This is a genomic window from Bacteroides mucinivorans, from assembly GCF_034654355.2.
GTDB lineage: Bacteria > Bacteroidota > Bacteroidia > Bacteroidales > Bacteroidaceae > Bacteroides > Bacteroides nordii.
In genome coordinates, this window is the sequence record NZ_CP178179.1 from 3,863,992 (window position 1) to 3,921,662 (window position 57,671).

Sequence of the window (57,671 nt, forward strand, 5' to 3'; positions counted from 1 at the left end):
ACGGAAGCAATGCCCTTCATCGAGCAACCATAACCGCTCTCCCGTAATATCGGACGTACGGATCACATCATGCTTAAACAACGGTTCCTTGCGAGATACATATCCATAAAACTGTTCATAGAAAAGAATCTCTTCTGACAACGCAGCATCTTCGAGCAGACTTGCTAAAATAGCAGCATCAATTTCTCCGTCACGTAATGCCTGACGGATATCCTTCGTTTTCATCTCCGTCACCCGTACATCCAGCTCCGGATACTTTTCCATTAGTTGCGGAAAAAAGCGTGGCAACAGATAAGGTGCGATAGTAGGTAATACCGCCAAACGGAAAGTACCGGACAGCGAACGTTTCTCTTCACTGATAATCTCTTTCACCTGTGAAGCCTGGGCGAGTACGGCACGGGCCTGAGCAATCACCTTCTCTCCCACCCGTGTGGGACATACCGGTTGCATTGCACGGTCGAAGAGCTTTACTCCCAGTTCATCTTCGAGTTTCTGAATCATTGCGCTCAAAGTAGGTTGCGTCACCCGGCAATATTCTGCTGCCTTGGCAAAATGCCTGAACTGGTCTACGGCAAGTATATACTCCAACTGTTGTATTGTCATCTATCAAAGTTTTATAAGTTATAGATTCTGTCTATGCAAAGATAGAAATTATCAGTTTGACACGCATACATTTTCGCCTTATCTTTGCAATACGAAAAAGAAAAATAGTATAAACAAATTAAATAAAACAAGTTATGAAAACATTAGATTACATCAAGTTGAACGAATCGGGAGTGAACAACGTAGTAGCATCTTTGCAACAATTACTGGCAGATTTCCAAGTATATTACACCAACCTTCGCGGTTTCCACTGGAATATTAAAGGACATGATTTCTTTGTACTCCACAGCAAGTTCGAAGATCTCTATAACGATGCAGCCGAGAAAGTTGACGAAATAGCCGAACGTATCCTGATGCTGGGCGGAACTCCTGCCAATAAATTCAGTGATTACCTCAAGATGTCCAACATCAACGAAGTAGACCGGGTGAGCAATGGCGAGAAAGCTTTAGAAAATATTCTGGAAACTTACAGCCATCTGATCGGCGAAGAACGCAAACTGTTGTCCATCGCTTCACAAGCCGGTGACGAAGTTACAGTAGCTTTGATGAGCGATTATCTGAAAGAACAAGAGAAAATGGTTTGGATGCTGACAGCTTATAACAACAAATAAGTCCCCCCACAGCAAGTTTTGATTTCCTTTTTAAACAAAACTGTTTCTAAATCGAGAGAGCCACAATTTACGGTTATTGTGGCTCTTTTTTATTGTATGACAATAAGGTAACACATCAAATTACCCTATTGTTTATCAATCACATACATTCAGCTATCCCTATTTGATCACAATTTCATCCGTGAAAAGCCATCCCCCCTCTATCCCATTGGATAAAGCCCGGTAACGAACATAACGGGCTGACGCCTTTCCTTCCCATTGATAAGTCCGAAAAACCAACCGGTCTTCCGTAGTAGGAACATCGGTAGATAAACGTTGTACTTCTGTAAACGTCTTTCCGGCTTCTGATATAGAAATAATCACCTCACGCGGTAACCAAACATAAGGACCGGACAGCTGCATAAACTCGGCAGCTACCGAAGTAATTTCCGTCACCTTCTCCAGATCAATCGTAACATCTATATCCGTATTCAGGAAACCCTGCCAGCGCTTATCTCCATACGTCCATCCGCCGCGAACCCCGTCTACCAGTGCCGAATCACCTCCGGCTGTATATTGAGGTGCATACGGAGTTGTGTAATGAATCGGTTTCATCAGTCCTAAGTGTTCAATGCGTGTAGCCGCCTGCGGACGCTCTCCTACCTCTTTACTCAGATCGAAAGGATGATATCCGTGAGCCTGCAACCAGCTAACCTCTTTCAGGGCAGACTGCCGGAAGTGTTCCCAATTTTTCTGTTCCGGCTGTGTCCATGCTACTTCTGCCAATGCCAGCAAGCGGGGATAAATCATATATTCCATATGTTCGGGAGTAGATATATATTCCGCCCATACATTTGCCTGTACCCCCTTTATATAAGCGGCCTCCTGCTTTGTCAGTGCTTTAGGTACAGGATTGTAAGAGTATACCTTCTCCAAAGTCAGGTAGCCTCCGATAGCTTCGGGCTGACTGGTCGGGTCATCCTGGTAAGCGTCCAGATAACAAAACTCTCCCGGAGTCATTATCACATCGTGCGCTGCCCGGGCAGCAGTAATTCCTCCCTCTTCTCCTCGCCATGACATCACAGTGGCACGGGGAGCCAGTCCACCTTCCAGGATTTCATCCCATCCCAATAACTGACGGTTGTGGTCATTGAGGAATTTCTCCATTCGATGAATGAGATAGCTTTGCAGTTCTTTCACATCAGACAATCCCTCCGCCTTCATTCTCTTCTGGCACAGAGGACACTTTTTCCAGCTTTCCATATTCGCCTCATCACCGCCCACATGAATATATTCAGAAGGGAAGATATCTATCACCTCCGACAATACATTTTGCAGAAAAGTAAAGGTGTCCTCATTGCCGATACAGAATTCCGAATTTACATAAGGCTTGCCGGAACAAGACAACTGAGGAAAAACAGCTAACACTTCTTCCGAGTGCCCCGGCATTTCTATCTCGGGAATAACGGTGATATGACGTTGCCGCGCATATTCCACAATCTCCCGTGCATCATCCTGTGTATAGTATCCTCCGTCTGCGCCCGGAGCGTCTTTTGTACAGTACTTACGGCCACCCTTCCACCATGCTTTCCAGTTAGGATAAGGACGATAAGCTGCCTGCTCCGTCAGTTCCGGATAACGTTTAATTTCCAGACGCCAGCCAGCACCATCTGTCAGATGCCAATGAAGGGTGTTCAGCTTATAGCGTGCCATGGCATCCAACTGTTTCTTTATAAATTCTTTGGTTCGGAAATGGCGGGATACGTCCTGGTGCAAACCTCTGTAAGCAAAACGAGGAGCATCTTTGATATCAACCAATGGCAAGGTATAGGTACTGTCTGTATCGGCATCTGCCAATTGCAACAATGTTTGAAAGCCATAAAACAGCCCGGCACCGGAAGGAGCAGACACAACAATACCTTTTGAAGTTATTTCTAACTGGTAGCTCTCTGTCGAATCATGTTCGTTGCCGGGAGCAATTATCACAAACTGAACAGCCGCTTTTTCGGACTCTTCTGTACTCAATTGTAAACCCAAAGGAGAAGCCTGCACATATTCTGCAAACTCTTTTCCCTCTGTCTCCGGCAGATTAGAAGTAAACGTAGCTTGTTTTTGTAACCGGTAAGTTCCGGAAGTAGTTTCAACCGATTGTGGTTGCGGAATGATCCGTATCTCAACATCCTTCTGCTGACATCCTGCCATCCCAAGACACATAAACAATAAACATGAAACAAATCCTTTTTTCATACTATCAAATATAATAAATAAATACTCGTACTAATAATGTGAATGTATTTCACCACAGAGTACACAGGGCACCGAGTTTCGCAAAGAAAAATTAATCTAAAATAAAGAACTACAGCTTTTAATCTGCGATCATCCGCGTTTCATCAGAAATTTAAAACTCAGTGTTCTCTGTGTCCTCTGTGGTGCCCCTCCCGGTTCGTACTAATAATACAATTGAGAAAGCAAAAGTGCTAATAAAAACAAGACTGCCCTAACAAACAATGTCCGGACAGTCTCTCCTTTTTACCTTCATTACTAAATTAATTGGGGAAAAACATTTACCTGATAGAAAACTCTAACAACCCGCCATGTACCAGCTCCTCATGAGTGATACGGAAGCGGTTTATCTTTTTACCACCTATTTTTACATTATGAATATATAAAGCATCGGGTTTCTGACGGGTAGACTCTATCACAAGCTCACGTTCTTTATACCATTTCGGATCAAGCCGGATGGTCACTTTATCAAAAACAGGAGTGGTAAGAGTATATTCCGGCAATCCCGGACAATCCGGGTAAAAACCTATCATATTAAAGATGGCCCAGGCAGACATCGTTCCCGTATCATCATTCCCGGGAATACCGTCCGGCTGAGTAGTGAAATACTTAGCCAATAAACGTTGTGTCTCTTTCTGCGTGCGCCATTCTTCTCCTTTAAAATAAGAGAATAAATAAGGATAGGCAATATCGGGTTCATTGGCAGGATCATAAAGACCTTCATCAAATATCATCTGTAGTTTGTTGATGAAAGGCTTCTTCCCTCCCATCAACCGCGCCAGTCCATATACATCATGGGGCACATAGAATGTATAATTCCAGGAATTACCTTCATGAAAGCCGGGGCTGGGTTCAAAGTTTTCACCTTCTTTCGGATTGAAGGGAGAATAAAAAGTTCCGTCAGGAAGTATGGGACGAAGCGTGCCAAACTCTTTACTGTAATAATGTTTATATCCTAATGAGCGATTGTAGAACAGTTTGGCATCCTCTTTCTTTCCCAAAGCACCGGCAAGCCGGGAAAGAGCGAAGTCTGCTATGTAATACTCCAATGCATGAGAAACCGAATTATCATATTGTTCGCGCAGAGGTACATAACCTTTAGACATATAATCATCATTGTCCGGACGCATCAGATTCTCAGCACCGGGCAGAGTGGCCGATTTGTACATGGCTTCATAAGCCAGATTAATGTCAAAATCGCGTAAACCTTTCATCCAGGTATCTACAATCACGGGAATACTGGGATCTCCCTCCATTGTCAGTGTCTCACGACCATACAACTCCCATTTCGGAAGCCAGCCGTGTTCACGATACATATCAAGCATGGTACGTACCATGTCTATCTGCCGCTCCGGATAAACCAGCGTAAGCAACTGATGCACATTCCGATACGTATCCCACAAAGAGAATACCGTGTAACGATTGCCACTGGCAGTCATTATTTTATCGCTTTCCATAGCCGGATATTCTCCGTTGACATCCTGCAAAACATTGGGATGAATCAGCAAATGATACATGGCTGTATAGAAAACGGTTTTCTGATCTTCTGTCCCTCCCTCTACAAGAATACGGGATAAATCATCATTCCAGCGAGCACGGGCTTCTGCATGTACTTTCTCAAAATCCCGGCCTTCCTGCTCCTTGTTCAGATTGAGACGGGCATTTTCTATACTTACAAAAGAAACACCCATTTCTACTTCTACCTGTTCACCGTCTTCGGTGTCGAATGAAAAAAAGGCACCAATATCATCTCCGGCAATCTCTTTTCCATATTTGGTATAAAGTTTATATTTACCATTATCCGCATCCCACTCTGCTTCAACACCAGTCATCGGACGCTGTTTCTTCCAATATCCTGCCTGCGAAGGGAGTTTGTTGACGCGCATCACAAAGTAGATAGGAAATACAGCCTGAGGATTATAACAGAAAGTACCTAAGAGTTTAACTCCTTCTATCTCCTGGGCGTTCACCCGGCGAAGCATGGCACCCGATTCGTTGGTCAGTCCTTCACCCAAATTGAGCAATATATGACTCTTTCCTTCCGGAAATGTAAAACGGGTAACGCCCGTACGGGGGGTGGCAGTTACTTCAGTCTTCACATTGTATTTAGTCAGATAATTTGTGTAGTAACCCGGCGAAGCCTGTTCGTCTTTATAACGGCTTCCATATTCCTTGTAATCCACATTCAACTCTCCTGTGGTAGGCATTAACAAAAGAGAGCCCAACTCCGGACAACCTACTCCACTCAAATTTACATGAGAGTATCCGGTAAAAAAACAGTTATGATACTCATAAGGAGTAGACCACCAACGGGCGTCTTTATCATACTTGTTATCGGCGGACCCCATCACATTGAAAGGTACAACAGACATCATCCCATTCGGACAAACCGCTCCGGGATTTGTTGTACCAAAGTTAGTGGTACCAATAAAAGGATTCACATAATCAACAGGGGAAAGCTTCTCTCCACCTCCGGCAAAAGCCGGAAGCAGAAAGACAGCCAGTGTGTAAGTCAATAAAAGTCGTTTCATTTCTTTAATTGAAAATTGAAAGGATCAAGAAAGATTGACGATTAGACAATTTACGATTTACGATTGAAGGAACTCTCTCTATATATATTCTCTCTAACTCTAACTTCTACTCTAATATCAATCGTAAAATCGTAAATCGTCAAATCGTAATTCATCCGATGTTTGTTCTTTTTATAAATTCAATGATTTCGGAAATATAGCCAAAAGCAAGTCCCGTTACAGTATCGGCTGCTCCGTAGTATACGGCAACTCTCTCGCCATCCTGCAATGCTGCACAAGGGAATACAACATTAGGTACATCGCCCTGTAACTCATAAGGTGCAGCAGGTGCAAGCAGATAATCACGGGTACGGTATAGCACTTTATCCGGATTATCTTTATCCAAGATAGCCGCTCCCATGGAATAACGGAAACCATTGCAGGTGGTAATTACTCCATGATAAAACATCAGCCAGCCTTCATCAACCAGGAAAGGAACCGAACCGGCACCGATCTTTGTACACTGCCATGCACTTTCAGGAAATGGAGTCACTTTCATCACATTGCGATGTTCTCCCCAATATTTCATATCCGGGCTATAGCTGATATAGATATCACCGAACGGAGTATGTCCATTATCGCTGGGACGGCTCAACATGGCGTATTTTCCATTTATCTTCTGCGGGAAAAGCACCCCGTTGCGATTGAACGGAAGGAAAGCATTCTCGCACTGGAAAAACTCTTTGAAGTCGAACGTATAGGCAATGCCGATAGTAGGACCATGATAGCCGTTGCACCAGGTAATCCAGTAACGATCCTCAATCCAGGTTACACGCGGATCATATTTATACTCCGACTCAATCATATCCGTATTGCCTGCCTTGAACTTTATAGGTTCGTGACTGATATCCCAATTGATACCATCTTTACTGAAACCGGCAAAGATATTCATTTGTACTGCCTTGTTGTCACAACGGAATACTCCGGCAAATCCATCTTCAAACGGCACTACGGCACTATTAAAAATACTGTTTGATGACGGAATGTGATAACGTCCGATAACAGGATTTTTTGAATAACGCCACATGGCATCTGTGCAACCAGCGGGACGTTCTTCCCAAGGCATATCAATTTTCTCGTTCATACTTTTCTTTATAATTAATATATTAATGTTTAAGTAGCATTTCAAATTTAGTTCATACTATGACAGTGTTTTATTGAAACGCAAATGATCGCAGATTTTCGCAGATTAAATGGCTGCGCTATACTTGAGCGATGATATGCTTTGCGTGAATCTGCGAGTTTCTGCGTTTCAATAATAATATCATATAATTTAGAACGATTACTTATTTCTTGGCATCCGGATATGTAAACGGCACAAAATAGGTAATCAGGAAAGCCGGAATAGTAGCAAACAGGATAAAAATAAAGAAATCGCGGTAACCCAACCAGTCACTGACAAATCCGCTGACCATTCCCGGAAGCATTACTCCCAGATTCATAATACCGGAAGCAAAAGCATAGTGGGCCATTTGATGTTTTCCGGGAGCCACTTGTTGCATCATAAACAAGGTGAGCCCCACAAATCCAAACCCATATCCAAAATACTCTAATACAATGCCACCACCTATCAGCATTCCGTTGGTAGGTTGATAAATAGCCAGCAACGTATAAGCCATAAAAGGCAGGTTGAAGATGCAACAAAGAGAAAACAGTGTTCTCTTCAAACCACGGTGCGAAATATAGTAACCGGCCAGTAAAGAGCCTAATACAAAAGCTGCAGCTCCATATGTACCATAATAAATGCCAATCTCCTGTTCGCTTAATCCCAATCCACCCATCTCTCTGCCTGCTTTCAGAAATAACGGTACAATCTTCATCACAAACCCCTCCGCAAAGCGATAGAGAATAATAAAAGCGATGTAATACCAGATATGCTTCTTCTTAAAGAAATCAAGGATGACTTCTACCAGTTTATTAAACGTTTCAGCGAATGAGGTCGCTTCGGTAACAGCAGCTCCACCGGAAGGAAGCATCCGAGTATGATAAAGTCCCAGCAATATCATCACAGCCGCCATAATGAACATGACAATCATCCAGGCATGTACGTTGGCTTCATACATCACTTCTCCAGAAGCTCCTTCCACCCCTCCAAAGTGTTTCACTAACCATCCGGCCAGATAAACCAATCCACCGGAAGCTACAATCTTGGCAATATTATAAAAAGCACCCTGCCAACCGATATATTTAGCCTGATCCGGTTTACTGAGCTCAGTCATATAAACACCATCAGTAGCAATATCGTGTGTAGCGCCACTGAAAGCAACTATAGCCAACATGGCAATGGAACAAGCAAAGAAATGAGGAAGCTGTAACGATAAGGCAACAAGCCCAAAACCTATTCCGGAAATAATCTGGGTAAGGACTACAAAATACTTTTTCGTCTTAAACATTTCAAGAAAAGGACTCCAGAGAAACTTTAAAGTCCAAGGTAACATAATCAACGAAGTCCAGAGGGCTATTTGTGCATCGGAGATTTCCAGTCCTTTAAACATCAGAACGGATACCATATTTAATACGACAAAAGGCAACCCCATGGCAAAGTACACAGTAGGAACCCATGAAACAGGGTTAAAGGCTTTTTTATTCATCAATAAGTATTTTATCGGTTAACGATTATAATGCATTTGTATATAATACAACCGAAACCGATAAAATACTAACTTGTATATGCTACTTTTTTTAATTCCAACGCAAATTATTTACTTTCAACCGTAAGAGTTGCTTTCTTAAGTCCACTTCCTGTAGCTTCAAGAACAATAGCTCCGGCTTTATCGGTAGTTTGGATAATCGCTGTCATCATTCCACTAAATACTTTCATCCGGGGGATTTGGAAAGACTCCAAAGAAGCCGGATTTCCATTGGCACCGGCACAATACACGCCCGCTCCTTTTACTTTGAAACGAATTTCATCAGTAGCTTCCGGACATAGATTTCCATCCTTATCTACCACTTTTACCGTTACAAAGCAAAGGTCTTTTCCATCTGCCTGCAACATCCGGCGATCCGGGATCAGCTCTATATGATGTGGTTTACCGGCTGTATGTATTTCTTTCTCAGCTACAGCCTTCCCATTCTCGTCGTAGGCAACTACTTTTACTGTGCCCGGTTCATATTTAGTGTCCATCCACATCAGACGGTAACGCTGCTGGCGTTTCAGACTCATCATCGAAACAGAATCGGCACTGTTGTATACTGTAACCGATAAATCTTTTGTGCGTTTACCCTGACTTTTACCATTAATAAACAGTTCGGCAGAAGGATAATTGGTATAAACAAAAACCGGAGTCACCTCTCCCTCACGTCCTTTCCAGTTCCAATGGGGAAGGATATGCAATGTTTCTTTCTCTTTATTCCAATGACTACGATAAAGATAATAGCGATCTTTGGGCAATCCTGCCAGGTCAATTATGCCAAACAAAGAAGAGTGACTGGGCCAATCCGTATAATAAGGAGTGGGTTCACCTAAATAATCGAAACCGGTCCACACAAATTCGCCAATACAATAAGGCAAATCTTCGTGTTGTATAAAATCATCTTCCGGCAAATTAGACCATCCACAATGTTCCACATCATAGGATGAGGATTGATGATCATCGTATTTCTTCATCCAGGCACGGGTAACCGGAAATTTATAAATACCCCTCGAACTTACTGTAGAAGCCGTTTCGCTTCCTAAAATGATCTGCTGAGGTAATTTCTTGTAAGCCTCCTGATATTTATGGGGACGATAGTTAAAGCCCGCCACATCCATTACTGCTGCCATATTATTATTTATCACAGCATCCGGAGCATCCATTCCCTGCGTCACAGGACGGGTAGGATCTTCACGATGGCAAATATCCTGCAAATAACGGGAGAGCTTCGGTCCACGGTCACCATTCCACTGATCGGGTACTTCATTACCAACACACCACATCACCACACTGGGATTGTTGCGATAGTGACGCAGCACATTCACAAGATCTTTCTCTACCCACTGATCAAACTCCTTATGATAACCATTTTCACATTTAGCAGCCTTCCATTCATCAAAAGTTTCTACCATGAGCATCATTCCCATTTCGTCACAAGCTTTCACCAGTTCAGGAGCCGGCATGTTGTGGGAAGTACGAATAGCATTACACCCCATATCTTTCAGAATACGTATCTGACGACGGATAGCAGCGTCATTCACAGCAGCACCCAACGGACCTAAATCATGGTGGTTGCAGACGCCTTTAAATACTGTTTTCTTTCCGTTCAGGAAAAAACCTTTATCGGGAATCACTTCAATAGAACGAATACCAAACGGAGTAACAGATTCATCTTTCAATGTATTACCCTCATATACCTTTGATTCTGCAATATACAAATAAGGAGTATCCGGGGTCCAAAGCATCGGTTTTTCAACCACAAACTCCTGACTGAATATCTGATTATCGAAATCAGTAAGCTGTTTATTCTCTTTACTGACAACCTTTCCATCCGCATCTTTTATTTCAGTAACAATGCGGTAGGATGAAGGAGATTTGCCTTCCGGCATTACCCATGATGTATTCAAATGTACCCGTGCAAAGTTATCTTCTACCACCGGAGTAGTCAATTGTGTACCCCACATAGGGATATGTGTCTCTTCATTTACTATCAGATGTACATTTCTATAGAGCCCGGCCCCCGGATACCAACGAGATGATTCCACTTCATTCTCCAGACGAACTGCAAGTGTATTTTTACCTTCAGCATTCAGATAAGGAGTAACATCCAGATAAAATGTATTATAACCGTATGGCCAATAACCAGCTTCTTTTCCATTCACATAAACACGGGCATGACTCATAGCACCGTCAAAGACCAATGTAGCCTTTTTACCTTTTGCAAATGCCGGTGCCTCAAAATCCAACCGATACCAACCCACACCGACAAAAGGTAGTCCTCCCGTACGGCCGGCGTGTTCCATAGCTTCTTTCTGTCCATCTTGTGCTATTGCTACCTTCTGGCGATCATTCTGAACACTAAAAGGACCGTAAACGGCCCAGTCATGCGGAACCGTCACTAATTGCCAACGGCTATCATCATAATCAGAGAGACTAAAATTCGCATCATCCGAACGAATAAACTTCCACCCTCTTTCAAAGGTATAACGGGTATGTACTGATGCTGTTTTATCAACTGCCCATATCATTTGGCCGTGTGTTAAAAAAAATAGTGCCAGCATAGCAACAAATAAAGAGTTCTTCATGGTATTTTAATTAAATGTAAAAAATAAAAGCTGTTTCAAGGTAGACAAATATATAGAAAACTAACTCAACAATCCTAATTTAAAACTCATAAAATAGTAGAAATCAATTATTTTAAAGCCAATAGAGAAATTAATGACTTTTAGGTTAGCACTACCCGCTTTACAATTGTATTATATAATAAAGGAATTATCAATAACCCATTAAATTACTACTTATGAGTTTATCGAAACACTTTTGCGGAATACTGTCCGCATCGTTATGTGCCCTCATGCTAAGCATGACCTCTTGTCAGGAAAAAGGAAACAAAGAGCAATGTTCTCTCATTCCCCAACCCAATGAATTAAAAACAAACACAGGACATTTCACATTCAACAATTCAACTGTTTTCTATGTATCTCCGGAATTAGATAAAAACAGCACTCCCATTATCGAATCCTTCAGTGAAAACCTGAACACAGTATCCGGATTTCAAACAACCTCTCAACCCCTCAATGAAGCCGAAACACTTTCCAAACAAAGCATTATTTTTAAAGCGAATGAAAAAATAGCTCCCGAAGGCTACGAACTCAAGATACAACCAAACGAAATAATGATACAGGCGTCTGACCGCAGTGGAGTATTCTATGCCATTCAGACATTAAAACAATTATTACCAGTAGCTATTTACGGAAACGGGCCTGTTGCTGATGCTCAGTGGACATTGCCTTGTGTAGAAATAAAAGATGCCCCACGCTTCGGCTACAGAGGCTTGCATATTGACGTAGCCCGTCATTTCTTTCCTAAAGAAGAGATGAAAAAGATACTCGACCTTATGGCTCTTCACAAACAAAACCAATTGCATTGGCACCTTACGGACGACCAGGGATGGCGCATTGAAATAAAGAAATATCCCCTTCTGACAGAGATAGGCAGCATCCGTAATAAAACGATGATACGCAAAGAATGGGAAAACTATGACACCACTCCTTACGGCGGATTTTATACTCAGGAAGATATAAAAGAGGTTGTAGAATATGCCAATGAGCATTGCATCAATGTTATTCCGGAAATAGACCTACCCGGCCATATGATGGCAGCATTGGCAGCTTATCCTAATTTGGGATGTACAGGTGGACCGTATGAAGTATCCGGCCAATGGGGTGTACGCGATGATGTATTATGTCCGGGTAAAGAAGAGACCTTTACTTTCATTGAAGATGTCTTGACGGAAGTCATGGAACTATTCCCTTCGGAATACATACACATCGGCGGGGATGAATGCCCCAAAGCACGTTGGGAAAAATGTCCCAGATGTCAAGCACGTATCAAAGCTGAAGGATTAAAAGCCAATGAAAAACACAAAGCTGAGTTCTTCCTGCAAAGTTATGTCACTACTCGCGTTGAGAAGTTTTTGAATGATCATGGACGTAAAATTATCGGTTGGGATGAAATCCTGGAAGGAGAGCTCGCACCTAATGCTACGGTAATGTCATGGCGTGGAATGGAAGGCGGCATCGAAGCAGCACGTTTGAAGCATCCGGTCATCATGACTCCTAACAACTATGTATACCTGGATTACTATCCAACCATGAATACACAGAACGAGCCTTTAGCTATCGGTGGATACAACCCTATCGAAAAGGTATATTCATTGGAACCGGTTCCTGCCGTACTCAACGAACAGGAGCGTGCTTACATTATCGGAGCACAAGGTAATCTGTGGACAGAATATATATTGAGCAATGAACAGTTGGAATACATGCTACTCCCCCGCCTGGCTGCGTTAAGTGAGGTACAATGGACACAACCTGCAAACAAAAGCTGGGAACGTTTTCAAAACAGCCTCAGCCACATTGTATCTATTTATAATGTAATGGGGGTGAATTATGGAAAGCATATCTATGAAATAGCAGCAAACTACGATGTGCCTACTGCCTCTGAGGGCAAAGTAGTAGTAACTCTATCGACACTGGGAGACTCACCTATGTATTATACACTGGACGGAAGTCAGCCTACAGAAGAAAGCACTCGTTATACCCAACCAATAGCAATTACCAAAAGCTGTGTGTTACAGGCAATCGTAGTAAGAGACAATGTGAAAACCCGTACATTCAGGAAAGAATTCAAATTCAACAAAGCAACTGGTAAACTGGCAACTCTGGCAACTACTCCAACAGAGAAATATACATTTGCCGGAGCTTCCATCCTTACAGACGGCCTACGTGGAGATTTCAACTACAGCACAGGTTATTGGATGGGATTCATGAATGAACCAATGGATATTACCATTGATTTAGGAAAAGCAACTTCTGTATCTTCTGTCAAAGTGGGAGCTATGATACAATTTGGCGAATACATCTTCCCACCCACTAAGATTACAGTATGGACAGCTACCGGAAAGAATGGTGAATTTATCAAGCAGGGAGAGACTGATATTCCCGTTGCTACAGCTGATGTTAAAGATGGACTGGCAGAGTACAGTTGTCAGTTTAAGGAAGTAGAAGCTGACCGTATACGGATATTGGTAAATACAACTTCCTCTATCCCCGATTGGCATGGTGCACGCACAGAGAAGGCACACATGTTTATAGATGAAGTTATAGTAGAATAAATGTTCTTTTATGATTATGGAACGATCATAAAGTAATGATAATCAAGCAACACAAAAGTACGTACTTTTGTGTTGCTAAAATACGTATTTAACGCACTGTTAATATGCATTTTAAGTCACTGTTAAAATACTAATTTTACAATCAAAGAAATTCATAGGATAATCTCACCTTAAAGTATATCCTGTTTTTATATCCAGGTTTGTAACGATTCAAATCAGTTTTCACTCATAAGCCAACCCAATGTGAAACGAACAAACCAAAGCTTAAAGCCATCAGTACCCGGTAATGAATCATCCCATTTATCTTCTTCCACTACAATGCCAATAGTCCCGTCCGGTAACACCGTCATTGATGAATAGGCCGATAATCCGGACAATATTGTTTTCTTTACCGGCCAGGTTCTTCCTTCATCATAACTTAAAAGAACGGAAACATTTTGTCGGATGCGGTTATCATCAGGAATAGAATGAAGAATTATATTTTTAAGGGCACCTTCTTTTATGGTAGAGTATCGCATAATATCACCATTACAAGCCGGATCCTGAATATCTGACTGTAAGTATGATTTTCCCCATGTCATTCCTCTATCCTGAGATATACAAAATTTACGGACTCCTTTTTCCCTATTACGAATACTCATTAAAATATCACCATTATTCAGTTCTATTAGTTTGGCTTCATCACCATTATTATCGGCTGCATTCTCTGAAACCTTCCAGGTACTTCCACCATCATCAGAATAACAGACATAATTACTTAATGCCCTCCCCAATCAGATGTAGTTCTTACAGCTATACAAAACATAATCCGGCCATCCTGTAACTGTAAAGCTCTTCCGGAAGAGGCAAAAGCCCCATACCAGTATCTTCTAATTTTATCAGGGCAGTCTTTTCCATAAATTTGCGAAGTGATATCTACAGGAGCATTCCACGTTTTACCATTATCAACACTTTTAGAAATATTAATTCTCATCAGATTATTCTCCCCCGATTGCCATAATCCATTACCGGAAGCAAAAATACAAAGTAAATGTCCGGTCCTCCTATCCAATACAATAGCCGGATCTCCGCAACCAACAGTCGTTCCTTCACCTGCTATTGTCACAGTTTCTGACCATGTTTTACCATTATCCTCACTCCGGCGGGACACTACATCTATATGTGCCGGAAGGTCATTTATTTTATCCCAACGCCTGTCTGCCACTACTACCAAAGAACCCATCAACTGCCGTTACAATTCCCGGAATGCGATAAAAGCGGGAGCCACCATCTCCCATATCAAATAAAAGAACACGTTCCTCCAAGGGGATAGAAGGGTTGAAAGTAAAACCGTTACAAGGAAGAACAACCAGAAAGAGAAATAGCCCAATTATAAATATGTTTTTTACTTTTCTCATAATTAGTATATTCATAAAATAAAAAAAAGATTGCCCGAAGTGGAATATTCCACACAGCGAACTTTTACGTTCACTGTATTTTCGGGCAATCTATCAATTATAGATTCTTATATTTAATATAAAAAAGACCTTTACTGTTTAAGTAACTTCTGACTGCGAATTACATTGTTATATTCCATTTTTACAATATAAACACCAGATGTCAGTTCTGCCACATTCAAACTCTCCGGATTACCAGTCACATATTTAATCAGTTGTCCTGTAGTTGTATAAATCCAAACTTTTTCCACATCCTGGAAGAATATTATATTCTCAGCAGGATCCATCCAGCATTTTGAGAAACCAGCATATTCTTCTTTCATATTTTCAACACCTGTAGGAGGAGTAGTTGGATCTTCATCTCTTACGCGGTCCGGTTCATCAGCTTCTCCCTGATCATGCAAATCAGGAGCAACAGGACGTTGAGGATTATCACCTGTAATTTCTACAGCAAAGTCAATAGAGAAACCTTTTGATGTTTCACCACATGGTCCAGGGTGTGCAAACCAAGCATCAGAGAACACAATGCGAAGACGACTCTTACCCACTGCTGCATCTGCAGGAATAGTAAACTCTTTTGTATAACCCTCTGTTTCAAATGTAGGAGTACCTTCTCTGGCTGTTCCCAAATCAAACAATAATTCATCACCGTCAGGTTCAAAGGAATCACTCTTATCCAAATCCATATATCCTTTAGCAAAACACCATCTCAAGCCATCTACTTTACTCAAACTGCTTGTATCATACGCTTTAAATCTTAAGGATATCTTCTGTCCCTGTTTCACCTTCAATACATTATCGGTCGCATCTACATATTGAGTTCCATCTGCTTGAGGACCAGTTGCATGATAATTCAAATCTTGATCAGCTCCCGTTGTAGTAAATGATTCCACATAACGCTGCACGCGAGCTATATCAGCACCTTCTGCAGCAGCATTCATTACAGACTTACAATATGAATCATCTTTATAACCAGGTAAATTAGGAGATGTTGAACGTTCAACTTTTACCCAAGTAACCGGAGAATAAGTTTTAAAGTCAACAGATGCAGCACGTACTCCGATATAGGGTTGATCATCATCGCCTTCAAAAACGATGTTACCTGCATAACCAGCCCAACCTGTTGTACGTCCGATTTCAGAAATCTTACCATTCTCACCGTTCTTATACATAATTTCAAAATGGTCTATATTAGCCTCATCATTATAAATAAGATTCCAGTCTGCACGAGTAGCCTCAACTAATGAATTTACAGCCCAATTCAACTTAACAGATAAAGATTTTGTAGTTTCTTCTTTTACTTCTACCAACATATCTTTTATAGAAGCCGGAGTCACAATACGATTGTCACTCAATTCTAATTCGCCTACTAACAAATTATAATTACCAGCATAACTACCTTTTACGCGGAAGCCCATATATTCAATCACATCGTTCTTAGACAGACCACTCAAAGAAATAATTTTCTCTTCCCACGTAGTTCCAGTCGTTTCACCTACAGCATATTCTAACCACTGATCATTATTCTCTTTCTTCACTATTACATACAAACAAGAAGGAGTATTGCCTGTAACACCCGTTTTTATGGCTACTTTGGCAATTGGGTCAGAATCAGATACATTCAACTTAGTACGATACAATACAATATCTGTTCCTTTTGAAGAAGGGGTTCCTTCTAAACGGAGAGCAGAACCACCAATGTAAGAATCTTCATGAGTAAATGAGGGTTGTATATCAGTTGCTACGGTTTTAGTTCCGGCTTCATATACCAACCAACGATAAGTCGGGACAACATCCTGAGCCCCCATATTATACCAATTACCGAAAGTCTTTTTGCCCTTATAATTATATCGTTCACCATTACCTAAACTAAAATAAGTACGGAAAGGAAGATTTCCTTGAATAGCTGTACGTTCAGGAATGAAAGAAGCTAAACCACAAAAAGTTGAAAGCGGTGCTTTATCTCCTTCTTGTTCCCAATTATTACCAGTATTGGAAACAGCTGGTAAATCAGCCGGATTTCTATTACCACCAGAAAAAGCTCTTTCTAATAATTTTTGATAATTAGATTGGAAATCCATAGAAGTGGCTCCGGAATTATAACTCATAAATCGACTTTGTCCATGTTCACCCCATAAACACACACCAGCTCTCTTTGATTCTTCATTCTGTTGTAAGGCAGTCCAGCGTCTGTTCATATTTACAATCCAAACGCCTGCATACAGATCGTCAGCATTTCCATAACTTTCTTCAGCCACCTGAACAGATCTCTGAATCTGATAAGAAAAGTCACCATTAGAATAGTTCAACATTAAATCAGTCGTTTTACCATTCTCTTTACTTCCATACAATGATTCCGCATACGCTGCATTTAAACCGGAATTTGATGTATAAATACCAATATGGAAATTAGTGAAACCCTCTTCCGCAGCAATCTTATATAATGATTTATGGAATGCAACAACATCTTCATCATCATAGCTGGAATCTTCCCAATTGTAGTTGATACCATCAGAACCAAAAAACATCAAACAATTGATAAGTGCATGAGCATACTTAAAGCTTCCATCCGGATTCTTCTGTGAAATTAGCTCTGCATAGCCACCAGCACCGCTACCTGGAGTCCAACTTTCAAAAAACTTAATACCGCTATAAATATCTGTACCATTCTTATGAGCGGCATCTATCCACGCACCAGGTGCCTGAAAGAAACCGTGATTCCAGGAACCAAAGACATTCGTATAATTCCACATAGAATATACGTCATCACTAAATTTAGAACTTGGATATCCACCATAACCATCCTGACCTATACCCATCGGAATGTTCATCCATAAATTACGATTCTGATACAAATCCGGATACAATTGTTTTTCCTTAGCTCTCATGACAGAACGTGGACGAGTATGCGAACGCACAAACTCAATATCCATCAAGTGAAAGCCTGCAGCCTCAAATTCTTCTTTAGTAGGATACTTGCGTCCCTGTTGCTCTGCTTCATAAAACAGATCCAACATTTTTTGATCCGAGAACGGTTCAAAATCAAACAATTCCGTAGAGGCTGACTCCGGTACATCTTGAGCCATAACCGGACTACTCCATGTCAGACAACATGCCGCTGCTACGCATAGTAACGTAATTCTTTTTTTCATAATTATTAAATTTTTAAATTGAATATATTAGGATAAGACCACTTTGTAGTCTTATCCCTTTTTATTAAAACCGATTGTTAAAAGTTTCCTTTTCCTACAACATCCCACCACAAACGAGTTCCTTGTTTATCCGAACCTCCTAAGGCATCTAACCCTGTTGTGTTTATATCTTCTATTGCAGAATCTGTGTCTCCCGGGAATGGCATTCTACGAATTAAATCTCCTTGTTGTAGACTACCATCACCATCTGATGCATTAAGTACCGGGAATATTTTAGGATAACCTGTACGGCGCAGATCTGTCCAAGCCTCGAATGAATAAGGATATCCTGCTATATATTTTTGTGTTATTATTTTTTCTAATTTAATTTCCCGATCATCCCCTTCATTCCATTTCACACCAATCTTTGTAACACTGGTTATATTGTTAGCTTCATCCATTGGATCTTCATAAACGTAAGCAATGGCATTTTCTATTGCTTTATAATCGGCCAATTTATCTTCATAGATAGATGGCATATCTCTATTCTCAACAGCGGCATTATCAATGCCACGATTATAAAACATTTGAGTACTACCTCCCATTTGCCAGCCACGCAAAGCACCTTCTGCTCTTAAAAAATCAACCTCGGAGATCTTCATCAGATAAATTGGAGCTAATACAATCGTTTCATCCGAAATCAGACGCGAATAAGCAACACGTGGATTAGATTTAACATCTTGTCCTGGTTTCATTAAAATACCAGCACGTAAACCTACAAGTCGTGAATTGGCTGGTAATACTTTAGTAGGATCATTGCTATTAGTTATAGGATACTCATTTTTCAAAAACAAGTAATCAGCATACGGATGTTTCAGACTTACAAGTAAACTTTCAAAAGAAGCATTCAGACGAGTATCATTCCATGTCTGAGAAATTTCAGCCAAAGGATGAGAAAATCCCTCATACATCGGATCCAAACGAACCTCTTGTGAACGAGTTTCAATAACTCCGCCGGCAATAGCCTCTTCAGCCCACTTCTGTGCTTTCTCCGGATTAATCTTAACAATATGCATAGCCATTCTTAATTTCAAAGAATTAGCAAATCGAATCCAAGTATCAAAACTTTTGTCAAGAGTAACTTTATCTCTTTTTTGCATAATTGACGATACTTTTTTCTTGTACCATTCTGGACGTTCCGCATAATGTTCAAAACAGGTGGTAATAGTATCGATATTATCTACAATCGTATTATAGATTTCGGGCATTGTATTATAAGTAAAGGGATGGTCTTCTTGATTTTCCTTATAATTAATATAGGGAAACGGACCATATATATCAGCTATCTCTTGTGAAGCATAATCATAAAGTAGCAAAGCAAGTGCCTTAATTTCCGGTATAGAATCAATTTGAGGATGATTCAACAATGGAACTAACTGATTTTTTACTATTATAAATGAACCATTAGGACCTGAATTGAAATCAGTGCTCTTATAATATGTAGACCTCATTCGACCATCAAAATTCTGCGGTAGCGTGGAGTATCCTGCATAGTTATCTACCGTCATAGTAAATTGATATTGATAGGCATGTGCTCCAGGAGCATTGCCATCTTTACCACCTCTCATACTATATTGAGCAGTAATCAATTGACCAAGTTTAGAACCTAATATCTTTTCTGCCTCTGCAAATCCTTCTTCTGAAATTTCTTTTCTATAATCTATACGATCTGCTTCTCCTCGATAGACAACATTCTCTTCCTGCTCTTGTCCATTTGTCATTTCATCTCCCGGCTCGTCAAAATCCAGACAAGATTGTAAGCCAAAGGAGAGAGAGAATGTACAAGCTATAAAAACCAAATATTTAGTTAACTTTTTCATAATTGCTTATTTTTTATTCATCAAACGAATTTATATTCTTCCACTAATTAGAAATTTGCTTTCAATGAGAAACCGAATGACCTGGTTGAAGGCATATTAAATAATTCAAATGCACTTAATCCGTTCTGAGTAGATAAAGAAATATCAGGATCACAAGGAGCATCTTTGTATAAGAAGAATAAGTTACGTGCCACAAAAGACAAAGACACATTCTTGGAAGCACCCAAAAGATTCTTGAATGTATATCCTAAAGAGAGTTCTCTCAAACGGAAATTAGTAGCATCATAAACATATTGTGTAGCATTGATATCACCACCTATGGACTGATAATACTCTTGAATTGGTGCCATATTCCCATCTGACATAACCAAAGCCGGTTTTCCATTCCAAATTAAATTCGGATTAGCTTCTGCTGCCAAACGTGCATTAGCCGTACGTTGAGAAACTCCATAATTATCCAAATAGGCTTCAGTGAAAGAGACAACTTTTCCCCCAATCTTACCATTAATTAAGAAGTATAAAGAAAGTCCTTTATAAGTAAACGTATTGCTCCAACCAAGTTGGTATTTAGAATTCATATTACCCAGATAGACTCCAAACACATTATCTGTATCAAGTTGGGTAGCACCATCCGGAGTTAAATATATATCTCCTTCTTTATGAAGGATGTTACCGGATGCATCATATTCATTCTCTTTATAGCGTCTAAAATCTGTTGCATACATATCACCATAAGAACCTCCTTCTCTATATTTTACTTGCACTTTACCACCAGCAATACGTTGTTCAATCAGAGCCTCACTACCATCTTCTTTATGATTGGTTTTTATGATTTTATTATTATTATAAGAGAAGTTGACCGATGTTCTCCATAAAAAATCTTTAATGATATTCAACGAATAACTAATTGTAGTTTCGATACCTTGATTACGGATTAAACCTGTATTAACCGGTATTGTTTTACCACTGGTACTGGAAGTAAGCAAGTAACTATTGTGTAAAGCTGAGTTATAGTAAGTAAAATCCATATCTACAGCATTTCCGAATAAAGATAAATCGAAGCCAGCTTCCCATGACTTTGTTTTTTCAGGAATAGGCCAAAAATCCCCATAATTGGAAACGACAAAAGAACCTGACAAAGAATTAGAACTACCTGTATAATATAATATATTAGGAATAGAATTACCTACTTCTGAATATGAAGCTCTTACTTTCATATTCGTAATTACTTCTGGTAATTTAACTATTTTACTAACAAGAGCATTGGCACCTACTCCAAAATAGCCATAATTATCAGGTGTCCCTTTACTTATCTGAAACTGCCTAAACGGACGATACCAGTCACGACGATAGCTCGCATCAATATATACTTTTTCTTTATATCCTAACTGTGCAGTAAATAAAGCTGCTTTATCCCAATTAGATGATTTACTATAAGAAATTCCTGAAAAATCATTTGCACTCGGTTCGAAAACGTTAATAAGTGTCGCCTCTTTAGAACGATCTGAATCCATTTTCGTCGCTTTTGTCCAGATTTTCTGTAAAGTACCTTTTAATGTATGACCAACCCAACCTGCTGTAGCAGATACAGAGAAATCTTTAATATCTTTATTATAACTCAATAAATAATCAACATAAATTTCACTCGTTTTATTAAGATCCTGACCATACATACCATAATCTTCCATAGCTGCCGGTGTCCACGTAGTGGCTGAACGATTAGTTGTTCCAGTATAACGCGTACGATCAATACTCAGACGAGCCTGAGCCATTAAACCTTCAATAATTTCATATTTAGCAGTGGCATAACCATAAATGCGCTCTTCTTCCATTTTGCCCATATTCTCATTAGTTAGCCAATAAGGGTTGTTACGTCCTTTATCTGCAAATGCCCATTGTTGTTGTTTACCTGCTAATTGCGTCTGCATCGATGTTTTTTTGTAACCAGCTCCATCTTTTATATAATATACATACTTATTAGAAAGCCACGTCCCATTATCTATTTTATAATTACTCTTGTAATAGTCCATGTCTACATTACGAGGCATCGTATACAAATCATACAATGGATTCAAAGAGGTACCACCACCATTACGATTAGTAGTCTTAGTACTCACATAATTAACAGCAACGTCAATATTCAATTTCTTCTTAAACATTGCATAACTCTGGCGAAAAGAGACCGTGTTTCTATTATATGTATTACGGTCGATCATACCATTTGCATGAGAGTTAGCATAAGAGAAATAGGAACGTATATTTTCAGAGCCACCACTTAAAGAAATAGAATTATTAACAGTAAGACCAGTCTTAAAAAAATCGTTGACATCATCTTTTCCATAATTTCTTAAATGAGCTCCTTCATAAGCCAGTTCATCATTAGTGTATGTCCCCAATTTCTTTCCCCAGCTATCCACATCTAATGTATTAGCAATTAAATTTAGACCAGCGCCATAGACGTTCTGAATATCCGGAGTCATTAATGGTTTCTCAAATGTTATATTACCAGAATAGTTAATATCAATACGACCTTCTTTACCCTTCTTTGTTGTAATCATGATAACACCATTAGCAGCTTGACTACCATATAATGCAGCTGCATTAGCTCCTTTCAACACGTTCATACTTTCTATATCGTCCGGATTAATAGAAGAAAGTGGGTCGGAACCTTCTGTGGAACCTGCATAAGTTAAACCGCTGCCTGAGTCCCAACCAGCCTGATTATTGATATTATTCGTCAATGGAATACCATCTATAACAATTAACGGACTGTTATTTCCTAATACTGATTTATTACCACGCAACACTATTTTGGCAGCACCACCTGCTCCACCAGCACTCGGAGTAATAGTGATACCAGAAACTTTTCCTTGCAAGGAATTCACAAAGTTAGCATCCTGTACTTTCATCAATTCATCCCCACTAACTTTCTGTGTAGCATAAGTTAAAGATTTTTCCTTACGTTCAATACCCATTGCAGTAACTACTACTTCATTCAACTGTAATGCATCTTCCTTCATCACTACATTAAATGAGGATCTCCCTGCTATAGGTAATATCACTTTTTGATAGCCAATATAAGTGAATTCTAATGTGTTTTCATTTGTTACTTCAAGGGAATAATTTCCATCCATGTCAGTAATTGTCCCTGTAGTAGTACCCTTAACTAGCACACTCACTCCAATCAAAGGTTCACCACTTTCATCCGTTACTACTCCTTTTATTGTACGTTTATTCTGCTGTGCTACGCTTTTCACTTCTTCTACCTCTTTTGTAAAGAGTACCAAATACTTATCACGTACAGAAAAAGAAGCACTAGTATTTCTAAGCAAGCGATTCATGACAGTCCCTAATTTCTCACGATTAGCTTTAATCGTCACTACTCTATCGGGATTAATATCTTTAGTATTATACACAACTGACAGAGAAGCTTGCCGACCTATTTCATTCAACACCTTACTCAAAGGGACATTAGTAAAATCCAGATTTAACAGTACATTCTGTGCAGATGCACTTAAAAAGGCTGGAATAAAAAGGAAAAGGAATCCTAACAAGAATTTAATCTTGTACTTTGTAATTTTTTTCATTTCGTATTCTTTTAACATTAACAGATCAAGAAATTATTTCAGTATAAAAATTCAATACTGGAAATATTTTATATAATTTCCATCATTCTATATTATTTAGGTTATTATATTGATTGTAATTCTGCTTTTACTAAAATAATACAGTTAAGGCAGCAGAGTTACTAAAAGAAAAGAGAAAAATTTAAAAGAAAAAAGAAAAAGAAGAATCTTAAAGCTTCAGATAGCCTAAAAAGGCCATAAAGTAAGAGATAAATTTAAATAAATAAAGAGAGCATATCAAGGTAAAAGACGCATACGTAATGCAACCCCTCCTTTGATACACTCTCTCTATTTATTAATTGATGAGTATCTATAATTTATCTGTTTTTATTTCCCGGCAGATAAATATATCTTATTTCCGTCTATTTTATACTGAAAACGTTTGGTTAATGATAATACAGAGAGAATATCTTCTATATTATCATCCGTACGGAACTCACAGGTAAAACGTTCTTTTTTTAATTGTTCATCTTTAAAATAGAAATGAACGTCAAAGTGCTGTTCAAGACATCGCGTCATTTCTAAACAAGTAGCTTGCTCAAAAGCAAGTTTTCCTTGTATCCATAAAAGTACATCCCGGGCCGAAGAAGATTCTGTAAGCTCTGCCTGCAGAGTCGAAGTATTCACATTAAGAATCTGTCCTGGTTTTAAAATGAAACCTTCATTATTTTCCCGAGGTAAATCAACACGAATAGAACCTTTCAGCAAAGTAGCAACAACCTTCTCTTCTGCAGCACGAGCACGCACATTAAACTTCGTACCCAATACCTGCGTTTTTATATTTTTGCTTTTTACAATAAAAGGAGCATGTTCATCACGTGCCACCTCAAAATAGGCTTCACCCGTAAGATTAACCTGGCGCTCCCGACTCCATAAAGAAGATTTATAAGCTAACTGAGTAGAGGCATTCAACCACACCTTAGAACCATCCGGCAACACAAACTGTGCACGTTGTCCGGCTGTTGTCGCCACAATATAATTCGACGTTTTATTTAATGCCAAATAAGAAAAGCCAATAGTAAATACAATTCCAGTGAGAAAAGCAGCTAACGGAACAGCATAACGCCTCCATCCAATAGACCGATGCTTCTTAACTGCATTCTCTTTGGACTTCATAGCGACTTTTAACTTCTTTAGAGAACCTTCTACATCAACTGAATTCATCACAGCAACGCGATCCCCGACAAATGCTGTATAATATATTTGTTCAAGTAGCTTTCGGTTTTCTACAGAAGCTCTGGACCAAGTCTCTACTTGTAAAACTTCCTCTTCACTGAGCTCTCCATTGAAGTAGCTCAGCAATTTCATTTCATCCATCATGTTCAATCTTTATACCTAATATATACTATTGTCGTAGGTAATACAGTTGTGGGAACAAAGATACTAAATGAAACAGAAAAAAAAATATTATTTAATGATTCATTTTGAGAATGAGAAAATTATAAGTATGTTTGTTGTATATTTAATGAAAAAATGGGGAACTTTACTAAACCTTTAGATATAAATGATAATAGCACCGTAATTGCCGCATTGAGAGACAGTGACGAACAGGTCTTTGAAGAGGTATATCGTTATTATTTTCGAGGGTTGTGTGCGTTTTGTTCTCAATATGTTTCCCTAATTGAATCAGAAGAAATCGTACAAGACACCATGATGTGGCTGTGGGAGAACCGTTTAAGCCTGATCGCAGAACTTACACTAAAAACCTTGCTTTTTACCATAGTGAAAAATAAGGCTTTAAACCGTATAACCCATCATGAAATCAAACGAAAAGTCCACCAAGAAATAGCCGATAAATATGAGAAAGAATTCATAAGTCCTGACTTTTATTTAGGGAATGAATTGTTCTCACTTTATGATAAAGCATTAGCAAAACTACCTGCCGAATTTCGGGAGGCTTATGAATTAAACAGGAAATACCATCTCACTCACAAAGAAATTGCACTCAAATTGAAAGTTTCTCCACAGACTGTTAATTACCGAATTGGTCAGGCTCTAAAGATTTTACGCATAGAATTAAAAGACTACTTACCGCTCTTGATTTGCATATATTATTTCCGATCATTATAAGGCAGAAAAAGCCTATAAACATAACATCTTTTCAGCCAGCAAACGACAGTTGGCACGGTCTATCTTTCCACTACCTGTAAGTGGAAGATGAGAAACTGTAAAAATTTGCCTGGGACATTGATATTTGGGCAATATAGAATGAATCTTTTCTTTTAGCATATCAGTATCCTCCCCTTCTTCCAACAGAAGTACCACCGCCTGTCCCAACTTTAAATCAGGAATGGAAGTTATTGCAAAAGGAACTGTAATAAGAGGTTTCAATAATCCCTCCACTACTTCTGCCTGTACCTTAATCCCGCCACTGTTAATTATATTATCCTTCCTTCCAATGATTATAAAACTACCATCCGGATAAAGTTGTGCCACATCATTGGTAACCAACACTTCGTCACAAACCAAGGGTGCCTTTATTATTAATGTATTTTCCGGAGATAATGAAAGCTCAACTGAAGAAAATGGCTGATAATGTAAAGAGGCAGAAATGCCATTTAACCGGCGTAAAGCAATATGTGAAAGTGTTTCTGTCATGCCATAAGTAGAATAAACTTCTCCGGGCAATGAACGTATCTCTGCCTCAAGAGCTACATCAATAGCACCTCCACCTATAATAAGTATATCTGTGCGGCTAAGACGTTCTTTCTCTTGTGGTACCTGCAAAGTATTAAAAACCTGCAAAGGGACCATTGCAGTAAAACGGAGAGGCATATCTATATCGGCCAACGGATGCCCGGAAGGAGTACGTAATATAAGATTTAAACCAGCCACCAATGCACGAACCACTACCATTTTACCAGCAATATACTGTAAAGGCATGCAGAGCAAAACAGTATCATTTATATTAAGATTCAGAAACTCACAAGTCAAACGGGCACTTTGCATCATCTGTTCTTTACGAACCATTAGCACTTTGGGCGTCCCGGTAGACCCGGAAGTATGGACTTCTATAAAAGGGGAGTCATTAAACCAATCAGCAAGAAAATGATATAAATCAAGCAAAAAAGGAGAAGTCGCTTCTGAAGCATTGCTAATCAGATGCGCTATTTCTTCCCGAGAGTACTTTTTGCCTTCTAATGTCAAACTCTGCTCACATCTATTCAGTTGCATGACAAATCAATAATTAACGTGTTACAGAATACCACAAGCAATCTTTCCTTACTTCAAGAGGCATCTCTATATTATTAGCGAACAAGGCACCGGTACCAAGTCCCTGTGGCAAAGGATTATTAAATGTAGCACACCAATGAGCAATGGCATTCAATCCAATATTAGATTCGAGAGCAGAAGTTATCCACCAGCCGATTGTCAGCTCCTCAGCCAAACGGATCCATTCGTTACCGCCGGCAATGCCTCCATGAAGAGATGGTTTCAAGATAATATACTGAGGCCGGATCTGTTCAAGCAAACGCCGCTTATTTTCTGAAGCATTGATTCCGATTAACTCTTCATCCAATGCGATAGGTAAAGGGCTGGTCTCAGTAAGACGCGCCATTTCCTCCCATTGTCCGGCACGAATAGGTTGTTCTATGGAATGTAGGTCAAGCTCTGCCAAACGGCTTAATTTATCCATTGCATCAACCGGAGAAAAAGCACCGTTAGCATCCACACGAAGCTCAATTTCCTTTGCAGAGAAATGAGAACGAATAAAACGTAATAAAGTCAGTTCTTCCTCAAAATTGATAGCACCTATTTTTAATTTGATACAACGGAATCCTGTTTGCATCTTCATTTCAATCTGTTCAAGCATTTTTTTGTAATCGCCCATCCAGATAAGACCATTAATAGGAATTCCGGCTTCTTCACGTGAAAAAGGCGTATTCCAAAGTGCAAAACTCCCTGCCTCCAGATGACGGAAAGCTGTTTCAAGTCCAAAGAGAATAGAAGGATACTCCCGAAGTTCTTCCACCGAAAAAGTCCCTTCGGTAACTACACGGTTACAGATTCGGGATAAAACAGATTCATAATCAGGGATATCATCACAACTCAGTTTAGGAAGCGGAGCACACTCACCAATACCTACCCTATCGGGATATATATCAGAAGTAAGATGTAGATACCATACATCACGGGTAACGTAAGTACCTCGTGATGTACCTGCCGGCTGCTTAAAATAAAGCTTATGAGGATGAATCTTTATATCGTACATAGCATTTACTCTTAAAGAAAACCAATCTTCTTTATTATGGCAATTTGGGATATTGTTTAAAATCAGGTTTACGCTTTTCAAGAAAAGCATTTTTTCCTTCCTGAGCCTCATCAGTCATATAATACAGCATTGTTGCATCACCCGCCAACTCCTGAATACCTGCCTGTCCGTCGAGCTCGGCATTCAATCCGGCTTTAATCATACGAAGAGCAAGCGGACTGAGCTGCATCATCTCTTCTGCCCACTGAACATATTCATCTTCAAGCTGCTCTAAAGGTACTACTTTATTCACCAATCCCATATCAAGTGCTTCCTGTGCATTATACTTACGGCAAAGGAACCAGATTTCACGTGCCTTTTTCTGTCCTACCACGCGGGCAAGATATGAGGACCCAAAGCCTGCATCGAAGCTACCTACACGAGGTCCTGTCTGTCCGAAGATAGCATTCTCTGACGCAATACTAAGATCACACACCACATGGAGCACATGTCCACCACCAATAGCAAAACCATTTACAGCAGCAATAACAGGTTTAGGGATACTCCTAATTTGCTTCTGTACATCCAATACACTCAAACGAGGTACCCCATCCTTTCCAATATAACCTCCGCGACCTTTTACATTCTGATCGCCACCGCTACAAAAAGCTTTATCGCCTGCCCCGGTAATCACAACTACACTGATACAGGCTTCTTCACGGCAAATACGCATAGCATCACTCATTTCGCCGGTAGTAGTAGGTGTGAATGCGTTACGATAACGTTCGCGATTAATAGTAATACGGGCAATGCCGTTATAGTAATCAAAAAGAATATCTTCGTATTCTTTGATTGTTTCCCATTTTCTTTCTGACATATTCTTCTTTTTTATAAATTTAAGTACTGTATCCTAATTAAATGATCGTATCATTGAAACGCAGATTATCGCAAATTCACGCAAAGAATATCGTCCCTCAAATACAGCAAACCATCTAATATGCGATTATTTGCGTTTCAATAAAACGCTGCCATAACTATGAATAAAATTTGAGTACTATTTATTTGTTCTCTTTATTCGGTGCACTTTCGCGTCCGGCAGCCTGATGATAGAAGTCTTTCAGAATTCTTGCATCTTTATTCTTATTGGTAAAGACCTCTACCAATACCGGTTGCGTCATAGGCTCCGGTTGTGTAAACAATTGCATTGCTTCTTCTAGTTGCACCTCATCCTCCACTTTCTGATAAAGGAAACCGCGGTCTTCCGCCCATCCTTTGGCAGATGTCTTATGAACGGCAGTAATAAATTTGTGCGATGTACCCGACATTTCCAATCCCGGCAACGTATGGAAAATTTCTCCTCCTCCATTATTCAACAAAAGAATACGCAGATTCGCACCAAAATTTCCATTCCACAAAGCATTCATATCGTAGAAAAAGCTAAGATCGCCAATGACCACAAAGTTTAACTTGTCCGAAGCTGCAGCATAGCCAACAGCGGTGGATAAGGAACCTTCAATACCACTCGTCCCCCGATTACAACAAACTTCTACCGTTGCAGGAACAGTGAACAACTGGGCATAACGCACAGTCGAACTGTTAGCTAAATGAAGCGCACACTGTTCGGGTAATGCTTTTATCAATGCTCCGATTGCAGACATTTCCGAGTAAGGTAACTCGGGTTGTGGCAATGCCTTACAGAAGTTTTCCCACAGCAAAGGATATTGAGGCGTTTTGTTTTCAAGTAAAAATGCAATCTTTTCAAGAAATTCAAAAGGGTCCATTTCTATCACTGTTGTCAATGAACCATAAAGGTCCACTATCTCTCCATCAGGAGAAACATGCCAATGTTCCTTCGGAGGATTATTCCGCAAAAATTTCTTTAAACGCTTGGATACAACGTGTCCGCCATAAGTAATCAACAACTCCGGCACCATTTTTTCTTGCGTCTCTTCGTCCATAGCATAAAGTGCCACATCGAAGTTCTTCACAGGAATACCGGGAATAGTCTGGTTTCCAATATGCTCTGTCAGCCAGGCAAAATGCTTGTAAAGCAGTTTGGAATATTTCTTTTCGAACAAATAAATCAGATTCATCTGTCCGACAATAATCATACGCTTTTGATATTGATTGAGCCGTTGGATAAGATCGTTATAATCCCGGTCATAAATATTCAAACCCTGATAACGGGTGATAACACGTACTTCAGGAAGTGTCTCAGTAGTGAAACGGAATATCGGTTCAGTGACAGGGACATTAATATGTACCGGTCCTTTGCCATGATGATGTGTCTCCAGCAATGCTTCGTTAACCAGACGATTACAATACCACTCGTCTTCATCCGTATAGATTTCCGGAAGGTTAACTGATTTCTTCACCAACGTGCCAAAAACACCCGGTTGTGGTAAAGTCTGTCCATCCATCTGCCCTATCCAGGCAGCAGGTCTGTCGGCAGAGATGACAACCAAAGGAACATTCTGATAAAAAGCTTCGGCTACAGCCGGATGCAGATTGAGCAAAGCTGTACCGGAAGTACAACATACGGCAGCAGGCGCTCCACCATTCAGAGCTAACCCAATAGCGAAAAAACCGGCACTACGCTCGTCCGTTACAGAATAACACTTAAAGGAAGGATGGGTGGACAGGGTATGAACAAGGGGAATATTACGACTCCCCGGACACAATACGATCTTCGTCACTCCATGTGCTTCGAGCAACGCCACCAATTGGAGAATATTCTTCTTATCTGTATACACTTTATTTAGTTGAAAGTTGTTTAATTGACAGTTGACAATTGACAATTGACAGTTGCTATGCAGTATCATAGCGCAGCCCACTGTCAATTGTCAACTGTCAATTAGATTAAGCATTGTTTGCATTTTCTTTTCCGTCTCCAGCCATTCGTCCTCCAATTCGGAAGAAGCGAGTAATCCGCCACCGGCATAGAGAGTCAATTGTTCTGAGCTTATATTCATACAACGCAAATTAACATACAAATCAGTCTTTCCACCGGGATTCAATGTACCAATGAAACCAGAGTAATACCGGCGGTCGTACTTCTCATTATCCTGAATAAACTGATATGCCTTTTCTTTGGGAAGTCCGCAAACGGCTGGTGTGGGATGCAATAGTTTAAGCAGATCTCCCAGTCTATTGCTATCTGGCAATGAGAAATGGAAATCAGTCTTTAAATGAGACAGTGCCCCGGCAAATGCCGGATAAGGACCGGATTCCTCGGGTTGGACATTAAAAGCAAGAAGCTGACTCCGAATATAAGAAGCAACATACTCCTGTTCTTCCCGATTCTTATCATCCCATTCCTGCGGTAACTTTCCATTCTGAAGAGATTGTGTACCAGCCAGCGCTACCGTGCCCCATTCATTTTTTTCTCCTGCAAGAATAATCTCCGGAGTACTGCCCAGCCACGCCCCGGTCTGCGGAGTATAGCATAAATAGACATATGAATACAGATACCTCCTACAAGCTTCATGGAAAGCAGCTGCCGGTGAGAATTTCGATGGAACGTCCAGTTTCTGATTACGGGAAAGCACCAACTTATCGAACTGCTTTTGACGCAATGCCTTGATGAAGATATCAAAACAATCGGCATATTTGTCCGTAAATGGTGCATAATGAACAGACTTTGGCGTCCGTTCCGCTACCGGACTATAACAATCCGGCTTTATGTCATCCGAACATTCTTTCGTTGAGTCAAACTCTATTTCACATACTTCATCCGGCCTCAGCAACACAATCGGTGTATTCTTACCTATCCGAAAAGGGGCTATCACAAAGCCACTCCGTCCATTCAACTCTTCTATATCATTAAACAGACTTACTTCACTTTTTAGTTGTACCATCAAATGGATAACCTTCTCTCCCGGTATGCGATACATGGCAAAAGGTACTCCAGTCTCAATAAAACGATCCACGAGGATATAGGCTTCCTGTTCTCCTGTGCTAATCATCCCTTTTTCAATACACTATTTACCACCCGTATTGAAGACACCAACTTGGCTGTAGACGTAAATACATCTACATTCCACACATGCGAAGAGCGTCCTTTATGAACAATCGTTCCCACAGCTCTCACCGTATCTCCTTCGTGAGCAGAGGATATATGATTTCCACTGACTTGCATACCCACTACTATTTCGTCGGGTTTACAGAGTATCATCGAACCGAGTCCTGCCACTGTTTCGGCCAGCGCCAGCGTTGCCCCTCCATGGAGGATACCGAATGGCTGACGGGTACGTTCGTCTACCGGCATAGTAGCTTCTACCCTATCCTCAGAGGCATAAGTATATTGAATACCCAGGTTTCCCATCAAAGCATGACGAGCCCGTTGATTCAGTTCGTCCAAAGGAACTTCTGCCGGACGTATTTCTGAAAGAATTGCTTGTTCCACAGCTATCGCTACCCCATCCTCATCATTAGAAGCGGTGATTCTATCAGCACATACCTTTACTGAATCCTGCGCATTACCCATAGCAATCCCCAATCCGGCAGACTGTATCATGGAAACATCGCAAACGCCATCACCAATAGCGATAACTTCTTCTGAACTGATATTCAGTGTTTCGAGCAAAGCTCCCAATGTGTTCGCTTTATCGATAGAACAAGGAACTACTTCGAGGAAGTAGGGTTCGGAACGGAATACGTCCAACGCACCGTTCAGTCGTTTGCGCCAGTGCTCTTCAAGTCCCACAAGGGCTTCTTCATCATCACTGACAAGCATACATTTGCAGGGAGCAAAGTCTACTGCAATTGAAAATTCCGTTTCCGGGATTATCTTCAGGCCATTAAGCTCAGCTTCCTGGCGTATGTGTTCATTTTCGGGTGAATCGGTAATAATAGTGTCGTCATGATAAGTAAAGATAGCGAAACCGTTTTTACGGGCTTTCTTTTCCAGATAAGGCAACATCTCAGGGTTTATCCTACGCTCAAACAGGAGTTCACCATTTTGCGCATTGATAATCTGCCCACCATTATAAGACAGAATAAAGCCTCCATAGTTTCCAAGTTCCAGTTTCATGGCAAGGGGCATAAGGCCATATGTAGGTCTGCCGGAAGCCAATACGATACGTACTCCCATCTGCTGCACTTTCAATAAAGCAGCAAGGGTACGTTTACTGATTTCCTTTTCACTATTGAGCAACGTTCCGTCTACATCAAGAACTAATAATTTATACTTCATAACTTATTGGTTTTGGGGTTCCGACAGCAAAGGTAGGATTATTTAATTGAAAATTGAAAGTTGAAAGTTGAAAATTAAAAATTAATGGGAAAGAGAGGGAAGGAAAAAAAAGGGCTGCACTGTAGTTGTTCTCTCAACCTACAGCGCAGCCCTTCTTTTATTTCTTAATTTTTATTTTTTTATTACCTTCCCCATTGTTAATTCTAATGTGCCACCATCTACAATATCCTGATGTGTAAAGAAAGGTTCATCCAGCAGTTTTCCATTCAACACGATAGACTGAATGTACTTATTCTCACGACTATTGTTTTTAGCTATAACCGTAAATTTCTTACCATCTTTCAAATTCACCGTAGCTTTGTTGAAAAGAGGGCGACCGATAGAATACACTGGTTTCCCGGGACATACCTGGTAGAATCCCATCGCATTGAGTATATACCATGCAGACATCTGTCCACAGTCTTCATTGCCCGAAAGGCCATCCGGATCATTGAAATACAACGTTTGCAATACGCTGTCTACAAGTTCCTGCGTTCTATAAGGCTGACCTACGTAGTTATACATATGAATAATGTGGTGACTGGGCTCATTGCCATGAGCATATTGCCCGATCAGGCCGGAGATATCAGCTGAAGTATTTTCACCTTCCAAAACAGAACTTACTGTAAACAATGAATCGAGTTTGCTGATGAAGCCTTCGCGGCCCCCCATCAGTTCAACCAATCCGTCAATCTGGTGAGGTACGAACCAGGTCCACTGCCAGGCTGTTCCTTCACAATAATCATCGTTGCGGTGTGTAGAAGAGCGGGGATTAAACGGTGTACGCCAATTGCCCTTACTGTCAAGTCCGCGCATAAAACGTGTGGACGGATCAAAATAGGTTTTGTATCCTTCGGCAAATTTGGCATATTTCTCATGATTGGCAGCATCTCCAAGGCTCTCGGCAAATGCAGAGATACACCAGTCGTTGTAAGCGTATTCCAATGCCTTAGCCACAGCCTCATTGTCTTTATCGCAAGGTACATACCCAATTTTATTCTTCCAGTATTTGGCCTGCGGCATCAGGTGAGGCAGTACCAACGGAGGACACTTAATCCCTGCCGTATCATACTCAGCCACACGTAAACAGGCTTTATAAGCCTCATTTACATCAAAGTTATGATATCCTTTCATATAAGCATCCACAATGACAGGCACTGCATGATAACCAATCATCGTACCGGTATAGTTACCAGCCAACTCCCACATAGGGAATACGCCACCTTCACGTTGCTTTTGGATAAGAGATCGGATGAATGCTTCGTTCAAATCGGGATCAATAATGGTCATCAACGGATGATAAGCACGGAACGTATCCCACAAAGAAAATACAGTATACATCGGTTCGTTTACACTGCCCTGATGAGCTTTCAGATCCATACCCAGATAACGGCCGTCTACATCAGTGAAGAGGTTGGGCTGCATACCGGTATGATAAAGAGCGGTATAGAACATCGTTTTCTGATCCTTATTATCGGTATCAATATCTATCTTTGCAAGATAGTTATTCCAGGAAGCACGGGCTGCCTTACGAACACCATTAAAATCCCATTCGGGAATCTCAGCTTCTACATTCTTGCGCGCCCCCTCTACATCAACAGCCGAGATACCCACTTTCACATACACCTCTTCACCGGCTTTGGTATTAAAGTGCAGCAAAACTTTAGCAGTAGGCAGTAAAGGGCCACCTTCGTCGAGCACCATAGAATCAGTCACCATTGTATAGGTAAATGGTTTAGAGAATTTTGCATAGAAATTGATATACTGATCAAAAGCCCAGTAAACCGTTTTCTTACGTCCGCATATTTCCGTATCGCTGATTACCTCCAACTCCATTTCTTCATTCTTCTGGCGTTGCAGGCTATAGTCTAAATCGAGAATAAAACCCGATTCATCAGATTGTGGAAAAGTATAACGATGAATGGCTGCGCGTTTAGTTGCCGTAAGTTCGGCTTTCACATTGTACCGGTCCAGCACTACAGAATAATACCCCGGTTGAGCCGTTTCATTCTGATGTGAGAAAGCCGATGCATAGGCCATCTGCTGGCTTTCCGAACCCATAGCGTGATAATCCTGTTTGCCAACAGTAGGCATCAGTAGTACATCACCATAATCGCCACAACCCGTACCGCTAAGATGAGTATGCGAAAATCCATTGATGGTAGAATCATTGTAATAATAGCCCGAACAGGCATCCCACTGATAAATACGTGTATCCGGACTCGGTTGAATCATGCCATTGGGAACCACCGCTCCCGGATAAGTGTGTCCGTGTCCTCCGGTACCGATAAAGGGATTTACAAAATCCGTGTAGTCTTGCGATGTAGATGTCTGAGTACAAGCGGCCATTCCCAGTAACAAAGAGCATCCGATTAGTGCAGAAATAAGTTTCATATCTATTCGTTTTTTTGAAATGTTTCAATACATATTAGTTTTAAGAAGACAAAAGCGTGGCCTCTTACAGTATATAATACAACTGAAAAGCAAAAAACACTAACGCCCCGAAGGGCAAAAATAGCAAAAAAACGATAATAAGTAACTATTACTTAAGGTGTGTCTCTAAATATTGTTGTAAAATACGAGCATGATTATATACAGGTTCTTTGGAAGCATACAGTAAAGTAACAACTTTATAAGATACTATTTTTGTAAGAAACTCCTTTACGGCAGCAGAGCCCTCCAGTTCCTTTTCATACATTGCTGCAAACTCTTTCCAATGTCCGGCAATATCTCCGTGAAACCATTTACGCAAATCCGGAGAAGGAGTAATGTCTTTCTCCCAGACATCGTATTTCAAATACTCTTTTTTCATCCCCCGAGGCCAAAGGCGATCTACCAAAACGCGATATCCATCTGTATCGGCAGGCTCTTCATATACTCGCTTAATTTTTATCTGAGTCATAAATTGATACTTTATATTATACTGAATGAACCAATAAATAAAGAAATGGTTCATCCTGTTTGGAGACTACGCCTTGCCTACATGCAATAAAAGCAAAGCTATACGCGTCTCAAACCAAAGATATAACACATTGATAATCAATAGACAAAAGAATGTACACTTTTGTCATACAAGAATGTACACTTATATATAGCAAAAATGTACACTCTTGACAGACAAAAGTGTACATTCTTGTTATTCATCACAAATAGAGCTTATTTCTGCGACTTCACATTGTTGTTGCCACGATGCATATTACCCTTCTTTGCTTCCGGCCGTTGTCCCTGTTTTTGTCCCTGGCGTTTTTTCCATTCTTTCTGAAATTTATGTGCATTCCCTTTCTCTAATTGATAAATCTTCATTATCTGTTTAGGAGAAAGTATCTTGCGAAATTCATTATAATACTTCTCACGTATATCCAGCAACTTACGGCTCTGTGTAAAACGATCTTTAATCGCTTTTTCTACTTCCGCATCCGTAGGGATAGCCTTTGGAGCCGACTGTGTAGCAGCCGCATCCTTCACTTTGGGTTTGCGGGCATTCTCCATACGTACCTCACTCAACTCCTTCAGATATTTCTGATACACAGGAACGAATTTAGCAGCAGTAGCATCATCGAGCATCAAAGCTTTCACTACCTGATTACATTGCATGGCTTGAATCTGTTCTCTATCCGGACGTTTTTTCTCTTGTGCAAAAGCAGACTGGTTACACATAGCAACAACAGCCAAAAGCATAAAAATAATTCTTGTTTTCATCATTTGTTCTCCTTCTTTTTAAATTATCTATTAAAATAAAAATATATCAGTTTCCGATAGTTCGGCAAGCTCCTGTAGTTCCTCATCCGACAGACTCTCTATAAAATGATCCATCGCATCCGAGTTAGCAGACTCTGTTCCCGCCATCAGCACAAGAGTAGGTGATGTGGCAGGTACTTCATTTCCCCCCGGATTCAGTGGCATGAATAACAATCCGGCCAATAGCGCAGCGGCGGCCAATACAGTCGGAATGATAATATGCAACCTATTCTTCACACGACGCTCCTCTCCACACGTATGCTTTAATATCCTGCGCCGGTTGTCTTCAAAGAAAGATTCAGGCGTTTTATAAGGCATCCGTTTCCCAATGTCATCAAAATCAAATTCTCTGTTCATAACTCTAACTATTAACAATGTATTCCTTTATTCTTTCCTTCGCATAGTGATAATTCACCTTGAGTGTCTCGGCACGGTCACCCGTTATCTGACTGATAGTCTCGTAGTCAAGTTCATCATAATAACGGAGGTTAAACACCACCCGCTGCTTTTCCGGTAATTTCAGGATAGCTGTCTGAAACTTCACAGCCAACTCATTTTCATAGTCTACGTAATCGGAAGTTTTCAGTTTATCGAGCAATTCTTCTTGTAGCTCTTCGGCAGAAATAACCTCTGCTTTACGGGTTTTCAAAAAACGAAGGCTCTCGTTAGTAGCTATCTTATAAATCCAGGTAATAAGCGAACTCTCCTCACGAAACTGTTCTAAATGCCGGAAAATACGGATAAAGACTTCCTGAATAATATCTTCCGCATCTTCATGGGACACAACAAGACGCCGTATGTGCCAGTATATAGGTTCCTGAAAACTGTCTACCAGCATTCTGAATCCTTTTTCAGGATTGGAAGCACAAGTCTCCCTGATTTTATTTTCGTTTATCATCTGTTCTTCTGGGCTTTATAGATTAGAACTCAGATTAAGGGGAAAGTTAAACCGGAAGGATTCTTTTTCATGTTCATTAACAAAAAAGGGAGAAGTCCCGCTATATTTTTAAATATAACAGGACTTCCCTCTTTTGAATTGAACTCACCACAGAGTGGCACAGAGCTTTTTTGTTAGAAATCAAAAAATTGCACTCTGTGGAGCCCTATGTTCTGTAGCGATATATATAATACTTTCTCAATGCTTCAACCAATCTTTACCAAGTATTTGTTTTTCTCCTTTTTCATTGATTAAAGACATCTCCAACGTACCACCATTATTATCGAAGTAACGAATTTCAATCGGATGAAGTCCCTCCTTCAAAGCCACCTGAGCTATCACTTCACGTGGTGAATGAGGTCCGTCATTATCGATGAGCTGTTCTCCATCAATCATCAGCGTACTGCCATCATCCGAAAGCAAAGCCAATGTACATATTCCATCGACCGGAACCTGCAAGTACCCTTTCAATACCAGTCCGATATCTCCTTTCACTCCCTCAGGGATAGACACCGTTTCGACCACATATGTACCCTTCACCGGAGCAGCATCAATATCAGCACATTTCTCTCCCTTAAAATCATGCCATACAACATTCAAACCGTCTCCTGAAACAGCAGCCGTACCATCTGCCTCTGCATAAGGAGCTTTCACAAACTTGGTTTTCACCATATCACAAGCCGAACCATCAGGACGGAATGTGCGCAAGGTAAACTCTGTGGTTTCTGTCACCTTCAGCGGCCCTTCGTACAGTTGAGATGCCTTTGTCGGGAATTTACCATCCGTAGTATAACGTACTTCAGCATCAGGAAGCGGACATTTGATATTCAGAGTGGCCTCATCCACAAAAGCATTCGTATTATAAAAGCCTTCCAAATCGGGGATACGATAATTAACATTCATAGCATCCAGCCGTTTAAACTGAGGAATAAGGGCTTTGTAAAAGTCATCTATATTAGGTTTGGCAGAGGGTTCTACCCAGGCTATTTCGCTCAGTGCAAGCAAACGCGGCATCATCATATATTCCAGACGCTTCATAGAAGGAATCCATTCACACCAGAAATTGGCTTGTACACCCAATACCAATTTTTGCTGCTCGGGAGTAAGTTCTGCGGGTATGGGATCATAAGCCAATAACTTAGATAGTGTCGTTTTATCCTGCAGATAATCAAAATAGAAATAATTATTCTCCGTATTAATCACCTGCTTGCCTTCGGCAGTAGCAGTGGGAATGGCTTTAGGCGCCCAGCTTCTCCACCACATAATAGTAGCATTGTCAGAAAGGCCATCTGAAATAACTTCGTCCCAGCCAATAAACTTCTTTCCGTTCTCCGTGAAGAATTTCTCCATTTGGCGCACAAACCACGCCTGTAATCCATTTTCTGACTGTATCCCCTCGTGCTTCATGCGGCGCTGACAATCAGCACACTTCTTCCAGTTGGTCATATCTACCTCATCGCCTCCCATATGTACATATTTATAAGGAAAGAGCTGAAACACTTCTTTATAAACATTCTTACAGAACTCCAAAGTAGATTCCTTTCCCAGACAAATGGGAGATGAGAACACACTTCCCCAGCCAATCAGCCCCGTACAGGCAATCTCCGGATATTGATTAATAGCTGCCAGGAAGTGTCCCGGCATATCAATCTCCGGTATTACATCAATACCACGCTGAGCAGCATAAGCCACAATCTCTTTAATGTCATCCTGTGTATAATATCCGCCATACAAGGTATCTCCTTCTACGATTTCCATCTTATCTTCAGGAATCCGGAAATCCATATTATCTTCTTCTACCATACGGCGCATGCACTCTCTGTCATGAGAGTTAAATTTGCGCCATGCTCCTTTTGCGGTAAGTAGCGGATATTGTTTGATTTCAATACGCCATCCCTGATCATCGGTAAGATGCCAATGAAATTTATTCAATTTGTAAAGAGCCATCATATCGAGCACATGCTTCACCTCCTGCTTGCTCCAGAAGTGACGTGAAGCATCGAGCATCATCCCGCGCCATGCCAGACGCGGCGCATCTTCTACCTTGACGGCGGGGATAGAATAAGAAGCACCCTGAGAAAGCTGTTCAATGGTGGCGGGTAACAATTGACGAATAGTAGAAATAGCGGAAATGATACCGGAATAATCAGCAGCTTCCACTACAATGTTACCGGAAGTGATATTCAGCTTATACGCGCCCTCTTTCTCTTTTGCATCGGTCAATTTCAAAAAAATATCAGCAGACTGTTCACCTGCTTCCGTAGTAGAGGTCACTGCATTTTGCAATATAGTTTGCAAATACTCCGCAGCTGGCAACAATGATTTATCGGAAACACCAATCTTTAGTTCGTTCTTCAATACAAATGCACCAGATTGTGTTGTTAACTGAACGGGTGTGGGAAGCACAGCAACCTCTTGTCTGACAGACGAATCTGAACAAGAAGAAAGGATGCATGCTGACATGGCTAGCAAAGAGAAGCAAAGTTTCTTAAACATAAAGGCTATTTTTAATAAGTAATGTTGCAAAATTATTTTGTATAATGCTGATTTATCCGTTTGGGATTAATTAAATTAATCAATCTGAGTTAATCTGCGTTTTAATTAATACAACTGAGAAGGGCAAAATACTAATCCGGATAGCAAATATTACAATAAATGGAAGCCCTGCAATACAATTATGTATGCAGGGCTTCATTTGTTGCGGAGAGAACGAGATTCGAACTCGTGATACCCTTTAGGGGTATACACGCTTTCCAGGCGTGCCTCTTCAACCACTCGAGCACCTCTCCTTATAGGTTTCGGGCGGCAAAAGTAATGGTTATTTTTGAACTTTGCAACAAAAACTCCTTATTTTAGTTTCAACTACCGGAGAGTTTTCATCCTCTCCGGCACACGAGACTAAAATAAGGAGCATAAACAATATTGAAATAAGAAAAATCTTCAATTAATTGGCAAGTACAACAATCTTAAATTTATACATATCCTTTGTATTTGCAGATACTTGCAGAATATACATACCCGGAGTTAAATTTTCAACAGAAATAACGTTCCGGTCACCCTCTATCCGGATTACTTCTACCCCTTCCAGATTGAACAACTGGGCCGACATGAACTCTCCTTCAATGAATACCTCTTTGCGTGCCACTGTAGGAGAAACCTTGACTTCACTCTGTGAAATATCAGAAATACCTGTTGCCACGTTTAATCCAGGGCGGGATTCTGCCACAAATTTTCTCATGAATGCGGCTTGTTCCTTTGTAAACATACAAGCACAGTCCAGCGCATAATCCATATAATTCTCTGTTTGCACGAGATGCCCACATTGGAAAACCGGTTCTTCACAACCTACCACAGCATATTGTGTAAACTGAGTGTATGGAGTATCTTCAAATCCGTCATCAACAGGAACGTAAATACCATTCTTATCTACAAGAACAACGTTGGGATGACGCAAACCAAAATAGTGTCCCAATTCATGAATAGCCGTTTTAAAGGTAGCTTTATCATTAATTTCATTTCGTCCGCCAAAGGTATAATATACATCTACCGTCAAACCATCGAGCATAGAGCCTTCTTCGGAGTCGAGCCAGGATTGCCAGAATGTCATATCCTGTTTTTCCACCCAGTTCAGATAAGCCTGATAAGCAGAGCCCGATTCGGGGTTCGTAACAAATCCACCCACCGTACTCAATTCATTCCAACCGCCCAAATCGACAACATAAATATTGATGTAACGTTTATGATCCCAGTTCCGGGGTGTTAAATCATCCTCAAACTTATATGCATACTTTTCCCAGATAGTCGTTCCTTGCAGCAGATAAGCACTCTCCTTCGTCTGATGATAAACAACGCCGGTTGTTGTATTGCCCGATGGGTCAACCTTAGCAAGTTCAAACTGGATATGCGGATTACCTACTACTCCCTTAAACGGTTCACGAACATTCTCCATATCAGTGGAACCGTATGCTCTATTCAGCTCATCAATCATTTTCTGAGCTTGCGCTTCGGTGATAGATTTCGATGGAGTATTCGGATTATACACCACATGCACCACTACCGGGAGTTTGATCACTTCATCTTCACTCAGCAGTGCAACCGTACGGGGAGTAGATCGTGTTTGGGGAGACACCGTAAATGCCGCACTATCCGACAGATGAACAGGAGTCTGCATTATCATACTCCTGGCACCCGAACCTTCCGGGGCTTGTAATAGTTCACAATACCCATCCTCGTACTGCTCATAAATAGTAGGATTATTATTTCTCACATAATTTTCCAACTGAGAAGTAGCCAAAGACATATCATTCACATTGGCACACAACAACCCGGCAGACATCTCATACATTTGAGGAGCAAATACCACTCCATTGGCAACAGGAATGGGAGAACCACCACCAGATACTTCCCAAAAATCGATATTAAACAATCCGTTCAAAGCGATACGGGAGGTAAAATCTTCCGGTTTGGAATAGCGGCTATAGCAAGCCGGAGAAAATTTAATAACGGGTACCTTTCTGCCATCGATATCAAGTTCCCGCTTATAGCTGACCTCTGCCCAATCGTAAACAGTATTTCCATCCTGTCCAAACTGAGTAATAACCCAAGAGTCTCCCGGTTCTGCATCCATATCAATCCATTTGAACCAGAATTTCTTTGGCATGTCTCCGGTAGTAAAATCAACATCGCGAAGAACATAAGATTTATTCCCCTCTCTAAAAGCATAGAAAGTACCGTCTTCTTTAAGTGCTTTTCCCGGCTCAGTTGAGTTTTGCCACGTTTCATTACGCCATATTTCTATCTTTGCAGCCAGAATCTCTTCTTCAACTTCATCGGCATCTTTCTTGCCGTTTCCATTACGGTCTACAGCGGCTCTGATCGTTTCATGTGCCGTCACTTTATATTTACGGAATCCGTAACTATGCTCTCGGGCAAACCAGTAATTCCAATGAGAGCCAACTTTAGCCAAAGGTTCCGGTGTACTACCCTCCACTGGAGCGGCAATAGCCCCGGTAAGCGGGAAGCTTACCAAGGCTATACAAATTAATACATATGAAAAGAACTTATTCATAGATATATATTTTTTTATTATAAACTTTACCGTCTGCAATGAGACTGACAACATACAATCCCTTTTCCAAACCACTTACATCCAGTGTATACTGACTATTATTCACAGCAGATACGCGCATTACCTCCAATCCGGCAACCGAATAAACAGAAATATTGCCGATATTGCCTTCTGCCTGTACATAGATTTCTTTTAACGAAGCGTTGTAATACACTTCCATATTCTGCACCCCTATATTCCCAATCGAAGTAGAAACAAGAGGAGTATAATAGTAACTGTGAGAGCTATCGGGTACCCATTCGTCTTTGTAAGACTGGTAAGTCACCGAAGCTATTTTTGCCAGATTTCCATTCGTATCGTATGTGTAAGTTTTCTTTGAACTGATCTCTAAAAGTCCTGTTGAATAGCTTTTATTAAAGTACTCTTCATAAGTTACCTGTCCTCTTTCATTGAGAGTGTATACATAACTGGTAGATACCGTCCACCCTCCGGCCTGGGAATCCATATTATAATTTTCCCGCTTCGTCATCTGATTCTTATCATTATAAGTCATAATGGTGTAATAACTAAGATTCCAAGTACCTTCTCCCCCGTCTGCTCCTGCAGTAAAATGATAATTTTCTATCTTTTTCGGTACATCAACTGCCAGGAAATCCGAATATTCATTTTTAGCATTTACTTGCATCGGCTTAATAGCTGTCTCCCACGGTGCCCCTGACGGACGGATGGATTCTGTCATTCTGACCAATGAACCGTCAGGCCCATATTCATATTCATTAATCGAATTGTCTACATAATCCTCAATGTTCTGGTTATATCTGTAAGTCGTTACCTTTACCTTCTGATCTTTATCATTATATTCATAAACAACATAACTGTTCAACCGATAATCAACTACATCACCATAAGATTCATTACGATAAACACACTCTTTTATCAAAAGCCCCTTTTGATTATACTCATAGCTGATAGAATCTCCATATGTCGGTTTAAAAGCAGGAGTTGTCCACTCACTGTAAGTAATACTCATTTCGTACGTCTTACGTTTCTCCGAATCGTAGCCATATAAAACTTTCCTTTCGGGCTTGTCATTCCGTGTCTTCGTCACGATAGAGTCCAGAACAAATTTATCATTATTGCTTGTCCGCATCGCTATATCCAAATTCGAAATTTGTCCCATCACAGCACCACTTGCTATCAGTGCTACCCCCATAAGTAATGTTTTCCTCATAATACACATTTTTTTTAATTAATATTAAAGTCGTTTATCCCTCTCCTTTCTGTTTCCGTTTCTTGTCTTTGTTGGCAAGAAACGGATATATGATAAAAAGCTTATTTATCAGTTAATAAATGGATATTGTATTGGTTCTCTGGATAAAATTATTGTATTGGTAGGACGATCATCCTGCGTCAATTTAATTTTGGTAGGACGCTTCGGATTATCTACTGCCGTTATAGTATAAGTCTGCCTCCGGGACATGAAAAGCATGATACTCCACCAGGTTGCATATCCGTCCGGAATAAAGTTCCTGTAATCACCACCCATATAGCCGCTGTATTCCATAATAATTTTGTTTTTACCGGACAATTCATAATACATTAGTGCATCGGAAAAACCAAATCCTTGTACCTGCGTATACCACACATAATCTAAAACACCCTCGCCATAAGGTTCGAATCCTACAGATTCCACCTTTTCGGCAGCAACAGGACTATTTGCATCTATAATTTCCTGCCAGAAATTCTGCCCGATAGGTCCCAAACCACTGAACGAAAGATACCATACATTATTCACAAACATAGCGTTCAGTGGATAATCAGGAACAAACTGCACCGACGGGTATTCTGGCGAATACAGATAACTATTCTCTCCCGCATCTTTATAAGTTAATGAAGTAAATGTCTTTCCATTCAGAGTAAAAGGTTTATAGAACTCGAGGCCCTCTGCCGTCAATACAAAAGGCGCATAGGTATAAACAAGGTTATCTCCGTCTTTCTCGGTCAGCACCAGGCGATTCCAGGATACGGTGAGCTCCTGTGAGTAGCCGTCGTCTTCAAAAATAAATGCAGGATATTCTTGCATTATATCATTCATGTCAAAAATCTTTTCAATGTATTCATCCCAGTCGACATTTTCAGCTATTGGAGTCATAACTGCCAACGAACCGGACTTAGTACCCTTCAATACTACCTTCTGCGGCGTACATTCATCCATCACAGTAAAATCATAATCACCTTCCATACCACTTCCTATACCTCCGACTCCACTATCAGGTGAAGCAAAAAAGTGAATGATAGAATTGTAAGTATCAAATGACAATACTATTCCTGCCGATTGTTTTAAAGAGTACAAGCTTGTCATTCGTTCACCAACTCCGGCAACATCACTGGCCGCTGTCACCTTTCCATCCGTAGAAAAGGACAGGAACAGGTTATATCCACCATACTTTTGGGTTGCATTCGGATAATATTGCATCAGCCATCCATTTTTTGCACCCAACAGTACCTCATTCACATGTGTCAGAGATGCTTCTATACGATTGGCAGACGAATCCTCAAACAGATTTTCCTCCTCCGGAGAACAGGCCGCCAGAGTAAATACCATGAAGAAAAACAGTATATAATTTATTCTTTTCATAATTCGTATCTTATTTTAAACCACTTAAATCAAGAGAAGAAACTTCGGCAGAACGACGTTGAACAATGGTACGAAGTTCGTCCAAACTGATATCCCAGGAAGTAATTAAGTATTCTTTTACTATCTCCAGTTTCTGCTGCAAAGCTTCTTTGCCTTCACCAGCCATATTCATTCTCTCTTTCCACCATTGAGCATCGTGAGTCACATAGTTGGCTATCATCTCCACAAAATCTTCCTGAGATTCCGTACTGGCATAATTAGAAATAAAGCCCAACTCTAAAGCTTCCTTTTCAGACAAATTCATCCAGCTGGGGCCAGTATATTTGCCCATTGTGATTTCGTTGTACTCCACCGGATAGTCTTTGGTTTGATGCAGAATATGAGCAAATTCGTGATGCATCGTTTTAAAATACCATTCATTCAACACCTCCACATCAGGATTTTCAGTATCCAGCTCATTTACATTGTATAATACAACCTTCAACCCGCCTTCGGCCGTACCCAACACTACTGAGTGAGAATCCGGATTATAAGCTTTGGAACCTATTAGGGTTATAATCTTCGGACAGTAGGTTTTAATGAACATGCCCCCATCATTCATCAATTCCTCATAAGACTCCAGCCAAAGGAACTTTACCAGTTTAGCCAATGCGATTGACTTGTCATAATCCGCCGGAAGCAGATTGTATTGATGATCAGACTCTTTGTCTTCAAACCGGTACTTAAAATCAATATTATACGGATTGACATATTCTGTCAGAAGCCAATTGTCAAATTCATTTCTTTCAGGGCTCTCCGTATCAAAAATACTTGTATCACTCAATGAATCTTCACTGCAAGAGGTTAGAATCCCCCCTGCTATCACTGCCACAATAAATATCCACTTATTATATTTCATAATTCTTTCTTTTTACTTATTATCTTGGATTAGCCTGTAAACCTGCACTTATCACATCCTGAGGTAGCTGGAAAGCACGGCGTCTATCTTCTTTTTTCAGCACGATGTCTGAGTTTCCATCCCGATTATGAACCAATTCAATGCCATAGCGTTTCAGGTCGAACCAACGCATACCATCATGAAGCAGTTCGATACGGCGTAAATGGAGAATTAATTGAAGCATATTTTCTTGTTGTGATCCCTCTTCTATCGTAAACCCAAGTGGATTCAAATGTTTCTTAATACTACGAAATTGTGTATTTTCGGTAGAAGCATAACCGATACCATCATAAAAACGGTTGATTTCTCTCAGGGTAGTAGCCGTTTTTGTGGTACTATGCGACTTAATCCACATATTAATATCCGCCAATGCTTTGTTCTCATTTTCTTCTCCGCCTAATAAGATATAGGCTTCGGCACGGCAAAGGAGCGTTTCATCCGTCCGGAATGGTATATCCAGATAATGTACAAAACCAATACCACTTTCTTTGTCAATATATTCAAAATATATCTGGCTTTTAAAGAAATTGTTTTTAGTTTCTAACGCACTAATCTGATTCAACATGGCCAACCGGCCCCAAGGACAAATATTATCATCGTAATAAGCAGCCACAGTTTCACTCGTAAAAATCTCATTACCATGTCCGTAACGTTCCCCCAATGTATAGGACCCCAATGCATAGCCAACATCGGAATAAGACGGTAAAAACATCAGGTTACAGGCTAACTTCGGATCATTATACACATTTGCCACATCTTTCGAGGCAGATTGTACAATATCACTCCAATCGCGTAAAACTTTGCTCGGTACGGCACCCAATACACGATCAGCAGCCGTTATCACTTTGCTCCATTGCTGAGTAAACAAATAAAAGCGGGCAGCAAAAGCATAGGCAGCCTTTATATTGAAATGATATTTGGGAACCGAATACAGGTTATCATTAATCAATGGCAACCCTGCTTCCAGATCTTCCTGGATATACTTATAGGTTTCGGCCAATGTTCCTCTCTCATAGTAGGGCCTTACTTCTGTTTCCGGACGGATAGCATATGGAATACCCAACTCTGCAGAAGCCGTAGCCGGATTATAAGGCATACAAAAGAGATTGGCTAATACAAAGTGGGAATACGCACGGCACAGCAATGCTTCTCCTTTATGTGGATTCAAACTGGCAGGGCTCCCCTCCTCTTCTATCTTTTGAAGTACCTGATTGGCAGCCGCAATAGCATTGTAATGTGCATCCCACAACATTTTAGGAGAGTCGTTAGACTCTGCCGTTACATCTTTCCACAAATAAGCCTCTTCCTGTTCCTGTCCTATCAAGTCATAGCTAATGCCATTGTCCATTGCATTGTCCGATGCCATTTCCGTCAACAGAATATAAGTAGTAGTAGGATAAGCAGAAACAAGCAATTTGGCCATTTTATCAGCCGAGTCTATTTCAGTGCGATTGTCGGGAAGTGTATCCAAAAAATCACTGCAAGAAGATAATACCAAGACTCCACCTAATGCTATATGTAATATATTTCTTTTCATAATAATTTTCAATCTATTAAATACCCAATCTCAAAGTCAATGTAAATTGTTTAGGAACAGGAACCGCCACTCCACCGGAGTTGAAAAATTCAGGATCTTGTCCGTTCAACTTCTTGTCTGCATAAAGCAGGAATAGATTCGTACCTTGTATCTTCAATGACAGATTACTCATACGTAACTTTGAAACCAGTACTTTCGGGAAATCATAGGTTAATGAAATCTCTTTCATACGAATAAAATCACCCTTGGCAATACGGGCCGTTGAGTAGTTGTAAGCATTGTAGGCTTTATTCAAATAAGAATTCATTGTGTTCTGGCGTAAATCTGCAATGACCGGAATCGATGTTACATTTTCGTCACCAGCCACAGTCCAACGGTTTTTAAACTCTTTCGGAGTAGCATCCAGATCCGAATAAGCATTACTAAACACCGGATCAAGACGAATTACATTGCCGAATGAATATGTTATAAACAAATTCAACTTGAAACCTTTATAATAAAACAGATTGCCGAAACTACCTGTAATAGTAGGATCTGTGGACCCTTCATACACCAAGTGAGATTTATTTTCGCGCTCCTGGAAATTAATATCAGTCACCGTCACTTCACCCTTTTCATTAATAAAAGTCGGCAAACCTTCTTCATTCAATCCCCGGAAGTCCAAAGAGTACAATGAGCGTACCGGATTGCCCTCCAATGCAAAACCACTGCCCGAAATCATAGCCATCACATTCGCATCCGATTTTAATTCCGTCACTTTATTCTTTGCATTCGAGAAAATAAGATCCGTTGTCCATCTGAAATTATTCGTCTGAATGTTCTTGGTAGATAATGTAATCTCCACTCCATGCGATTCCATGCTCGCCACATTGGCCAACTTGGATACCTGTCCGCCTACTCCCATGGTATTTATCAAACCAATCAGATCATAATTATTACGCTTGTACCAATCGGCAGCCAGACTGATACGATTGTCGAGGAAACCAACTTCGGCACCAATGTTCAATTCGTGCTTCTTTTCATAAGTCAACTCACTGTTTTCCAGATCAGAGATCTGTAAACCTGACTCATTCACACTTGATAGAGGCCGCCAGGGATTATATCCCATGATAACAGCCAATGAGTTCGTTACGTTAGCGGGACCACGGTCAGCAGTCAAAGAGTAAGACGCTTTCAATGTAAAGTTAGAGAGAGAAGGACGTAAGGTCTCGAAAAAACTTTCTTCATGCATATTCCATGCCCCCGAAACGTTCCATGTAGGCAACCAGCGTGAAGAACGGCTCCGTCCCAGTTTATTGGAGCCTTCATAACGCATCGTCCCATTCACTGTATATTTTCCCTGATAGGAATAAGTAGCTGTACCAAAGAAAGAAACCTCACGGGATTTCGTACGGCTTACTGTATAGTAAGACGTGTTTTCTTCGTTACCCTGTTTGAAATAGCGATAATCATAATTGGCAAGCAAACCCATATCATACTGCATACCCACACCGTTGAACCAGCTTCTGCTACGGTCGGTTCCATTCAACTCCATACCACCAAATACATTCAGGATATGAGCATCGTTGTACATATCATTATAGGCCATCGTTGCACGAAAATCATAACTGTTCATTCCGTATTTCGTTTCACGATAGAAACCACCCACCGGAAGTACACTCACCGGAAGAGAGTTTGTATTATCCGGATCGGTATATAACCACGGATTGGCATTACGCATCGTCGCATCATCCATAGCACGGAATGCCCATGCCTGATTGGAATAATCTTCAACTGTATGAGTCTGCGTAGTGGTAGAATATTTATAAGCTCCCAAAGCAGTAACTTCTACTTTAGGAATAATCTTCCATTTTGCTTCTGCCTGAAAACGCATATCCACGACATTCAAATTCATATTGTTATTTTCTAACTCATGGAATATATTGAATGGAGCGTAGTTACGTACATAGTATTCATCGGGATCTAAAGTACGTGATGTGTTCAATGCAAATGAATAGGGGTTGATATCGAAGTCACGCTTCACCTCACCACTCACCGGATCAGTCTGAGAACCAAGCGCTCCCGGAGCTTTCTGCTTACGGTAAGAAGCGTTTCCTATTAGGTTTAAAGAGAAGTTCTTAAAGATATTATACAATGCATTCGTATTGACAGTGTAACGCTGAACGGAGCTTTGAGCATACCATCCCGGATCATTCATTACACTGATAGACGTATAATAAGAGGCCTTATCTGTTCCGGAAGACATGCTGACAGCATGATTCTGAGAAACACTATTGGAAAACAGAAGATCAAACCAGTCCGTGTTACGATATTCAGCATCACGCAAATACGAATTCACAGTTTCCGGTCTATTGGCAAGCATATATTGACCTGTAGCCGGATCATATGTATTCATCAGATGATACATCTTTCCATAAACTCCACTGTTGGAAGCACGATAAGATTCGGCAAATTTCAGATAACCGCCGGCCTCCATTTCTTTATATACTCCCATCTGTTCCTGGGAATTCATAATATTAAAGTTGCGATAGCTGGGTTTCATACGCATGGAAAACTCTCCGGTATAACTGATTTTATTGACTCCGGATTTACCTCTCTTCGTAGTCACCACGATTACACCCGCCATAGCACGTGCACCATATATAGAGGTGGCCGAACCATCTTTTAATATCTGAAAACTTTCGATATCATCGGCATTCAGACCAGCGATAGCAGAACTTATCAAGGTTTCGGCATCCCCGGAGGAAAGTTCATCAGCGCTAACCTCTGTTACGTCTTCCATTATTACACCATCGACTACCCATAAAGGCTTAGAACTACCATAAATAGAAGTAGCTCCACGTACACGAATCTTGGGAGCCGTACCGAATGTGCCGGATACGTTCTGTACAGAAACACCAGCCGAACGACCTTCCAGAGCACGACTGATATCCGGAATACCATCCAGCTTGGTTGCCTCTCCGGACAACTTATCCGATGCACCTGTGAAAAGACGTTTGTCCATCCTTTGCATACCGGTAACCACAACTTCCTCAATCATCTCGCTATCGGACTCCATTACAATGACCAGATTGGCTTTGATTGATACCTCCTGTGGCTTCATTCCCACATACGAAATCAGAATTTTCTTAGCATTTGACGGAACGTTGGACAAGATAAATTTACCGTCAATATCGGTCACCGTACCAATCCCCGTATCTTTAATTAATACAGAGGCACCAATGATCGGCTGACCGTCCTCTGCTGAGGTAACAGTACCTGTAACTCTTGAAATTTGGGCTACTATCAAATTCATTCCCATCATGCAAAAGCATAGTAGTAGCAGTAGTTTCTTTTTCATATTAACTATTTTGGTTCATTTTCAGAAAGAAGCATCAGAATGGAGCTTCTTCGTTAACGAACGCAAATATAGTCCTTCTGTTTCCCCGGGAATATTTTTGTTGCATTTATAACTACTTCCATCAAATAAGAACACACTTCAAAACTACGCACATCAATATAATAAACTAATAAACAGAAATATAGATAATCAAAAAGTCTTATACAATCGTTTCGAAAGACAGGTTTATATTTTGTTTTAAACTACTTATCGGCTCTTAAAAGAAAGACTGTCCCTATGTGAAATAGTTATAAAATAGTTCCTGATATTTCATCATCACCACTGCTCTACTTCCAATAAATAATCATAAATATCTTTTGAAGTATCTAAATCGAGTTTTTTCTTTAAACGGAATTTTCCGCTTTCAACTCCGCGCACAGACTTATTAGTGAGATTGGCTATCTCTTTGGTATTCAGGCCCAATTTAATTAATGTACACAATCGCAAATCCGATAAGCTCAAGTCCGAATGCCTCTTTTTCAGCTTATTATAAAACTCCTGCGATTCCTGTTCTACATAAAAAGTAAAGTCTTTCCCTAATTTTTCCGGAGTCAAAAAGCTAAGAACATCCTCAATCTCTTTGATACCTCTCAATACATCCGCCTTACTGCCGGCCATGCTCTTGATACGTGTTATAATCTTCCAGAGCTTAGGCATTTTTTCCTCCAAAGCCAGTATTTTCAATAACATATCATTTCCGTTGTATGATTCTGGCAGAGATTCAACACTCTCCCCGGCTTGCTCGTCTAAGGAAGAAACCTCTGTTTCTGTTCCAGTCTCTCTGCCATTGTATATCATAGCCCTTTTATTCCTTTTTACAGCCATTCTCCATTTGATAAAGACAAATGCTAATATCAATAAAACAATGATCCACAGATAAATACTCACTGAAAAGTGGTCAACCTCTTCCAATTCGGACAAAATGCGCAGGAACTTTACATTATATTCATCCAACTGTGTATACTTAGAGTTCTTAATGGCTTCTATAACGAGCAAACGAGCTTTTTCATAAGACTTATTATCAATCAGAAACTCACAATAGCCGGTCAGAATAATAGAATAAACTATCGGAGCTTTTTCTTTAGACATGGCAAGGCTCTCAATAAAATATTGTTCCGCCAACCCTTTCTTTCCCAAACGATAATAAACAAGAGCTAAGTTTCCGGTAGAAATAGCCTCATGTTTCTCCAAAATAACAGACAACCTCCGTGTCTCCAGATATTTTTCCAAAGCCTTTCCATATTGTTCAGTCTCCACATAGATATCTCCCAGATTGGATTGTGCATGAAACATCGCCTCAATGTCATTTATTAATTCTGCCTCATGCAAGGAATACAGTGCATATTTTTCTGATAAATCATACATCTTTTGCATCCCGTACATAGAAGACAATCCCATATAAGCCATAGCAAGCCTATGATGGGCACTATCGGGCAATTCTTGTACCAACCTGGTATAGTTATACTCAGCCTGAGAGTAATTCTTTGTCAGTGTTTGGTTCCACGCTGAAGTGGAAAGTAACTGATAGTAAATGTTCCGCACCAATTTACTCTTTTTTTGTCCCGCCGACATACTTTCATAACAATCCCACGCCTGTTTATCAAAAGTGCTCCCCTTCATCAAATCCCCTTCATTATTACAATAGTTTATCGAATCTAACAACCCGGCAAGGCTATCACACATTAATTTAAATGAAGTATCAGTTAGTGACACAGCAAAAATATTTTGCCCCAAAAGTAAAAGCAGAACGAACAGCACTTTTCTTACATAAATCAAGAATCCGATTCCTTTCAGCAATCTCATAGATGTAAAATCCCCCTCTAATATTATTCTATCATCACACAGAAACAACAAGTCTCTTTCTTGCAAAATTAAAAATAATATTCACTAAACGAGCACATTTTAGAGTTAAATGATAACACTATTTATGAATACGTATTTATTTTTTAACATAAGATAAAAATAAGAAAAGCATATAGCTATCTCAAAGATAGCTTCTACAAACTAAATGAGCATACTTTCATAAGTAATCCCTCTACTTTTTTTTATCCGTCATTCCTTTAAAATAGTATTCAGAACTTCATTATACCTCATTCACAGCTATCACGTATGAACTATATCACAATGATTATACCACGTATCCCGAAAAAACATATCGTTGATATTTGCATGCCGGTAAAACCATTGTAAAAAGAAAAAAAGTTTATCAATATCTACTTTGATATTGATAAACTTTTCATCCAGTACATTACCTCTTTCAATCATAAGTATTTCATCAAAATTATAGTTCTTTGGTAATTTAGTTGAAAGATTTGTCCTTGTACGGTTCTGAGTGTTGTATAATAGAAACATACAGTACATGCCTACTTACAATTTGACAAAGTGATATTCCTGTTCCTCTGTAATCCTCTAATTAAAGGAAGGTTTCTCACAAGTGATAAAAATCTTCGGCATTTCCGGTTTCTATTATCCCTATTGTACGACCTGCAAAGAATTACACGACAAAAATATCTTATTATTTTAACATTCACTACACTATTCAACTTTATAAGCTTCTTTGATGACACTTTAATAGTTAAAATTGGGATGAATTTAGCCGTCAGTTAGCGTCCGAAAGCGTTTTTCAAGGCGGTTTTATTTATTCTCGTAGAGTCTCGAATTGTTTCTCTACGAGGTTCGAGTGGTTCCTCGTAGAGAAACCGAACTTATCATGCCGGGAAAATTAGAATAACATGCCCATTAAATATGCATGTTTATCCAAATAAAGAAAGATTATACGACAGAATACGCATAATAATTTGTATTATTATACATATTATTCTCCAGTTACAGCAATAATCAGAATAAAGGTGTCATAAAAATCAGTCATATAAAAACAAAAAGACAGGATAACTGCATTTCTCAAAACTTTTATTAATCCCATCATGACATTGTATTTAATGCTATCAACATCGGCTCATCAGTTCACTATGCATTTTACCCCCTTGTTAAATACGTACTTTTACAAAACATACAAACGTTACCGACTTTCCATTATGAATCGGTTTTAGAATTATTATTAAGTATCAGTCTTTTAATGTATTTAGCAGTTTTCCGCTTTAGCCTATAACCAATAAATATGATTCGGATTCTATTATATGTATTCAAAAAGAACTCAAAAATACAATTATGTTCTTCCTTTATAATGTATATAGTATGAATTTTCAGATTAATATTGAATGAATGGAGATGTCTGTTCTTCTTAAATAGTATAAATAGTACATCACCCACTTCTTCATATTCAACATAATCTATTGTACTTAATGGTATTGCAAACAAATCAGTATCTTTTTCTAATTTCAAACAGAATTCATCACAATATAAATTCAACCTTTCGAAGAAGGGTTTTATTAGTTCATATTTTTCCTGATTGGTTTGATTTGCCAATCCCATCAAACAAATCAATTCGATAACTCCCGAATCAGCCAGTTTAACTTCTATTCCAAATTCACTAATTTCATACATGTTAGTTTAGTTTTTTGTTGATCAAAAGATTTAATTTCATTCTTAATTTTGACCCGGAAGGTTTGGGGTTCAAAAAAGTATCATATTCTTTCTTATAAAGTACGTAAAAGAGATAGTTATTGAAATAAAATATATCATCTATTTCTATTGGACCAAAAATATTATTTAATGGCATCAGGTAATAACAAAAGATTTCAGGAAATTCGATTACTTCAAAATCTAAGAAGATGCAGTGATACTTCGTAAAAGGAAATAGGGTTAGATACTTCGAGTTGTTGTTTTGCTTTGGGATTTGTTTAAGACTAACATCTATAAACTCCCTTGTGTAAATATTCATACTGATAGGTTTTTAAGTTTCCTCTTAAAAAAAGAGGTGCGAACCGTACTCATCTGAAAACTGAAGGTAGTGGTGCTAACCCTTAATCAAACAGAGTAAGTACGCCCGCACCATATCAGTACGAGCGTTCTAAACTCATCTTGTTTGATTAATTTTTCTTCTAAAGCACCACCTTTTTCAGATAATCAAGACGTTCCGAAACGCTGTAATAAATTACATTTCGTGAAAATGGATTTCTCCCCATCTTCATTTGCAAAGATATACATTTTTCAATTAAATATCCTTTTCTTTTTGTTTTTTATTCGAAATGTTAGGTTCAGGTTATTCATCAACAGTTTCTTCCTTAGCTTGTTCAGCTACTTCAGAACTGATGACGATTCTTTTTCTTCATTAATAACTTAATAGCCGACTCCTTTTTGATAGCGCACTGATTATCTGAATAATAAACATTTAACCATGGGTGTTTTTATCTCAATTATTGGGTATGATTTAACTACTTCCAACACTTATTATCAGTGCCCAATTGCAATAACCCAAGTGACAATCAATTATATAGCTATCAGTTTAGAGAGTCGCAAATTGATAACTTTTCCATACTTTTGACACAGTCTTTTTACACCCTTCAGCGAAGAGACAGCGTAAATGCTATTAGCTACTAATGAAACAAAATTCATTTATTTTGGTGGATATTTAACGAATATTTTATAATTTTGCAGATGTGTTTTTGAATCTTTTGCGAGAAAAATGAAAATATCTTTAAACATTAGACGAATTTTTCTTTTTACTATCCTTTTCATCAGTAGTTCCGTAAGCAGGTGCCAGATTTATAAGTACATAGGACTGGAAGATGGCCTGAGCAACCAGAAAATATATCATATCCAAAAAGACCGAAGGGGATATATGTGGTTTCTAACCCAGGAAGGGGTAGACCGTTATGATGGAAAATATATCAAGCATTACAACTTTTCAGACGGCAGCATGAAGCTGGATTCGCGGGTTGCTTTGAGTTGGCTCTATATGGACAACAAGAATGTATTATGGGTAATCGGCCAGAAGGGTCGTATTTTCAAATATGATTCGCAGCATGATAAATTCGAACTGGTTTACGTACATCCGGAGCTAATCAGAAATAAGTCGCAGGCATTTCTGAATTACGGTTATTTGGACAAAAATGATCGTATCTGGCTGTGCTATAAAGATAGCATTACATGGTATGATATCCATACCGGAACAACTTTACATACGCCGACACCGGTCAACGGTGAAATAACTGCCATTGAACAGACGGATGGTAATCATTTCTTTATCGGTACAGGAAGTGGCCTGTTTCGTGCCGGGATAGAAAAGGGGAAGTTGAATATAGTGCCTGACGAAGCAGTAGAAAGTATCGATACACCAGTGCATGAACTCTATTACCACGCCCTTTCAAAACAACTATTTGTGGGAAACTATAAAGAGGGAATACTTATATATGACATGGGGAAAACAGGAAAAATCATCCCTTGTCAATCACCCAATAATGTAGAGATAAACCGGATCGTTACTTTGAACGCTCATGAACTTTTAGTAGCCACAGGCGGGAAAGGTGTATATAAACTGGATATGAATACATGCATGAGTGAACCCTATATAACAGCCGATTACAGTAGTTATAACGGAATGAACGGAAACAATATTAATGATATTTATGTGGATGAGGAGGAACGCATCTGGCTTGCCAATTATCCTACCGGTATTACCATCCGTAACAACCGTTATGGAAGTTATGACCTAATAAGGCATTCCATTGGCAACAACCTTTCACTGGTGAACGACCAGGTCCATGATGTGATCGAGGACAGTGACGGTGACCTCTGGTTTGCGACCAGTAACGGCATCAGTCTTTATCAGACCGATACAAAAGAATGGCGCTCATTCCTCAGTTCCTTTGATCCGGTACCGGATAACGAGAATCATATCTTTTTAGCACTGTGTGAGGTCTCTCCCGGCGTAATATGGGCTGGAGGTTTTATGCCAGGCATTTGCAAGATAGAAAAGAAGAAAGGGTTTAAGATCAGCCACCTTTCTCCTGCTGCTATTGCAGGAGTACGTCCCGACCAATATATATTTGACATCAAGAAAGATTCGTGCGGTGATGTCTGGTCCGGTGGATATTATCACCTGAAACGCATTAATCTTGAGACCAAAAGTGTGCGTCTATATCCGGGAGTAAACTCCATCACTACCATTCAGGAGAAAGA

At 40.0% G+C, this 57,671-nt stretch carries 37 protein-coding genes and 1 tRNA gene (2 of these 38 only partly in view); 4 read left to right on the top strand and 34 right to left on the bottom strand.

Going from position 1 to position 57,671, the window contains the following annotated elements:
- On the bottom strand, nucleotides 1–603 hold the 5' portion of the coding sequence (locus VCM39_RS14900) for a hydrogen peroxide-inducible genes activator (protein WP_223382029.1). Its footprint begins 324 nt before the window's first position; the window shows 603 of its 927 coding nt (coding positions 1–603); it begins with the start codon at nucleotides 601–603; its stop codon lies off the left edge, out of view.
- 134 nt (nucleotides 604–737) lie between these two features.
- On the opposite strand from VCM39_RS14900, the gene VCM39_RS14905 reads away from it, so the two are divergent.
- A complete protein-coding gene (locus tag VCM39_RS14905) occupies nucleotides 738–1,214 on the top strand; it encodes a Dps family protein (protein ID WP_025866908.1) in 477 nt (158 codons plus the stop codon).
- Nucleotides 1,215–1,373: 159 nt separating this feature from the next.
- Here VCM39_RS14905 and VCM39_RS14910 read toward each other — a convergent pair whose 3' ends face one another.
- The 5 genes from VCM39_RS14910 to galB form a co-directional block, all read right to left on the bottom strand.
- A complete protein-coding gene (locus VCM39_RS14910) occupies nucleotides 1,374–3,440 on the bottom strand; it encodes a family 20 glycosylhydrolase (protein WP_322932960.1) in 2,067 nt (688 codons plus the stop codon).
- Nucleotides 3,441–3,757: 317 nt separating this feature from the next.
- Nucleotides 3,758–6,007: a GH92 family glycosyl hydrolase gene (locus VCM39_RS14915; protein ID WP_322932959.1), complete on the bottom strand. Its 2,250-nt coding sequence runs from the start codon at nucleotides 6,005–6,007 to the stop codon at nucleotides 3,758–3,760.
- Between the two features lie 151 nt (nucleotides 6,008–6,158).
- Nucleotides 6,159–7,130: a glycoside hydrolase family 130 protein gene (locus VCM39_RS14920; protein ID WP_322932958.1), complete on the bottom strand. Its 972-nt coding sequence runs from the start codon at nucleotides 7,128–7,130 to the stop codon at nucleotides 6,159–6,161.
- Between the two features lie 202 nt (nucleotides 7,131–7,332).
- Complete coding sequence (locus VCM39_RS14925) at nucleotides 7,333–8,637, bottom strand: MFS transporter (protein WP_321028926.1); 1,305 nt, start codon at nucleotides 8,635–8,637, stop codon at nucleotides 7,333–7,335.
- Between the two features lie 107 nt (nucleotides 8,638–8,744).
- On the bottom strand, nucleotides 8,745–11,243 hold the full coding sequence (galB, locus tag VCM39_RS14930) for a beta-galactosidase GalB (protein ID WP_407934706.1): 2,499 nt from the start codon (nucleotides 11,241–11,243) through the stop codon (nucleotides 8,745–8,747).
- A gap of 239 nt (nucleotides 11,244–11,482) precedes the next feature.
- Here galB and VCM39_RS14935 point away from each other — a divergent pair, with 239 nt between their 5' ends.
- The gene (locus VCM39_RS14935; protein WP_322932956.1) at nucleotides 11,483–13,858 is read left to right on the top strand and encodes a beta-N-acetylhexosaminidase; all 2,376 of its coding nucleotides are present in this window, start codon (nucleotides 11,483–11,485) and stop codon (nucleotides 13,856–13,858) included.
- Between the two features lie 215 nt (nucleotides 13,859–14,073).
- Here VCM39_RS14935 and VCM39_RS14940 read toward each other — a convergent pair whose 3' ends face one another.
- The 7 genes from VCM39_RS14940 to VCM39_RS14970 form a co-directional block, all read right to left on the bottom strand.
- The gene (locus VCM39_RS14940; RefSeq protein WP_322932955.1) at nucleotides 14,074–14,631 is read right to left on the bottom strand and encodes a sialidase family protein; all 558 of its coding nucleotides are present in this window, start codon (nucleotides 14,629–14,631) and stop codon (nucleotides 14,074–14,076) included.
- The gene (locus tag VCM39_RS14945) at nucleotides 14,616–15,080 is read right to left on the bottom strand and encodes a sialidase family protein (RefSeq protein ID WP_322932954.1); all 465 of its coding nucleotides are present in this window, start codon (nucleotides 15,078–15,080) and stop codon (nucleotides 14,616–14,618) included. The genes VCM39_RS14940 and VCM39_RS14945 overlap by 16 nt, the downstream gene beginning before the upstream one ends.
- Entirely contained in the window at nucleotides 15,040–15,255 is a 216-nt protein-coding gene (locus VCM39_RS14950; protein WP_322932953.1) for a sialidase family protein, read from the bottom strand. Before VCM39_RS14950 ends, VCM39_RS14945 begins: the two co-directional genes overlap by 41 nt.
- Before the next feature lie 131 nt (nucleotides 15,256–15,386).
- Nucleotides 15,387–18,446, bottom strand: a complete 3,060-nt coding sequence (locus VCM39_RS14955; RefSeq protein ID WP_322932952.1) for a T9SS type A sorting domain-containing protein — start codon at nucleotides 18,444–18,446, stop codon at nucleotides 15,387–15,389.
- 77 nt (nucleotides 18,447–18,523) lie between these two features.
- Nucleotides 18,524–20,305 carry a SusD/RagB family nutrient-binding outer membrane lipoprotein gene (locus tag VCM39_RS14960; RefSeq protein ID WP_322932951.1) on the bottom strand — a complete coding sequence of 594 codons (1,782 nt, stop codon included), beginning with the start codon at nucleotides 20,303–20,305 and terminating at the stop codon, nucleotides 18,524–18,526.
- A gap of 47 nt (nucleotides 20,306–20,352) precedes the next feature.
- On the bottom strand, nucleotides 20,353–23,892 hold the full coding sequence (locus VCM39_RS14965) for a SusC/RagA family TonB-linked outer membrane protein (RefSeq protein WP_322932950.1): 3,540 nt from the start codon (nucleotides 23,890–23,892) through the stop codon (nucleotides 20,353–20,355).
- 366 nt (nucleotides 23,893–24,258) lie between these two features.
- Nucleotides 24,259–25,248: a FecR family protein gene (locus VCM39_RS14970; protein WP_323673988.1), complete on the bottom strand. Its 990-nt coding sequence runs from the start codon at nucleotides 25,246–25,248 to the stop codon at nucleotides 24,259–24,261.
- 156 nt (nucleotides 25,249–25,404) lie between these two features.
- Here VCM39_RS14970 and VCM39_RS14975 point away from each other — a divergent pair, with 156 nt between their 5' ends.
- A complete protein-coding gene (locus tag VCM39_RS14975) occupies nucleotides 25,405–26,001 on the top strand; it encodes an RNA polymerase sigma-70 factor (RefSeq protein WP_221650839.1) in 597 nt (198 codons plus the stop codon).
- A 12-nt stretch (nucleotides 26,002–26,013) separates the two neighbouring features.
- Here VCM39_RS14975 and VCM39_RS14980 read toward each other — a convergent pair whose 3' ends face one another.
- From VCM39_RS14980 to VCM39_RS15080, 21 genes are all read right to left on the bottom strand, one after another.
- The gene (locus VCM39_RS14980) at nucleotides 26,014–27,105 is read right to left on the bottom strand and encodes an AMP-binding protein (RefSeq protein WP_322932948.1); all 1,092 of its coding nucleotides are present in this window, start codon (nucleotides 27,103–27,105) and stop codon (nucleotides 26,014–26,016) included.
- A gap of 13 nt (nucleotides 27,106–27,118) precedes the next feature.
- A complete protein-coding gene (locus VCM39_RS14985) occupies nucleotides 27,119–28,144 on the bottom strand; it encodes an o-succinylbenzoate synthase (protein ID WP_322932947.1) in 1,026 nt (341 codons plus the stop codon).
- Nucleotides 28,145–28,178: 34 nt separating this feature from the next.
- Nucleotides 28,179–29,000, bottom strand: coding sequence for a 1,4-dihydroxy-2-naphthoyl-CoA synthase (gene menB / locus VCM39_RS14990; protein ID WP_221650842.1), 822 nt, complete (start codon nucleotides 28,998–29,000; stop codon nucleotides 28,179–28,181).
- Between the two features lie 181 nt (nucleotides 29,001–29,181).
- On the bottom strand, nucleotides 29,182–30,876 hold the full coding sequence (menD, locus tag VCM39_RS14995; RefSeq protein ID WP_322932946.1) for a 2-succinyl-5-enolpyruvyl-6-hydroxy-3-cyclohexene-1-carboxylic-acid synthase: 1,695 nt from the start codon (nucleotides 30,874–30,876) through the stop codon (nucleotides 29,182–29,184).
- 90 nt (nucleotides 30,877–30,966) lie between these two features.
- Nucleotides 30,967–32,088 carry an isochorismate synthase gene (locus VCM39_RS15000; RefSeq protein ID WP_322932945.1) on the bottom strand — a complete coding sequence of 374 codons (1,122 nt, stop codon included), beginning with the start codon at nucleotides 32,086–32,088 and terminating at the stop codon, nucleotides 30,967–30,969.
- On the bottom strand, nucleotides 32,085–33,317 hold the full coding sequence (locus VCM39_RS15005) for a Cof-type HAD-IIB family hydrolase (protein ID WP_221650845.1): 1,233 nt from the start codon (nucleotides 33,315–33,317) through the stop codon (nucleotides 32,085–32,087). The genes VCM39_RS15000 and VCM39_RS15005 overlap by 4 nt, the downstream gene beginning before the upstream one ends.
- A 171-nt stretch (nucleotides 33,318–33,488) precedes the next feature.
- Complete coding sequence (locus tag VCM39_RS15010) at nucleotides 33,489–35,750, bottom strand: GH92 family glycosyl hydrolase (RefSeq protein ID WP_322932944.1); 2,262 nt, start codon at nucleotides 35,748–35,750, stop codon at nucleotides 33,489–33,491.
- A 148-nt stretch (nucleotides 35,751–35,898) separates the two neighbouring features.
- A complete protein-coding gene (locus tag VCM39_RS15015; RefSeq protein WP_322932943.1) occupies nucleotides 35,899–36,258 on the bottom strand; it encodes a DUF488 domain-containing protein in 360 nt (119 codons plus the stop codon).
- 254 nt (nucleotides 36,259–36,512) lie between these two features.
- On the bottom strand, nucleotides 36,513–37,058 hold the full coding sequence (locus VCM39_RS15020) for a hypothetical protein (RefSeq protein WP_221650848.1): 546 nt from the start codon (nucleotides 37,056–37,058) through the stop codon (nucleotides 36,513–36,515).
- A 27-nt stretch (nucleotides 37,059–37,085) separates the two neighbouring features.
- Nucleotides 37,086–37,451, bottom strand: coding sequence for a hypothetical protein (locus tag VCM39_RS15025; protein WP_221650849.1), 366 nt, complete (start codon nucleotides 37,449–37,451; stop codon nucleotides 37,086–37,088).
- Nucleotides 37,452–37,455: 4 nt separating this feature from the next.
- Nucleotides 37,456–37,992, bottom strand: a complete 537-nt coding sequence (locus VCM39_RS15030) for an RNA polymerase sigma factor (RefSeq protein WP_221650850.1) — start codon at nucleotides 37,990–37,992, stop codon at nucleotides 37,456–37,458.
- 237 nt (nucleotides 37,993–38,229) lie between these two features.
- The gene (locus tag VCM39_RS15035) at nucleotides 38,230–40,527 is read right to left on the bottom strand and encodes a family 20 glycosylhydrolase (RefSeq protein ID WP_322932942.1); all 2,298 of its coding nucleotides are present in this window, start codon (nucleotides 40,525–40,527) and stop codon (nucleotides 38,230–38,232) included.
- 205 nt (nucleotides 40,528–40,732) lie between these two features.
- A tRNA-Ser gene (locus tag VCM39_RS15040) sits at nucleotides 40,733–40,820 on the bottom strand.
- A gap of 155 nt (nucleotides 40,821–40,975) precedes the next feature.
- Nucleotides 40,976–43,099, bottom strand: a complete 2,124-nt coding sequence (locus VCM39_RS15045) for a zinc-dependent metalloprotease (protein ID WP_322932941.1) — start codon at nucleotides 43,097–43,099, stop codon at nucleotides 40,976–40,978.
- Entirely contained in the window at nucleotides 43,092–44,330 is a 1,239-nt protein-coding gene (locus tag VCM39_RS15050) for a T9SS type A sorting domain-containing protein (protein ID WP_221650853.1), read from the bottom strand. The genes VCM39_RS15045 and VCM39_RS15050 overlap by 8 nt, the downstream gene beginning before the upstream one ends.
- 108 nt (nucleotides 44,331–44,438) lie before the next feature.
- The gene (locus VCM39_RS15055; protein WP_322932940.1) at nucleotides 44,439–45,737 is read right to left on the bottom strand and encodes a DUF4302 domain-containing protein; all 1,299 of its coding nucleotides are present in this window, start codon (nucleotides 45,735–45,737) and stop codon (nucleotides 44,439–44,441) included.
- 10 nt (nucleotides 45,738–45,747) lie between these two features.
- Complete coding sequence (locus tag VCM39_RS15060; RefSeq protein ID WP_289292811.1) at nucleotides 45,748–46,635, bottom strand: putative zinc-binding metallopeptidase; 888 nt, start codon at nucleotides 46,633–46,635, stop codon at nucleotides 45,748–45,750.
- Between the two features lie 19 nt (nucleotides 46,636–46,654).
- Nucleotides 46,655–48,211, bottom strand: coding sequence for a RagB/SusD family nutrient uptake outer membrane protein (locus VCM39_RS15065; RefSeq protein ID WP_289292812.1), 1,557 nt, complete (start codon nucleotides 48,209–48,211; stop codon nucleotides 46,655–46,657).
- A 16-nt stretch (nucleotides 48,212–48,227) separates the two neighbouring features.
- Nucleotides 48,228–51,551: a SusC/RagA family TonB-linked outer membrane protein gene (locus VCM39_RS15070; protein ID WP_221650857.1), complete on the bottom strand. Its 3,324-nt coding sequence runs from the start codon at nucleotides 51,549–51,551 to the stop codon at nucleotides 48,228–48,230.
- Nucleotides 51,552–51,866: 315 nt separating this feature from the next.
- Nucleotides 51,867–53,393, bottom strand: a complete 1,527-nt coding sequence (locus tag VCM39_RS15075) for a tetratricopeptide repeat protein (protein ID WP_221650858.1) — start codon at nucleotides 53,391–53,393, stop codon at nucleotides 51,867–51,869.
- Between the two features lie 1,230 nt (nucleotides 53,394–54,623).
- Nucleotides 54,624–55,094 carry a hypothetical protein gene (locus tag VCM39_RS15080; RefSeq protein WP_221648518.1) on the bottom strand — a complete coding sequence of 157 codons (471 nt, stop codon included), beginning with the start codon at nucleotides 55,092–55,094 and terminating at the stop codon, nucleotides 54,624–54,626.
- Nucleotides 55,095–56,265: 1,171 nt separating this feature from the next.
- Between VCM39_RS15080 and VCM39_RS15085 the strand changes: the two genes are divergently transcribed.
- Nucleotides 56,266–57,671, top strand: partial view of a two-component regulator propeller domain-containing protein gene (locus VCM39_RS15085; RefSeq protein ID WP_413544843.1) — the beginning only. It continues 2,503 nt past the right edge of the window; the window shows 1,406 of its 3,909 coding nt (coding positions 1–1,406); it begins with the start codon at nucleotides 56,266–56,268; its stop codon lies off the right edge, out of view.

Bases quoted from the DNA above. Each gene is read 5' to 3' on its own strand.
- VCM39_RS14955 (WP_322932952.1), bottom strand. From the start codon at position 18,446: ATGAAAAAAAGAATTACGTTACTATGCGTAGCAGCGGCATGTTGTCTG.
- VCM39_RS15065 (WP_289292812.1), bottom strand. From the start codon at position 48,211: ATGAAAAGAAATATATTACATATAGCATTAGGTGGAGTCTTGGTATTA.
- VCM39_RS14925 (WP_321028926.1), bottom strand. From the start codon at position 8,637: ATGAATAAAAAAGCCTTTAACCCTGTTTCATGGGTTCCTACTGTGTAC.
- VCM39_RS15025 (WP_221650849.1), bottom strand. From the start codon at position 37,451: ATGAACAGAGAATTTGATTTTGATGACATTGGGAAACGGATGCCTTAT.
- VCM39_RS15075 (WP_221650858.1), bottom strand. From the start codon at position 53,393: ATGAGATTGCTGAAAGGAATCGGATTCTTGATTTATGTAAGAAAAGTG.
- VCM39_RS14975 (WP_221650839.1), top strand. From the start codon at position 25,405: ATGGGGAACTTTACTAAACCTTTAGATATAAATGATAATAGCACCGTA.
- VCM39_RS14960 (WP_322932951.1), bottom strand. From the start codon at position 20,305: ATGAAAAAGTTAACTAAATATTTGGTTTTTATAGCTTGTACATTCTCT.
- VCM39_RS15030 (WP_221650850.1), bottom strand. From the start codon at position 37,992: ATGATAAACGAAAATAAAATCAGGGAGACTTGTGCTTCCAATCCTGAA.
- VCM39_RS15080 (WP_221648518.1), bottom strand. From the start codon at position 55,094: ATGTATGAAATTAGTGAATTTGGAATAGAAGTTAAACTGGCTGATTCG.
- VCM39_RS15010 (WP_322932944.1), bottom strand. From the start codon at position 35,750: ATGAAACTTATTTCTGCACTAATCGGATGCTCTTTGTTACTGGGAATG.
- VCM39_RS14915 (WP_322932959.1), bottom strand. From the start codon at position 6,007: ATGAAACGACTTTTATTGACTTACACACTGGCTGTCTTTCTGCTTCCG.
- menB (WP_221650842.1), bottom strand. From the start codon at position 29,000: ATGTCAGAAAGAAAATGGGAAACAATCAAAGAATACGAAGATATTCTT.
- VCM39_RS15050 (WP_221650853.1), bottom strand. From the start codon at position 44,330: ATGAGGAAAACATTACTTATGGGGGTAGCACTGATAGCAAGTGGTGCT.
- VCM39_RS14920 (WP_322932958.1), bottom strand. From the start codon at position 7,130: ATGAACGAGAAAATTGATATGCCTTGGGAAGAACGTCCCGCTGGTTGC.
- VCM39_RS14935 (WP_322932956.1), top strand. From the start codon at position 11,483: ATGAGTTTATCGAAACACTTTTGCGGAATACTGTCCGCATCGTTATGT.
- VCM39_RS14950 (WP_322932953.1), bottom strand. From the start codon at position 15,255: ATGAGAAAAGTAAAAAACATATTTATAATTGGGCTATTTCTCTTTCTG.
- VCM39_RS15000 (WP_322932945.1), bottom strand. From the start codon at position 32,088: ATGATTAGCACAGGAGAACAGGAAGCCTATATCCTCGTGGATCGTTTT.
- galB (WP_407934706.1), bottom strand. From the start codon at position 11,243: ATGCTGGCACTATTTTTTTTAACACACGGCCAAATGATATGGGCAGTT.
- VCM39_RS15015 (WP_322932943.1), bottom strand. From the start codon at position 36,258: ATGACTCAGATAAAAATTAAGCGAGTATATGAAGAGCCTGCCGATACA.
- VCM39_RS14985 (WP_322932947.1), bottom strand. From the start codon at position 28,144: ATGTACGATATAAAGATTCATCCTCATAAGCTTTATTTTAAGCAGCCG.
- VCM39_RS14980 (WP_322932948.1), bottom strand. From the start codon at position 27,105: ATGCAACTGAATAGATGTGAGCAGAGTTTGACATTAGAAGGCAAAAAG.
- VCM39_RS14970 (WP_323673988.1), bottom strand. From the start codon at position 25,248: ATGGATGAAATGAAATTGCTGAGCTACTTCAATGGAGAGCTCAGTGAA.
- VCM39_RS15005 (WP_221650845.1), bottom strand. From the start codon at position 33,317: ATGAAGTATAAATTATTAGTTCTTGATGTAGACGGAACGTTGCTCAAT.
- VCM39_RS15045 (WP_322932941.1), bottom strand. From the start codon at position 43,099: ATGAATAAGTTCTTTTCATATGTATTAATTTGTATAGCCTTGGTAAGC.
- VCM39_RS14965 (WP_322932950.1), bottom strand. From the start codon at position 23,892: ATGAAAAAAATTACAAAGTACAAGATTAAATTCTTGTTAGGATTCCTT.
- VCM39_RS15020 (WP_221650848.1), bottom strand. From the start codon at position 37,058: ATGATGAAAACAAGAATTATTTTTATGCTTTTGGCTGTTGTTGCTATG.
- VCM39_RS15035 (WP_322932942.1), bottom strand. From the start codon at position 40,527: ATGTTTAAGAAACTTTGCTTCTCTTTGCTAGCCATGTCAGCATGCATC.
- VCM39_RS15070 (WP_221650857.1), bottom strand. From the start codon at position 51,551: ATGAAAAAGAAACTACTGCTACTACTATGCTTTTGCATGATGGGAATG.
- VCM39_RS14905 (WP_025866908.1), top strand. From the start codon at position 738: ATGAAAACATTAGATTACATCAAGTTGAACGAATCGGGAGTGAACAAC.
- VCM39_RS14910 (WP_322932960.1), bottom strand. From the start codon at position 3,440: ATGAAAAAAGGATTTGTTTCATGTTTATTGTTTATGTGTCTTGGGATG.
- VCM39_RS15060 (WP_289292811.1), bottom strand. From the start codon at position 46,635: ATGAAATATAATAAGTGGATATTTATTGTGGCAGTGATAGCAGGGGGG.
- VCM39_RS14945 (WP_322932954.1), bottom strand. From the start codon at position 15,080: ATGGGTTCTTTGGTAGTAGTGGCAGACAGGCGTTGGGATAAAATAAAT.
- VCM39_RS15055 (WP_322932940.1), bottom strand. From the start codon at position 45,737: ATGAAAAGAATAAATTATATACTGTTTTTCTTCATGGTATTTACTCTG.